Source organism: Nocardioides carbamazepini (genome assembly GCF_024614185.1).
Taxonomy (GTDB): domain Bacteria; phylum Actinomycetota; class Actinomycetes; order Propionibacteriales; family Nocardioidaceae; genus Nocardioides; species Nocardioides carbamazepini.
In genome coordinates this window covers 856822-914153 of sequence record NZ_JAHTLF010000018.1, presented here as the reverse complement: position 1 = coordinate 914153, position 57332 = coordinate 856822, and the positions used below count along the sequence as shown (strand labels likewise).

Genomic DNA, 57332 nt, shown 5'->3' with positions numbered 1-57332 from the left:
GTGGTGAGTGACGTGCGCGAGCCAGTGGCGTGTCGCGGAGATGGCTTGCCGGTTCACGTGCTCAGGGTGCGTGCATCGCAAGGCGGCGGCGCGATGGCATACCGGGTTGTCTTCCGAGCGTCGCCAACGCGGCGAGGTGCGTGCCCTGGGTGCGTGAGACGGTGAGTCATTTCCGCGACACGCCGCCAGGCGACGCCTCGAGCGACCGCGAGCTGCTCGCCGCACATGTCGACGGCGACCCCGAGGCCTTCGGTGTCCTCGTCGCCCGCCATCGCGACCGGCTGTGGGCCGTCGCGCTGCGCACCTGCGGCCACCCCGAGACGGCCGCCGACGGCCTCCAGGACGGCCTCGTCGCCGCGTTCCGCCGCGCCGGCTCGTTCCGCGGCGACGCCGCGGTGACCACCTGGCTGCACCGGGTCGTCGTCAACGCGTGCCTGGACCGCCTGCGCAAGGAGTCGGTACGCCGGACCGAGCCGCTGCCCGACGACCTCGACGCCGTCGAGGCCGGATACCGCCGGGTCCGCCAGACCGTCGGCACCGCTGTCGACCCGGTCGAGCACAGCCTGGTCACCGAGCGCCGGGAGCGGGTCCTCACCGCGCTGGCGACGCTGCCCGAGGAGCAGCGGGCCGCGCTGGTGCTCGTCGACATGGAGGGCTATCCCGTCGCCGAGGTCGCGCAGATCCTCGACTGCGCCGAGGGGACGGTGAAGAGCCGCTGCTCGCGCGGCCGGGCCCGGCTCGCCGTCCTCCTCGCCGACGTACTGGACGACCTCGCCGACGATGGCGCGGACACCACCGCCGGCCGTGCCGCCCATGACGCCGGGAACCCGTCCGGCGCCCCGGACGTCGGATCGATGACGCCCCGCGGACCGCCCGCGGGCACCGCCGTCGACTGATCACCCCACCCCGCCCGTCCCCACCGGGCCCCCGTGCCAGGAATCCCACATGAACGACGCCACCGAGCCGTCCGCCGCACCGCCGACCTCCGCCCAGGAGGAGGCCGTTCGCCGTGCCCTCGCGGACGCGGGGGGACCGGTGCCGCTCCCCGGCGACGTCGCCGCCCGGCTCGACAGCGTGATCACCGGCCTCGCCGCCGAGCGCGCCGCGGCCTCCCTGCCGCCGGGCGGCGTCCACCTGAGCCATCCCGAGGCACCCGCGGTCGTGGTCCCCCTCGACCCAGCGGCGCTGCGGCGCCGGCGCCGGGTCCGGCTCCTGTTCGGCGCGGCCGCCGCGGTCGCGGTGGTCGCGGTCGGTGTCGGACTCGTGTCCGACAACGGTGCCGGCAGCGACGACCTCGCGACGGCGCACCAGCTCGCCCAGGACGACTCGGCCCGCGAGAGTGCCGTGGCCGGCGCGCAGGCCGAGGATGAGGCCGGCGGCGACCAGGCGAAGAACGCTCCCACCGGTCAGGCCCCCAGTCCGGCGGCCTCGGGCGAGCTCGACCAGCCGTACGTCCTCCCGCAGCGGGTCCCCACCGACGAGCCGGTCCGCGAGGTGCGGGCCGACCACCTGCGTGAGGACCTGGTCGCGCTCCAGCACGTCACCCTGCCGCACCCGGCCGCCGCCGACTACGCCGGCGCCACGCTCACCATCCCCGCCGGCTTCATCTGCGAGCCGGCGTCCTTCGGCCGCGGATACCTCGTCGGCGTCCTCTACGACGGCAAGCCGGCCGTGGTCGCCTTCCGCCAGCCGGCCGGGTCGACCCAGGAGGCCGAGGTGCTCGCCTGCGGCACCGGCGACGTCATCCACTCCACGACGCTCGCCGCCACGGGCTGAGCCGCGGCTGACGGGCGGCGGGCGGCTCACCACCGCCGCTCCTGGACCGGAGCACCTCCTCGGGAATCTCGCGGCCTACGATCTCGTTGTCCAAGTGTCCGCCGGTCCGCCCACCGCAGCCGGCCCCACCACCAGATCCACCGGGGAGTTCCATGTCCGAGTCCGCCACGTCCGAGATCCGCCCCGACGTCCGCGAGGTCATCGTCATCGGGTCCGGACCCTCGGGCTACACCGCCGCGATCTACGCCGCCCGGGCACAGCTGAGCCCGCTGGTCTTCGAGGGCTCGGTCACGGCCGGCGGTGCGCTGATGAACACCACCGAGGTCGAGAACTTCCCCGGCTTCCGCAACGGCATCCAGGGCCCCGAGCTGATGGAGGAGATGCGGGCCCAGGCCGAGCGCTTCGGTGCCGAGCTGGTCGCCGACGACGTGGTCGAGGTGGACCTGACCGGTGACGTCAAGATCGTCAAGACCGCCACCGACACCTACACCGCCCGCGCCGTGATCCTGTCCACCGGCTCCGGCTACCGCAAGCTCGGCCTGCCCGACGAGGAGCGGCTCTCCGGACGCGGCGTCTCCTACTGCGCCACCTGCGACGGCTTCTTCTTCCGCGAGCAGCACATCGCCGTCGTCGGCGGCGGCGACTCGGCCGTCGAGGAGGCCACCTTCCTCACCCGGTTCGGGTCGAAGGTCTCGCTCATCGTGCGCCGCGACGAGCTGCGCGCCTCGAAGATCATGCAGGAGCGTGCCTTCGCGGACCCGAAGCTGGAGATCGTCTGGAACTCCGTCGTCGAGTCGATCAACGGCGCGGACTCCCTGGAGTCGCTGACCCTCAAGGACACGGTCACCGGAGCCACCAGCGAGCTGCCCGCCACCGGCCTGTTCATCGCCATCGGCCACGACCCGCGCTCCGAGCTCCTGGTCGGCCAGGTCGACCTCGACGACGACGGCTACGTCCTCGTGCAGCCCGGCTCCACCGCGACCAACATCCCGGGCGTCTTCGCCGCCGGTGACCTGGTCGACCACACCTACCGCCAGGCCATCACGGCCGCCGGCACCGGCTGCTCGGCCGCCCTCGACGCCGAGCGCTATCTCGCCGGGCTCGACCACGCCGCCGCGACCGCGGGGAATGCCCTCGCCGGGAATGCCAGCGCCACCGCGTAGGTTCAACTACACAGACGTTTCGTCCAACCAACCGGAAGGGTGGCCGCCGTGGCCGACAACATCTCCGCCGTGACCGACGCCGAGTTCGACGTGCAGGTCCTCAAGTCCGACAAGCCGGTCCTCGTGGACTTCTGGGCCGAGTGGTGCGGGCCGTGCCGTCAGGTCGCCCCGATCCTCGACGAGCTCGCCGGTGCACACGGCGACAAGATCACCTTCCTCAAGATGAACGTCGACGAGAACCCGGTCACCCCGGCGTCGTACCGCGTCACGGGCATCCCGACCATCAACGTCTACCAGGGCGGCGAGGTCGTGAAGACGATCGTCGGTGCCCGCCCGAAGGCCGCGATCCTCAACGAGCTCGCCGACTTCATCTGATCGGCACTCCGCCCGAGGCCCCTGGAGCTCAGCTCCGGGGGCCTCGTGCTTCCCGGGGCACCGGCGTCGGCACGTGCTTGGGTCGGCGTACGGCGCCGACGATCCGCTCCCACGCGGCCTCCATCTCGCCGCGCCAGGACACGAGCGAGCGCATCTCCATCCGCATCCGCGGCGTCCGCGGGTGTGCGCGCTGGGTCTTGAACCCGGTCCGGGCCAGGAAGTCCGCGGGCACGACGCACGACGCGGAGCGGGACGGACCGCCCCGGCCGGTGCGGGCGAAGGCCTCGACCGCGCGGATCCCGTCGCGACCGACGAGGTCACGCGCCATGCCCTGGACCAGGAGCCGGCCGATCCCGCCGCCGGCGTACTCCGGGCAGACCCAGGCGGTCGTCAGCAGCACCGCGTCCGGCGACACCGGCGCGGTCGGGAAGGCGGCCGCGCCGGGGACGTACGCCGCGGGCGCGTAGACGAGGTAGCCGACCGGGCGGCCGTCGACGAGGGCCACCCGGCCGCAGGAGCCCCATTCGCGCAACAGCTCGGAGACCCACGTCTCCTTCTCCGCGGCCCGCTCGTCGGGGTCGAGGCGCTCGCGGTGCACGGGCTCGCGCTCCCAGAACAGGCAGGTCCGGCACGGCGCGTCCGTGTCGTGGAACAGGGCGTCGAGCAGATCGAGGGTGAGAGGGACCGTGGTCCGGGCCACGTCTCGATGGTACGTCCGCGAACGGAGCGAAAGTGGGTGGCGCGGACCTGAGAGAATGACGTCCGTGCGCAAGATCCGCCAGAGCCAGAAGCTTCGCAACGTCCGCTACGACGTCCGGGGTCCCATCCTCGTCGAGGCCCAGCGGCTGGAGGCCGAGGGCCACAAGATCCTCAAGCTCAACATCGGCAACCCGGCACCGTTCGGCTTCGAGGCACCCGAGGCGATCGTCGCCGACATGGTGCACAACCTGCCCGACGCCCAGGGCTACTCCGACTCCCGCGGGATCTACTCCGCGCGCACGGCCGTGGCGCAGTACTACCAGTCGCGCGGCCTGAAGGACACCGCCGTCGAGGACGTGTTCATCGGCAACGGCGTCTCCGAGATGATCTCCATGGTCCTCCAGGCGTTCCTCGACGACGGCAACGAGATCCTGGTCCCCGCACCCGACTACCCGCTGTGGACGGGCGCGGTGTCACTGGCCGGAGGCACGCCGGTCCACTACCGGTGCGACGAGCAGGACGGCTGGATGCCGGACCTGGAGGACATCGAGTCGAAGATCACCGAGCACACGCACGGCCTGGTGATCATCAACCCCAACAACCCCACGGGCGCCGTCTACAGCAAGGAGATGGTGTCCCAGCTGGTCGACATCGCCCGGCGCCATGACCTGGTGGTCTTCGCCGACGAGATCTACGAGAAGATCCTGTTCGACGACGCGGTGCACCACCACGCCGCGCAGGCGGCCGGCAACGACGTCCTCTGCCTCACCTTCAGTGGTCTGTCCAAGGCCTACCGGGTCTGCGGCTACCGCGCCGGCTGGGTGATGATCTCCGGTCCCCAGGAGCTCGCGGAGGACTTCCTCGAGGGCCTCACCACCCTCTCCAACATGCGCATGTGCGCCAACGTGCCGGCCCAGCACGCGATCCAGACCGCACTCGGCGGCTACCAGTCGATCAACGAGCTGATCGTGCCCGGCGGCCGCTTCTACGAGCAGGCCATGCTCGCCGACCGGCTGCTCAACGAGATCCCCGGCGTCTCCTCGGTCCGGCCCCGCGGGGCGCTCTACTGCTTCCCGCGCCTGGACCCCGAGGTCTACCCGATCGACGACGACGAGGGCTTCGTCATCGAGCTGCTGCGGGCCAAGAAGATCCTGGTCACCCACGGCACCGGGTTCAACTGGTTCGAGCCCGACCACTTCCGTCTGGTCACCCTGCCCGACGTGGAGGTCCTGGAGGAGGCGATCGGCCGGATCGCCGACTTCCTCGCCACCCGGCGCTGACGCCCTCGTCCACCGACCCGGCGCGTCTGAACGCGCCGGGTCGGTGTCGTTTTGTTCGCCGGCGGCAATTCCGGCCGACATGTCTGCGCGACACGCAGTCGCACCGTTCTGGGTGAGCCTGACAGACTGCACCGGTGCTCGACATCACGTACCCGCCCGTCATCGTCACCGCCAAGGTGCTCTTCAAGCTGATGCGCCAGCGGGTCGTCGTCAGCGGCTCGGAGTCCATCCCCCGCAAGGGCGGCGCGCTGCTGGCCATCAACCACACCGGCTACGTCGACTTCATCTACGCCGGTGCCGGCGCCGAGCCCCGCAAGCGCCTGGTCCGGTTCATGATCAAGAAGGAGATGATGGACGCCCCGGGCGTCGGTCACCTCCTGCGCTCCTTCCACCACATCCGGGTCGACCGCTCCTCGGGCGTGCAGTCGATGAAGGACGCGCTGGCCTACCTCGAGGCCGGTGAGGTGGTCGGGATCTACCCCGAGGCCACCATCTCCCGCTCCTTCGAGATCAAGGAGCTCAAGTCCGGTGCCGCGCGGATCGCGGCGGACGCCGGCGTACCGCTCATCCCGGTGATCGTCTGGGGTGCGCACCGGTTGATGACCAAGGACCACCCGAAGGACTTCTCCCGCTCGGCCAAGACGATCGTCGTCAAGGTGGGCGAGCCGTTGTACCCCACGGGCGAGGACACCGCTGCGGAGACCGAGGAGCTGCGGGTCGCGATGAAGCTGATGCTCGACGAGGTCCTCGCGGAGTATCCCGAGGCCGAGAAGGCCCCGGGCAGCTGGTGGACGCCCGCCCGCTTCGGCGGATCCGCGCCCACGCCCGACGAGGCGGACCGCCTCGACAAGGCCGAGCTGCGGGCGCGCGCCGCGAAGCGGGCAGCCAAGGCCGCCGAGAAGAAGGCCGACCGAGGCAAGTAGGCGGTCGTGGAGTCGCCGCTGGTGCTGCTGGTCGAGGACGACGACGACCTGCGTACGACGACGCGGCTGGTGCTCGAGGCCCGCGGCTTCCGCGTCGTGACGGCCGCGGACGGCGAGGCCGGCTGGTCGGCGTACCTCACCCGGCCGGTGGACCTCGCCGTCGTCGACGTGGTGCTCCCGAAGCTCGACGGTCTCCGGCTGACCGAGCGGATCCGCGCCGACGGTGAGCTGCCGGTGCTGCTGCTGACCGCGCGCGACCTGCCGCGCGACCAGGTCGTGGGGTTCGACGCGGGCGCCGACGACTACGTGGTCAAGCCGTTCGACGGCGACGTGCTCGAGGCGCGGCTGCGGGCCCTGCTGCGGCGCCGAGGGGGAGGGGCGCCCACGCGGATCCTCGACCACGAGGGACTGCGCGTCGACGTCGACGGGATGACCGTCGAGCGCGACGGGGCGGTGGTCGACCTGTCGGCCACCGAGTTCCGGCTGCTCGTCGCGTTCCTCGACCACCTCGGGATCGTCCTCAGCCGCACCCGGCTGCTCGAGATCGTCTGGGGCAGCGCGAGCTGGGGGGATCCGCACGTCGTCGACGTCACCGTGCAGCGGCTGCGGGCCAAGATCGGCGCCGACCGGGTGCTGACGGTACGAGGAGCGGGCTACAAGATGGCACGGTCCTGACCGTGTCCGCCTCCCGGTCCGGCGGTGCTCCCCGCTGGCGGCACTCACTGCGCACCCGGATCACCGTGGCCGTCGTGGCCGCGTCCCTCGCGACCCTGCTCGGGGTGGGGATCGTCGTCGACCACCAGTCGGCCGCCGACGCGCGGGACCGGCTGCGGACCCAGGCCCTGACCGAGCTCGATGCCGGGATCGCCGTCCTGGAGGTGACCTCGACGCTGCGCTACGACCTCTCCCTCGACCCCGCCCGGGTGCCCAGGCAGCTGCGGGAGTCGCTGCCCGAGCTGGACGAGGACCGCGCCTCGACGTACTACGCCGACGGCCGGATGTGGGCGGCCCGGCGCCTCTCGGCCGACCGGATCGCCAGCGTGGCGCTCGACGACGCGCCGGTCCGGACCGCCCGGACCTCGCTGCGCGAGCGGATGCTGGTGGCCGCCGCGGCGGTGCTGCCGCTCACCGCCCTCCTCGGCATGCTGGTCGGGGCCGGCCTGAGCCGGCGGCTGCGGCGGGCGGCCACCGCGGCCGCCGTGATCAGCGGCGGGGGAGCGGCCCGGTGCACCGTCGGTGGCCGCGACGAGGTGGCGGCCCTGTCCCGGGCTGTCGACGAGATGGCCGACGCGCTCGACCGGCGGCTACGCGTCGAGCAGGCGTTCTCCGCCGACGTGGCGCACGAGCTGCGTACGCCGGTCGCCGGCCTGGTGAGCGCGAGCGAGCTGCTGCCGCCGGGCGAGGCCACCGATCTGCTGCGCGCCCTGGTGGCACGGTTGCGGCACCTGGTCGAGGACCTGCTCGAGGTGGCCCGCCTCGACAGCGGCACCGAGGAGGTCACGCTCACCCCCCACCTGCTGGGCCCGCTCGTGCCCGGCGCCGACATCGTCCGCGACGCCGAGGTGCTCGTCGACCCCCGTCGGGTCGAGCGGATCGTGGGCAACCTGGTCGCCAACGCCGAGCGGCACGGCGGCGGCGTCACCGGCCTGGTCGTGGACGGACCGCGGCTCGTCGTACGCGACGCGGGGCCGGGCCTCCCCGACGACGTCCTGGGGGCCGGAGCGATCCGGTTCCACAGCACGGGGCAGGGGAGCGGCCTCGGGCTCACCATCGTGCAGGGTCAGGCCCGGGTGCTGGGCGCGACCGTCACGATGGCGAACCCGCCCGGCGGTGGCGCGGAGGTGGCGGTGGAGTTCAGGACCCCGGACCCATCTCCGGGTCGACCGGGTCGACCGTCTGGAGCGGGTACGTCTGCGTCGCCGCCATCCCCTCCGGCACGTCGCCCTGGACCGTGACGGTGATGGTGCCGTAGGTCGCCGAGGCCTCGCCCTCGACGATGTCCGAGACCGCCACCTTCACCGGGACCGTCACGTCGGTGCCCTCGGCGCAGCTCGGCTCGCAGTCGTTGGCGACCATCGTGCCGGTCGCGGTGGCCTCGTCGGCGCCCCAGTCCGACCACGCCAGGTCGGTCAGGCTCTGGTTGCCGTCGGCGCAGGCCACGGTGACGGTGGCCGGGCTGGCGACCGGCTCGCCCACGCAGTCGAGCAGGTAGGTCACCGCGGCCCGGGCCGCGACGGCGCGATCGGTCTGCTCGCCGGACGTCGTCCCGGAGCCGGCGCCCGGCTCGGCCTCGACGGGCTTCTCGTCCTCCACCCCGCACGCGGCGAAGGCGCCCAGGGCGAGGAGCACGCTGCCGGCGAGGGCGGCGGTACGGCGGGGGCAGGTGTCTCTCATCGGGGTCCGTTCTGTTCGGTCGACCGGCGGATCTCGCCGGCCTGACCAGCATCGCGTCCTCGCCTCACACCATCGCGGCACGTGTGTCACAGGAGCCTCACAGTTGATCTCAGGCGTCACATGGATCTAACGATATATCGTCTTGTTGACTTGTCTCTTTGTCGACATATGGATGTGCGTGCGGCGAGGTCCCACCGGCAGTGGCACGCCGTCCGCCGGGCTACCCGGCAGTTCTCCGCGGTGGGCGGGCGCATCCGGGACGTGTCGTGCTGAGAACCGGCGACCAGTGCGGTGGACGGCGTGTCACTGCGCCGGCCCCGTCCGCCGGCCCCACCCCGCCGGCCCCACCCGCCGGGTCCGTGCGGCTCCCCGCGGGACCCCGGCCCCGCCCCGCCGGCGTTCCACGTGAAACAGGGCGCGACCGACGGCTCGGTCGCGCCCTGTTCGCGGGGCAGGGGAGTCCGGTCAGATCGGCCGGTCGGCGCGGTTGCGCGGGTCGATCAGGTCGATGATGCGCTGCAGGTCGCCGGTGTTGGCGAACTCGATCGAGATCCGCCCCTTCGCCTTGCCGAGGTCGATCTTGACCCGGGTCTCCAGCCGGTCGCCCAGGCGCTCGGCGAGCTCACCCAGACCGGGCGCCTGCGGCTTCGCGCGGCGCGGGCGCGGCGTCGTACCGCTGATGCCGTCGCCGACCGCGACGATCTCCTCCAGGCCGCGCACCGAGATGCCCTCGGCCACCACCCGCTGGGCCAGCCGGTCCTGCTGCTCGGCGTCCGCCACACCCAGCAGGGCGCGGGCGTGGCCCGCGGACAGCACCCCGGCTCCCACTCGGCGCTGGACCGCGGGGGAGAGCTTGAGCAGACGCAGGGTGTTGCTGATCTGCGGGCGTGACCGCCCGATCCGCTGGGCCAGCTCGTCGTGGGTGCAGGCGAAGTCCTCCAGCAGCTGGTGGTACGCGGCCGCCTCCTCGAGCGGGTTGAGGTTGCTGCGGTGCAGGTTCTCCAGCAGCGCGTCGCGGAGCATGTCCGTGTCGTCGGTCTCGCGGACGATCGCGGGGATCGTGTCGAGCCCGGCCAGCTGGGTGGCACGCCACCGGCGCTCGCCCATGACCAGCTCGTAGGTCTCGGCGCCGGTCTTGCGCACCACGACCGGCTGCAGGAGGCCGATCTCCTTCACCGAGTGCACCAGCTCGGCCATGGCCTCCTCGTCGAAGACCGTTCGCGGGTTCACCGCGTTGGGTGAGATCTGCTCGACGGGCAGCTCGGCGAAGTAGGCGCCCTCGACCGGCCGCAGACCCGAATCCGCGATCTGAGCGCCCTTCGTCGACCCGGCGGACCTGGGGTCCGGCGACCCGCCAGAACTGGCTCCAGCGGCAAAGTCCGGATCCTGAGCCGCGCGGTTGACATCCGCGTCCGCCGCCGGGTCAGGTACGGGCGGCGGCGGCGCGGTCGGGATGAGGGAGCCCAGACCCCGGCCGAGACCGCGACGCGGGGCGTTGCTGTTCACGAGATGCTCCCTCGGGTCACGATCTCGCGCGCCGCCTCGAGGTAGCTCAGCGCACCCGGCGAGCCCGGATCGTAGGTCATCACGGTCTGTCCGTACGACGGCGCCTCCGAGACCCGCACGGACCGCGGGATCGCGGTCTTGAGCACCTGGTCGCCGAAGTGCTCGCGCACCTCGTGGGCCACGCCCGCCGCGAGCCGGGTGCGGGCGTCGAACATGGTGAGCACGATCGTCGACACCGCGAGCTCGGGGTTCAGGTGGGCCCGCACCATGTCGACCGTGGCGAGCAGCTGACCCAGGCCCTCGAGTGCGTAGTACTCCGCCTGGATCGGGATCAGCATCTCCGCACCCGCCACGAGGGCGTTGAGGGTCAGCAGGCCCAGCGACGGCGGGCAGTCGATGAAGACGTAGTCGAACCGGTCCTCGCCGACCGCGGCGGCGGTGCCGATCCGCGGGTGCGCGTCGAGTGCCTTCTTCAGCCGCTGCTCGCGAGCGACCACGCTCACCAGCTCGATCTCGGCACCGGCCAGGTCGATGGTCGCGGGCACCACCCACAGCCCCGAGGCGTCGGGGCAGGGCTGGGCGAGATCGGCGATCGCCGTACCGTCGACGAGCAGCTCGTACGACGACGGCGTGCCCTGGCGGTGCTCGATGTTGAGAGCCGTCGAGGCGTTGCCCTGGGGGTCGAGGTCGAGGACCAGGACCCGCTGCCCGAGCTGGGTGAGAGCCGCCGCCAGGTTCACCGTGGAGGTGGTCTTGCCGACGCCGCCCTTCTGGTTGGCGACCACGAACACCCGGGTCTCGGAGGGTCGGTCGAGCTGCTCCTGGGGGATGCCCGCACGGACCATCACCGTCGCCTGGGCGGCCCGGGCGAGGGGAGTGAGGTCGTCGTCGAAGCCAGCGGCCCGCTCGGCGAGCTGGGCCGCCGTCAGCGGAGCGGAGGGAGTTCCGGCGGTTTCACGTGAAACAGCCTCCCCGCGAGGTGCCCCGGTTTCACGTGAAACCTGCTCCCCGCGGATCTCTCCAGTCTCCGTGCCGCCCTGTGGATAACTAGGGAGGTTCTGTGGAGACTCACGCTCAGCACCCGCCTCCGGACCGGTGGAAAACCCGGAACCGGGACCCCATGAGTCGCTCACGACTTCCTCCTCTTCCTTCGCGACGAGCCCCCGCGTGATTCCCGAGAACCACGCTGGCCACGAAGCGGCAACGATACGCGGGCCGGGTCGGCCCACGACAGACGGACGATGCGAATCGGCTCGACGGCACCTTCGGCCGCGAGCTCGGCACCCAGCTCCTCGATGACGGCCGGCGTACAGCCCAGCCGCCGACAGGTCTCCTCGGCCGCGGCCACCTCCTCGGCGGCGCTGCTGCCCTTCATGGCCAGCAGCGCGCCGTCCGGCGCGACCAGCGGCATGCACCAGGTGGCCAGCTTGTCGAGGGCCGCGACGGCTCGTGCGGTCACGACGTCATAGGTCGCGACGCCATGGACGGCGTCCGCGCGACCGCGGATGACGGTGACGTTGGTGAGGCCGAGTCGTTCGACGGCCTCCTCGAGGAAGGTGGTCCGGCGCAGCAGGGGCTCGATCAGCGTCACCCGCACGTCAGGGCGGGCGATCGCGAGAACCAGGCCGGGCAGTCCCGCTCCGGAGCCGACGTCGGCGAGCGTCGCGTCGGCGGGCAGGGCGGCGGCCAGCAGGCCGCAGTTGATCAGGTGGCGCTCCCACAGCCGGGGCGTCTCGCGCGGCCCGATCAGACCGCGTACGACGCCGTCCGTGGCCAGCAGCTCGGCGTACGCCAGCAGCAGGTCCCGCCGGTCGGCGGGGAAGACCTCCGCGAGGATCGCCGGGGGAGCAGGCAGCACCCCCGGGCCCGCCCGGTCCTCGGGACCGGGGGACACCGGGGGTGCGGTGTCGTCGTCGTGTTTCACGTGAAACGTCGACCCTTCCGGGTCACTCAGGCCGGGAGCACCACGACGTAACGGCGGGGCTCGACGCCCGCCGACTCCGAGCGCAGGCCCGCGGCCGCGACAGCGTCGTGGACGATCTTCCGCTCGAACGGGGACATCGGATCCAGGGAGACCGGCTCACCCGACTTCGCGACCTCGGCGGCCGTCTCGGCACCGAGCTGGGTGAGCCGGGTGCGCTTGTCCGCGCGGTAGCCGGACACGTCGAGCATCAGCCGCGACCGCTCGCCGGTCTCGCGGTAGACCGCGAGCCGGGTGAGCTCCTGCAGCGCCTCGAGCACCTTGCCGTCGCGACCGACCAGCTGGCTGAGCTCGGCGCCCACGATCGACACGGCGGCCCGGTCGGCCTCCACGTCGATGTCCAGGTCGCCATCGAGGTCGGCGATGTCGAGCAGCTCCTCGAGATAGTCAGCCGCGATGTCGCCCTCCTGCTCGAGGCGGGAGACGCGGTCGGTCTCGCCCACGGGGGCGTCCGACTCGTCCGACTCGTCCGACTCGTCGGTCTCGTCGTCGGTCTCGTCGGTCTCGTCGTCCACCACGTCGTCAGCCGCGGCCACGTCGTCGACCTCGGCGTCCGTGGCCGTGTCCGGCGCGACGTCCGCCGCGTCCTCGGTGGCGATCTCGGTCTCGGTCTCAGCGCTCACTTGCTGTCTCCCTCATCGTTCGTGGTCTCGTCCTTGCCCTCGGGCGGCGTCTGATTCGCCTGCCCGCCGGGCTTGTTCTGGAGGCCGCCCTTGCGCTGCGAGCGGCTCTGTCGCTTCGGCTGCTGCCGGGTGGAGGGACGGCGCTCCTCCTCGACCTTCTCCTCGACGACGGTGTCGGTCGCGGCATGGCCGTGCCGGGCGGCCTTGGCCTTGTCCCGGTCCTCCTTCGCCTTGAAGGCGGGGGTGCCGGGCGCCGGGTTGTTCCGGATGACGTAGAACTGCTGGCTCATGGTCCACAGGTTCGACGTGGTCCAGTAGAGGAGGACACCGATCGGGAACGCCACACCGCCGAGGCCGAAGGCCACGGGGAGGATGTACAGCAGCATCTTCTGCTGCTGGGCGTACGGCCCGCTCATCGCCTCGGCCGGCATGTTCTTGGCCATCAGCTGACGCTGGGTGAAGAAGGTCGTCGCCGTCATCGCGAGCACCAGGATCAGCGCGACCACCATGACGGTGGCGTTGGGCTCGTCGCCCCAGGTGCGCGATCCCCAGAAGGAGTCCGCGATCGGGATCTTGCCGAAGATGTCGGCCTGGCCGAACTGCTTGGCCCGCTCCACGTCGAGGAAGCCGTGGGCCTTGCCGCTGCGCGCCGCCTGGTCGAGCAGCCGGAAGAGCGCGAAGAAGATCGGCATCTGCAGCAGGATCGGCAGACAGGAGGCGAACGGGTTGGTCCCCGCCTCCTTGTAGAGCTTCATCGTCTCCTCGGCCAGCTTCTGCCGGTCGTGGCCGTACTTCTTCTGCAGCTCCTTCACCTTGGGCTGCAGCAGCTGCATGTTGCGGCTGGACTTGATCTGCTTGACGAACAGCGGGATCAGCGCCGCCCGGATGACCAGGGTGAGGCCGATGATCGACAGCGCCCACGACAGGCCGCCGGACGGGTCGAGCCCGATCGCCGACAACAGCTCGTGCCAGCCGATGAGCACCGCGGAGATGATGTAGTACAGCGGCACCATGATGAAGTTGCCGATGTCGCCGATGATGCCCACTGATCAGGCTCCTTGCTGGAAGGGGTAGCGCTCGGCGGTCGCCGGGCGGAGTTCGGGGTCGCGCTCAGCACGCGCGGGGGAGGGGTCCTCGTCGTGCGTGTGCCCGCGCCGCGGGGGGACGTGGTCCACCCCGCCGGCAGCCCACGGGTGACAGCGCAGCAGGCGACGCACCGCCAGCCAGCTGCCACGGAGCGCACCGTGCGCCTGGAGCGCCTGGACGGCGTACGCCGAGCACGACGGGTAGTAGCGGCAGGTGGGCCCCAGCAGCGGGCTGATCAGGAGCTGATAGCCGCGCACGAGTCCGACGAGCAACCACGTCAGCGGGTTCATCGCGCCTCCTGCCCGTGCGTACCCACGCGATCCAGACAACGAGCCAGGTCGTCACTCAGTTCCGCGTACGACGCCGCGGCGGCCGCCGCCTGCGCCCGCACCACCAGCACCGAGCCCGGCGGCAGCGCCCCGAGCGAGGGCCGCACCGCGTGCCGCAGCCGGCGCTTCACCCGGTTGCGGACGACGGCGTTGCCGACGGCCTTGCTGACCACGAAGCCCACCCGAGCCGGCGCGGTCTCCCCGGACATGCCGACAACCTGCTGCCCCTCAGGGAGCAGCAGGTGGGCGACGAGGGTGCGCGAGCCGGCGCGTCGACCACGGCGGCCGGCGGCCCGGAACAGGTCCGGGTCGGTGAGCCGGTGGTCGGCTGCGAGCACGGTCAGCCCCACGCGAACCGCTGGGCGGACACGCGGGTCCGTCCTCAGACGGACAGGCTCGAGCGGCCCTTCCGGCGACGGTTCGCCAGGATGGCGCGACCGGCGCGGGTGCGCATCCGCAGTCGGAAACCGTGCACCTTGTGGCGACGACGGTTATTGGGCTGGTACGTCCGCTTGCTCACGATCGGCCTCTCAGATGATGCAGATGTCGGGAAGGGTCTCCGGCAGCCGGGAACGCAGTCCGATCAGGACTCCGCACAGCACGTCGGCCGGCACCGCGCAGCCACGAGGACCGGTGAGTGACCGGGGCGTCGTGGACATGCGGCACCGGTCGACACCGGTTGACCAATCAACGGTACGCGGACGCCGGATCAGGGGTCAAACCGGCGCGACATCCGGGGTCGGTCCGGACCCCGCCGGGCGGGAGATCAAAACCTGTGGATAGCGGGTTGATCCCTAGGCACCCGGGCGGTTAGGTTCGATGGATCCGGGATTCCCCGCCGGTGCCGACCCCGTGGTCGACCTGCGTCGCGCATGGCCCGTTCCTTCTCGGGAACGTCGCTCTGACCTGCGCAAACAGTCAATCCATGGGTGATCGGACAGGCCTCGGTTCGGCATCGTCACCGCGATGATGCAAGAGTTCACAACCTGTGGACAAACCTGTGGAGCCAGTGCCGGCAGCGGATCCGTCACGGCTCCTCGGACCCGACCAGCGAGAGGGAGTGGCGTGACCGGCAACCCGGATCAGCCCCAGGACGAGACGAGCACCCCCGGTGCCACCGGCAGCCCCGCCCCGGACACCCCTCCCGTCGACCCGGCGACGGCGCGCCTGGTCCACGAGTGGGCGCTGGTCGTCGGTGACCTGCAGACCCACCAGCGCGCCTGGCTGCAGGCCAGCAGCCCGGTGACCCTGCACGGGACCACCGCGATCGTCGCCGTTCCCGACGACTTCACCCGCAAGCGCCTCGAGGGCCGCCTGCGCGGCGAGCTCGAGGACGCGCTGAGCGACCGGTTCGGCCACGACGTCCAGCTCGCGGTGACCGTCGACGCCTCCCTGCGCGCCGAGCTGGGCCACCAGTCGACCTCCTCGTCGTACGACGACGGCCCCGCCTACGAGTCCGCCGGCTCCTACGACACCTTCAAGGCGGCCCCGGACTTCGACCGGCCACGCGAGGACCCCGCTCCCGCCGACACCCTCGCGGATCGACAAGTCGCCATGTCGACAAATCCACTTGTCGATGCGCCGATGGCGCCCCTGGGCGGTCAGGACCTGGGCGCGAACCAGGCCGGCCCCTCGGCCACCCGCACCGGCGAGTCACGGCTCAACCCGAAGTACACCTTCGAGACCTTCGTCATCGGCTCGTCCAACCGGTTCCCCCACGCCGCCGCGGTCGCGGTGAGCGAGGCCCCCGGCCGCAGCTACAACCCGCTCCTGGTCTACGGCGAGTCCGGCCTCGGCAAGACCCACCTGCTGCACGCGATCGGCCACTACGTCCGCACGATCTACGCCGGCTCCAAGGTGCGCTACGTCTCCAGCGAGGAGTTCACCAACGAGTTCATCAACGCGATCCGCGACGACCGGCAGGACCGGTTCAAGCGGAAGTACCGCGACATCGACGTGCTCCTCATCGACGACATCCAGTTCCTGGAGGGCAAGACCCAGACCCAGGAGGAGTTCTTCCACACCTTCAACACGCTGCACAACGCCAACAAGCAGATCGTGCTCACCTCCGACCGCCCGCCCAAGCGGCTGGAGGCGCTGGAGGACCGGCTCCGCAACCGGTTCGAGTGGGGCCTGATCACCGACGTGCAGCCGCCCGACCTCGAGACCAGGATCGCGATCCTGCGCAAGAAGGCCGCGATGGACCGGCTCACCGCGCCCTCCGACGTGCTCGAGTTCATCGCCTCCAAGATCCAGACCAACATCCGCGAGCTGGAGGGCGCGCTCATCCGGGTGACTGCCTTCGCGAACCTCAACCGGCAGGACGTCGACATGACCCTCGCCGAGATCGTGCTCAAGGACCTGATCCCCGAAGGTGGCGAGCCGGAGATCACCGCGTCGCTGATCATCGCCCAGACCGCGGCGTACTTCGGGCTCTCCATCGACGAGCTCACCGGTCCCAGCCGCGGCCGGCACCTGGTCATGGCCCGGCAGATCGCGATGTACCTGTGCCGCGAGCTCACCGGCCTGTCCCTGCCCAAGATCGGTGCCCAGTTCGGCAACCGCGACCACACGACGGTCATGTACGCCGAGCGGAAGATCAACCAGCTCCTCGGCGAGCGTCGCGCCGTCTTCAACCAGGTCAGCGAGCTCACCAACCGCGTGAAGATGCAGGCCCGGCAGTCTTGATGGGCGCGAGCGTGTCGCAGATCGACGACGGCGCGCGGGCGCTCGCTTCGCTCGGCCCACGCTTGTCGGCGATGCGGCTTCGCCGCCGTGCGCCACGCTGCCGCGCCTGTGGAGAAGTCCGGTGAAACTGTGCGAACTACACGGGGAGGATTCCGTGGAGGCACGTACGCGGCCCTCCACGCCGCGGCCGTGCTCCACACGGTCCCTTGTGGTTCGCCCGTTCGTCCACAGCCGTCATCCACCGGCTATTGCGGCGCTGACCTGCGCAGACACCGGTTCTCCACAGTTTCCACCGGCGCTATGACCACTCCCTGACTACATGCGGATCTCCATCGTCGGAACTCCACCGGGCCCTCGATCTGTGGATCACGGCCTGTCCTCCTGGCCGCGGACACCCCGCGGACCCAGCACGGCCGGCCGTGCCTTCCGACCCTCGGCCGACCTCCGCGCGGTGTCGTCCCCGGCCGCCGCGCTGCCGCGCTGCCCACACCCGTGCCGCGCCCAGGGGCGACGTGGCAGGATGCAACTCCCACCCACCACGTGAGAGGTACGACGACGTGAAGTTCCGTGTCGACCGCGACGTCCTCGCCGACGCCGTCGCCTGGGCTGCGCGCAGCCTGCCCGTCCGGCCCAGCGCGCCCGTGCTGGCGGGACTCCTCATCGAGGCGGGCGACGACGGGCTGGTGCTCTCGACGTTCGACTACGAGACCTCCGCGCGGGCGACTCTCAACGCCGAGGTGAGCGACGAGGGCCGGGCCCTAGTCAGCGGCCGCCTGCTCGCCGACATCTGCCGCAGCCTGCCCAACAAGCCGGTCGACCTGATGCTCGACGGGGCCCGGGTCTCGCTGACCTGCGGCTCCTCGCGGTTCTCCCTGCAGACCCTGCCGGTCGAGGACTACCCGACGATGCCCGACATGCCGGCCGCGACCGGCACCGTCCCGAGCGAGGCCTTCGCCCACGCCGTGGCCCAGGCGGTCACCGCCGCCGGTCGCGACGACATGCTCCCGGTGCTCACCGGTGTCCGCCTCGAGATCGAGGGAGCCACGATCGCGCTCCTGGCGACCGACCGGTTCCGCCTCTCGCAGCGCGAGCTCGCCTGGAACCCCGGCACGCCCGACGCGACCCTGGCAGCGCTGGTCCCGGCCAAGGTGCTCGGCGACACGGCCAAGTCCCTGACCGCCGGCCCCGAGGTCACCATCGCGCTGTCGACGACCGGCTCGGGTGAGGGCATCATCGGCTTCGAGGGCACCGGCCCCGGCGGCGTACGCCGGACGACGACGCGACTGCTCGACGGCGAGTTCCCCAAGGTCCGCAGCCTGTTCCCGTCGGAGAAGCTGACCGTCGCCAAGATCGACCGGCAGGAGCTGATCGAGTCGGTCAAGCGCGTCTCGCTCGTCGCCGACCGCAACACCGCGGTCCAGCTGAGCTTCCGCGACGGCGCGCTGATCCTCGACGCCGGCTCCGGCGACGACGCCCAGGCCTCGGAGTCGGTGGCCGCCGAGATCGACGGCGAGGACCTGGTCACCGGCTTCAACCCGGCCTTCCTGCTCGACGGCCTCGGCGCGATCGACGAGGCGGTCGTCGAGCTCGCCTTCACCCAGGCGTCCAAGCCGGTCGTCATCAGCGGCACGACGGCCGAGAGTGCGGGGGACGCCGAGGGCGGCTCCTTCCGCTACCTGCTGATGCCGCGTCGCCTGCTCAGCTGAGGTAACGCGGCCGACCCTTCCAGCCAGCGATCCAGAGGGAGATGCGTGATGCACATCGGACTCGTCGGACTCGGCAAGATGGGCGGCAACATGCGCACCCGGCTGCGCAATGCCGGTCATACCGTGGTCGGCTACGACTTCAACCCGGACCTCGCCGACGTCGCGAGCCTCGCGGCCATGGTCGAGGAGCTCGAGAAGGCCGGGGCGCCCAAGGTCGTGTGGGTGATGGTGCCCGCCGGCGACCCCACCCGCTCGACGATCGCGGAGCTCAAGGAGCTGCTGGGCGAGGGCGACCTGGTCGTCGACGGCGGCAACTCCAAGTACACCGACGACGCCCTCAACGCCGCCTCGCTCGCCGAGAAGGGCATCGGCTTCGTCGACTGCGGTGTCTCCGGCGGCGTCTGGGGCCTGGAGAACGGCTACGCCCTGATGTACGGCGGGTCCACCGACGACATCGCGAAGGTCCAGCCGGCCTTCGACGCGCTCAAGCCTGAGGAGGGCGGCGCCGTCCACGCGGGCCCCACACCGGGCGCCGGTCACTTCGCCAAGATGGTCCACAATGGCATCGAGTACGCCATGATGCAGGCCTACGCCGAGGGCTGGGAGCTGCTCGAGAAGGTCGACATCGTCGAGAACGTGCCGGCGATCTTCGACTCCTGGCGGCACGGCACGGTGATCCGGTCCTGGCTGCTCGACCTGCTGACCGAGGCGATCACCGACGACGAGCACCTCGAGCAGCTGCGGGGCTACGCCGACGACTCCGGCGAGGGCCGGTGGACCGTGCAGGCCGCGATCGACAACGCCGTACCGATGCACGTCATCGCGTCCTCGCTGTTCGCCCGCTTCTCCTCGCGCCAGGACGACAGTCCGGCGATGAAGGCGATCGCGGCGATGCGCAACCAGTTCGGCGGGCACGCCGTCCACACCGAGCCGCCTCCGGGCGGCGAGGCCAACCCCGACGCCTGAGCCACGGCCCACCTACCGGATTCGTCGCTGATAGCGCCTCGCGACGACAATTCCGGTAGTTGCGTGGGGAACCGGATCAGGCCGCGAGCACAGCGCGGACCAGGGCGAACCCCAGCCAGGCCCCGAGCACGACCACCGCGACCGGGTGCTTGACGATCCGGTCGAGCGAGGGTGGCGCGGTGCGGCGTACCCGCGCCAGGACGACCGCGACGCCGAGCGCCACGACGACGGTCGCGAACAGCGGGCCGAAGGGGTGGGCGAGGAAGGACTCGCGCCACCAGCCGTGGGCGAGGTAAACCCACGACCGGGTCAGGCCGCAGCCGGGGCAGGGCAGCCCGGTCAGCCGGCGGACGGGGCAGATGACCGGCCCGTCCTCGATGTGGTCGGGGGAGAGGAAGAGACTCACGCCCAGCGCGGCGACGCCGACGGCCACGACCACCTCGGTGGTCTGCGGCCGCCGGGTCGCCGGCGCACGGGTGTCGGACATGGTCAGCGCAGCGGTCGGCCCTGGGCGTCCGGGATCTTGCGCAGCGTCACCAGGATCGCGTCGATGAGCGACCAGATGCCCAGGCCGCCGCAGGTCAGCAGCTTGGCGATGCCGAGTCCGGTGTAGCCGAGGTAGAAGCGGTCGATGCCGAGGCTGCCGAGGAGCCAGGTGAAGATCAGCGTCATCACCCACTCCTTGTCGGAGAACAGGCCGGGGACGTCCTTGGCGAGGACGTACTGCTGGCTCTGCCCGGAGCGGACGGCGGTGTCGGCCTTGAGCTGACCGTTGACCGCCATCTGGGCGAGCGTCCCGAAGTCGACCGGGCCCTGCTCCTGGCCGAGGTAGCTGATGTAGAACGGTCCGGCCGTCGGAGCTCCGTAGCCGGGCTGGTTGTAGCCGGCACCGGGCTGGGGCTGGTTGGGGTCGGGCGCGCCGTACGGCGGGGTGGGTGGTTGCGTCATGCTGGCCACCCTAGGGTTTTCCCGCGGCTCGTGAACCACTCCGGGGACGCTGCCGGGGGACAATCGTCGTGAGGACGCGTCGGAGGAGGTGGGTGGAGTGCACGTCGCGCGGCTGAGCCTGCACGACTTCCGGTCCTACGCCGACGTCGACGTCGAGCTCGAGCCCGGGGTCACCGCCTTCGTCGGACGCAACGGTCAGGGCAAGACCAACCTCGTCGAGGCGGTCGACTACCTGTCCCGGCTGTCCTCGCACCGGGTCGCCACCGACGCCCCGCTGATCCGCGCCGGCACCGAGCAGGCGATCGTCCGCGCCGCCGTGGTCCGCGAGGGCCGCACCGCCGTGCTGGAGGTCGAGCTCAACCCGGGCCGGGCCAACCGCGCGCGGATCAACCGCTCACCGCTCTCGCGCACCCGCGACCTGGCCGGCATCGTCCGCACGGTCGTGTTCAGCCCCGAGGACCTGGCCCTCGTCAAGGGCGACCCCGGCGGCCGGCGTCGTTTCCTCGACGACCTGCTCGTGCTGCGCACCCCGCGCTACTCCGGGCTGATCGCCGACCACGAGCGGGTGCTCAAGCAGCGCAACACCCTGCTCAAGACCCTGTACGCCGCCCGCGGCTCCAGTCGCGAGGCGGCGCTCGCGACGCTGGCGGTGTGGGACGACCACCTGGTCGCCACGGGCACCGAGCTGCTCGCCGCCCGCCTCGCCCTGAGCGCCGACCTGGCGCCGTACGTCGGCAAGGCCTATGAGGCCGTCGCCCGCGGCGCGTCCCGCGACGACGCCCGGATCGAGTACCAGCCGACGGTGCCCGAGCCGACCCCCGAGGCCTTCCGCGCCGAGCTGGAGCGCCGCCAGTCCGACGAGATCGGCCGTGGGGTGACCCTCGTCGGGCCGCATCGCGACGACCTCCTGCTCACGCTCGGGCCGGGCGACGACGAGCGGCTGCCGGTGCGCGGCTACGCCAGCCACGGGGAGTCGTGGTCGTTCGCGCTCGCGCTGCGGCTGGCGTCGTACGACCTGCTGCGGGCCGACGGCGACGACCCGATCCTGATCCTCGACGACGTGTTCGCGGAGCTCGACTCCGAGCGCAGGGTCCAGCTGGCGGCGCTGGTCGCGGGCGCCGAGCAGGTCCTGGTGACCGCGGCGGTCGTCGACGACGTGCCGGCCGAGCTGTCCGGCGTCACCTTCCACGTCGCGGCCGGGGAGGTGACCCGTGGCCGACCTGCCTGAGGGTCCGGGGGCCGGGGAGCCTGACGAGTCCGGGGGTCCGGGGGCCGAGCCGCCCGAGGAGCACCGCGCCGACGGCCTCGACCTCGCGCGCTCGCAGATGCTCGGCACCGCCGGGTCGAGTACGACGCCCGCACGCCGCCTCCCGCGTACCACCTCCGACGCCGCCAAGCGCAAGGCCTTCCGGCGCCGGGGCGGCGGCCGGGGGGAGCCCCAGCTGAGCGGCGCCTACCCCGACGGCCGCGACCCCCAGGCGCTCACCTCCGAGCTGGGCCGGCTGATCAGCGACCGCGGCTGGGCGCTGGACCTGCGGGTGCGCGGCGTGTTCGGTCGCTGGGCCGAGATCGTGGGTCCGGAGATCGGCGCGCACAGCACGCCGGAGTCGCTCACCGACGGCACGCTCGTGGTGCGCACCGACTCGTCCGCGTGGGCCACCCAGCTCAAGCTCCTGGCGGCGACGGTGGTCAAGCGGCTCAACGAGGAGCTGGGCCACGGGACGGTCATCGTGGTGGAGGTGCTCGGGCCGCACGCACCGAGCTGGAAGCACGGCCGGCGCAAGGCGCCGGGCAGCCGCGGGCCCCGCGACACCTACGGCTGAGCGCGGCTCCGCCGGGGGCCGAGAGCGGCGCAGGCGACACGTTGCCGGTCGGGGCGACGGAGCCCCTCACGACGTACGGGGACTCATCCGACCCCCTCCGCGGCGCTCCCATCGCCGTTTCTGAGCCGTCTGGGGACCTATTTCACCCGCCCTTGTCCCCAGGACGGTGCCATCAGGCGTGTCCTGAGGCCCCCAGGCGGCTAGAATGGGTTATCGGCCGGGAACGCGTCTCGGGACGCACGACTCGGCCTTCGCCATGCCTTCGACAGCTGTCGGGCCAGGGCGTCCGCGAACGACCAAGTGAATGAGGTAGCGCGTGTCCACTGACGACCAGGCCCCCGAGGTCGTGTCCGAGCTTCCCGCGAAGACACCCGACGTGCTCCCGGAGTACGACGCCTCCGCGATCCAGGTCCTCGAGGGTCTCGAGGCGGTGCGCAAGCGGCCCGGCATGTACATCGGCTCCACGGGTGAGCGGGGCCTGCACCACCTGATCTGGGAGATCGTCGACAACTCCGTGGACGAGGCGCTCGCCGGCTACTGCGACACCATCAAGGTGTGCCTCAACCCCGACGGCTCGGTCAGCGTCGTCGACAACGGGCGGGGCATCCCGACCGACACCGCCCCCGGCCAGGAGGTGCCCGCGGCGACCCTCGCGCTGACCGTGCTGCACGCCGGCGGCAAGTTCGGCGGCGGCGGCTACAAGGTCTCCGGCGGCCTGCACGGTGTCGGCTCGTCGGTCGTCAACGCGCTGTCCGACCGGCTCCACCTGCAGGTGAAGAACCGCGGCTACCTGTGGGAGCAGGAGTTCTCCCTCGGCGTGCCCGACTACCCGCTGCGCCAGGTCCGCCCCCTCGAGGAGGGGGAGGGGACCGGCACGACCGTCACCTGGTGGGCCTCGCCGGACATCTTCGAGACCACCGACTACACCCTGGAGACCATCTCCACCCGCTTCCGCGAGATGGCCTTCCTCAACAAGGGCCTGCGCATCGAGCTGCTCGACGCCCGGCCCAAGGCCGAGGAGCTGGCCGACGCCGTCGAGGACGGGACGGGTGACGTCGAGGGAGTGGCTGCTGCCGCGACCGAGATCCACGCGGCCGACGTCGACGGGCACAGGGCGCTGGAGCAGGTCTTCCAGTACGAGCGCGGCCTGGCCGACTACGTCGACTTCCTCAACCGCCGCAAGACGACGATCAGCTCGATCATCGCGGCCGAGGCCGACACCGGCGACGGCGTACCGAACCCGATGAGCCTCGAGATCGCGATGCAGTGGCAGGCCTCGTCCTACAACGAGTCGGTGCACACCTTCGCCAACACGATCAACACCCCCGAGGGCGGCACCCACGAGGAGGGCTTCCGCTCGGCGCTGACCACGCTGGTCAACCGGTGGGGCGAGGAGTGGGGCCTGATCAAGAAGAAGGAGGACCGGCTGACCGGTGACGACATCCGCGAGGGTCTCACCGCGATCATCAGCCTGAAGATCTCCAACCCGCAGTTCGAGGGCCAGACCAAGGCCAAGCTCGGCAACACCGAGGCCAAGGGCTTCGTGCAGTCGGTCGTCAACGACCGGCTCGGCGCCTGGCTGGAGGAGAACCCCGGCGAGGGCAAGGAGATCATCCGCAAGGCGCAGGCGGCGGCGACCGCCCGGATCGCGGCCCGCAAGGCCCGCGACCTGGCCCGCGGCCGCAAGGGACTGCTGGGCGGCGGCAGCCTGCCGGGCAAGCTCTCCGACTGCCAGTCGACCAACCCGGAGGAGTGCGAGGTCTTCATCGTCGAGGGCGACTCCGCCGGCGGCTCGGCCCGGCAGGGCCGCGACCCGCGGATCCAGGCGATCCTCCCGATCCGCGGCAAGATCCTCAACGTCGAGAAGGCCCGCATCGACAAGGTCCTGGGCAACCAGGAGGTGCAGTCGATCATCTCCGCCCTCGGCACCGGCATCCACGAGGAGTTCGACGAGGCCAAGCTGCGCTACCACAAGGTGGTGCTGATGGCCGACGCCGACGTGGACGGCCACCACATCAACACCCTGCTGCTGACGCTGCTGTTCCGGTTCATGAAGCCGCTCATCGAGCACGGCTACGTCTACATGGCCCAGCCCCCGCTCTACCGGCTGCGCTGGAACAAGCCGCACGAGCACGAGTTCGTGTACTCCGACGCCGAGCGCGACGCGCTGATGCGCGACGGCCTCGAGCAGGGCAAGAAGCTGCCCAAGGAGAACCCGGTCCAGCGCTACAAGGGTCTCGGCGAGATGAACGCCAAGGAGCTGTGGGAGACCACGATGGACCCGAGCCAGCGGCTGATGCTGCAGGTGACCCTGGACGACGCGGCCCAGGCCGACGAGATCTTCTCCATCCTGATGGGGGAGGACGTCGAGCAGCGCCGCTCCTTCATCCAGCGCAACGCCAAGGACGTCCGCTTCCTCGATATCTGAGTATCTAGCGCATCTCTTAGATATCCGTAGAGCAGATCAGAAAGAGCAATCGTGACTGAGACCCAGAGCAACCTCGGCGGCGACGGGACGGGCGGCGGCCGGGTCGAGCCGATCGAGCTGCAGACCTCGATGCAGCGCGCGTACATCGACTACGCCATGGCCGTCATCGTCGGCCGGGCCCTGCCCGACGTACGCGACGGCCTCAAGCCCGTGCACCGACGCGTCCTCTACGCCATGTACGACGGCGGGTACCGCCCCGATCGCGGCTTCTCCAAGTGCTCCCGCGTCGTCGGCGACGTCATGGGTCAGTACCACCCGCACGGCGACACCGCGATCTACGACACCCTGGTCCGCCTCGCCCAGCCCTGGGTGATGCGCGCGCCGCTGGTGCAGGGGCAGGGCAACTTCGGCTCGCCGGGCAACGACTCGGCGGCGGCGATGCGGTACACCGAGTGCCGGATGGCGCCGCTGGCCATGGAGATGGTCCGCGACATCGAGAAGGACACCGTCGACTTCCAGCCCAACTACGACGGTCGCTCGGAGGAGCCGGTCGTCCTCCCGGCCCGCTTCCCCAACCTGCTGGTCAACGGCTCGGCCGGCATCGCGGTCGGCATGGCCACCAGCATCCCGCCGCACAACCTGCGCGAGGTCGCGGCCGGCGCCCAGTGGGCGCTCGAGCACCCCGACGCCACCCGCGAGGAGCTGCAGGACGCGCTCATGGAGCGGATCAAGGGGCCCGACTTCCCCAATGGCGCGCTCATCGTGGGCCACACCGGGATCGAGCAGGCGTACCGCACCGGCCGCGGCTCGATCACCCAGCGTGCGGTGATCGAGGTCGACGAGGACAACCGCGGCCGCACCTGCCTGGTCATCACCGAGCTGCCCTACATGGTCAACCCGGACAACCTGGCGCTGAAGATCGCCGAGCTCGCCGACTCCGGCAAGGTCCAGGGCATCAGCGACGTCCGCGACGACACCTCCGACCGCACCGGCCAGCGCCTCGTCGTCGTACTCAAGCGGGACGCCGTCGCCCGCGTCGTACTCAACAACCTGCTCAAGCACACCGAGCTGCAGACCAACTTCAGCGCCAACATGCTGGCCCTCGTGGACGGCGTCCCGCGCACCCTGAGCATCGACCAGTTCATCAGCAACTGGGTGGAGCACCAGGTCGAGGTCATCAGGCGCCGCACCGAGTACCTGCTGCGCGAGGCCGAGAAGCGCGCCCACATCCTGCGCGGCCTGGTCAAGGCGCTCGACATGCTCGACGAGGTGATCGCGCTCATCCGCCGCTCGCCCGACGTGGCGGAAGCGCGCGAGGGCCTGATCCAGCTGCTCGACATCGACGAGATCCAGGCCACCGCGATCCTCGACATGCAGCTGCGCCAGCTCGCCGCGCTGCAGCGTCAGAAGATCATCGACAACCTCGCCGAGATCGAGCTCGAGATCGCCGACTACAAGGACATCCTCGCCAACGTCGCCCGGCAGCGCCGGATCGTGGCCGAGGAGCTCGCCGAGATCGTGGAGAAGTACGGCAACGACCGCCGTACCCAGATCATCGCGGCCGACGGCGACCTGTCCATGGAGGACCTGATCCCCGACGAGGAGCTCGTCGTCTCGATCACCCGCGGCGGCTACGCCAAGCGGACCCTGGCCAGCCAGTACCGCACCCAGAAGCGCGGCGGCAAGGGCGTGCGCGGCGCCTCGCTGCGCGGCGACGACGTGGTGGAGCACTTCATCTCCACGACCAACCACCACTGGCTGCTGTTCTTCACGACCGCCGGGCGCGTGTACCGGATCAAGGCCTACAACCTGCCCGAGGCCTCACGCGACGCGAAGGGCGGGCACGTCGCCGGGCTGCTGTCGTTCCAGCCCGACGAGTCGATCGCCCAAGTGCTCGCGATCCGCGACTACGAGCAGGCGCCGTACCTCGTCCTGGCGACGAAGAAGGGCCTGGTCAAGAAGACCCGGCTCGGCGACTACAACAGCCCCCGCCAGGCCGGCGTCATCGCGATCAACTTCCGCGACGACGACGACGAGCTGATCGGCGCCGAGCTGGTCAACAGCGAGGACTCGATCCTGCTGGTCTCCCGCAAGGGCCAGTCGATCCGGTTCATCGCCGACGACGAGCAGCTGCGGCCGATGGGCCGGGCCACGTCGGGTGTCACGGGCATGAAGTTCCGCGCCGGCGACGCCGTCCTCTCGATGACCGTGATCCGCGCGGCCGACGCGGCGGTCGAGGAGACCGACGAGAACGTCCAGTACGTCTTCACCATCACCGACGGCGGGTTCGCCAAGCGCACCCGGATCTCCGAGTACAAGATCCAGGGCCGCGGCGGTCTCGGCGTGAAGGCGATGAAGCTCGAGAACGAGGAGCGCGGCTCCCTCGTCGGCGGCTTCATCGTCATCGACGGCGACGAGGTGCTCTCCATCACCCAGTCCGGCCAGGTCGTCCGCAGCCCCATCAACGACGACTTCCGCCCCACCGGCCGCGCCACCCAGGGCGTGAAGTTCGTCAGCCCGAAGAAGGGCGACGCCGTCGCCGTCGTGGCCCGCTCCGTCGAGGCCAAGGAGGCCGACGAGGAGGGGCTCGAGGAGGGCGCCGCCGAGGCCGTTGCCCAGGGCGCTGCCGAGGGCGCCGCTCCGGTGAGCGAGGGCTCGACGGAATCGCAGGTTCAGGCCCCGGATGCCACAATCGAGGGGTCCGGGGGCACGAACGAGCCCGACGGGGAGAGTGAGAGCTGATGACTGAGCGCGTCGAGGACACCGTGATCCGGCCGGGTGCCGCCGCAGGCCGCCCCGCCGGCGCGCCCTCGGCGCCCGGTCCCGTCCCGCCCGCCGGGCCGGGCGGCGTACCCGGTGGCGCTCCGGCGCCGGCCAAGGGCCGCGCCCCCCGCCGCGCCCGCCTGCGCCTGACCAGGATCGACCCCTGGTCGGTCATGAAGACGTCGTTCCTGCTCTCCATCGCCTTCGCCGTCGTCACCGTGGTGTCGGTGGCGATGGTGTGGCAGGTCCTCGGCGCCGCCGGCGTGTGGGACTCGATCAACTCCACGATCAAGGAGGGCATCGGCGGCGAGGACGTCGCGTCCTTCCGGATCGAGGACTACGTCGGTACCAGCCGCGTGCTCGGCTTCACGATGCTGGTCGCCGCCATCGACGTCGTCCTGATCACCGCCGCCGCCACCCTGATCGCGTTCCTCTACAACATGTCGGCTGCCCTCCTCGGCGGCGTCGAGATCACCCTCGCTGAGGACAACTGAGCCTGACGGACGTCGACCGGGGCGCGCGGATCGGAGACGAGGGGTCCTCGTTTTGTCCCCGCCAGACCGGCTCCGGTAGTGTCTGTCCTCGGCTTGCTGCCGCGGGGCTTCCACCCAGAGCAGCGAGCCACCCGGGCCTATAGCTCAGACGGTTAGAGCACCACACTGATAATGTGGGGGTCAGAGGTTCAAGTCCTCTTAGGCCCACGGAAAGCCCCGGCTGCGTACATCGCGGACCGGGGCTTCTTCGAAGGAGGAGCAGCATGAAGAAGGTTCTTCTCGCGGTCTTCGGGGTCGTCGGCCTCGTCATCGCCGGCAAGAAGCTCCAGGAGAGCAAGGCCGAGCAGGCCCTCTGGGCCGAGGCCACCGACACCCTCCCCAAGAACTGAATCACCGCAAGCTGGTCGAGTAGCCCGAGCTGCTGGGCGAGGGCGTATCGAGACCGTGCGGGGCCTTGGCGCAATTGGTAGCGCACCTGCTTTGCAAGCAGGGGGTTGCGAGTTCGAGTCTCGTAGGCTCCACCAACAAAACCCCAGGTCAGCCTGGGGTTTTGTTCTTTTCTGAAGTGATCCGGTCGACTTCGAGATCGGCTTTTAGGGGGAGTGGTGGGGGAAAGTGGGCTGATCTCATCCCCACGGGCCCCGCCCACGGATAACTCCCTGTAAGGGGTGGGAGCTAGAGGAGCCTCGGAACCACGACAGCCCGCCGCCTGCAATACGCCGAGCGGCCCCGTGTTGGTGAGCCGCTCGATCGACTCGCTTTGACGCCCGTCGTGCCTGATCCGCCGGTGCACCAAGTCCGCTTCGGCTTCAGAATCTCCATCGACATGCGCGCGTAGCCGATAACTTGGATCCGAGGACAACGTGATCCAGCTGGCGTGGAGCCAACGGCGAGGGGGCAACTAAGTGGCGCAAGACTGGGACATTGCTGAGCCGCGCGCAGACGCCCTCATCGAATCGCTGCGTGCCTTCGGTTACTCCCCCGAAGCTGCGATCGCCGACCTAGTCGACAACAGCGTCTCGGCCGGGGCGAAGCGGATCGCCGTCGACTTCGCTTGGTCCGGCGCGAACTCTCGCGTGACCGTCTCCGACGACGGCGGCGGAATGTCCGAGAACGCGTTGGTGGCCGCGATGCGTCCCGGCAGTACCAGCCCTCTCGAGGACCGGGATGCCTCCGACCTAGGTAGATTTGGCCTCGGCCTGAAGACTGCGTCCTTCTCACAGGCGCGCGAACTTACGGTCGTCTCGAAGACTGAAGAAGGCGACGCCACCACCCGCCGCTGGGATCTCGACACGGTCGCCGCCTCGGGAGAGTGGCGCTTGCTCCGCACGGCACCAGCCGGCGCCGCCGTTCTACAGCCCCCCACCACAGGCGGGACAACCGTGACATGGTCCAAACTCGATCGCCTCGTTGGCGACGTCGGGTCCGATGACGCCAAGGCCCACCGGCGGTTCCTCGACGCCACCGCCCGCGTCCAGCGCCACCTTGAGGCCACATTCCACCGCTTCCTCAGCGGTCGGGGTCGTCTTCGGATCTCAGTCAACGGCCAACAGATCGATTCCTTGGACCCGTTCATGGTTCATCACCCCGCCACGCAACAACTCGACGCTGAGGAGCTGCCCTACAAGGGTTCGCTCATCAAGGTCGCCCCTTACGTTCTCCCCCACCGAAGCAAACTCGACGACGAGGAGATGGCTCGCGGCGCGGGTCTACAGGGCTGGAACCAGCAACAGGGTTTCTACGTCTACCGCTCGGGCCGGCTGCTAGTGCAGGGGGACTGGCTTGGACTCGGCCTCTCCAAGGACGAGCACACGAAGTTGGCCCGAATCGCCGTCGAGTTTCCGTCTTCGCTGGACCACGCGTGGCAGGTCGACGTGAAGAAGTCCACGGCTCGCCCACCCGGAGAACTTGTGGAAGCACTCCGTCGGATCGCTCGTGCGACACGATCAAAGGCGGAGGAGGTGTACCGCCACAAGGGCAAGGTCTTGGCTCGCCAGAACAGCCAGTCGTTTGTGTTCGCTTGGCAGGAGCACAAGGGAAGGAATGGCGAAATCCGCTACCGCGTCAACCGCGACCACCCCGTGATCCTTGCGGTCCGGCACGCACTTGGAACGGACAAGCAGGTCTTCGAGCGTGCCCTCCGCTTCATCGAAGAAACGATTCCGACGTCGATGATCGGCGTCTCGATCGCCCACTCGGTCGACAACCAGCTCACAGCCTTCGGCGGCTCGAAGCGCGAGATCAGACCACTCGTCGACTTCGCGTTCAGGAGCTATGTGAGGGACGGGATGACGACCAGCGAGGCGCTCGACCGTATCGCGGCTGCAGAACCCTTCTCGGACTATCCCGAGGTGATCGCCACACTTAGGGAGGAACTTGCATGAACAACTCGGACCTTGTGCGCCAGATGGTCGTTCCTCGCTTGGACTTCGCCGTCGCCAACGGGACACCCGTGACGACGGAACGGCTCAGGGGGTGGGTCGAGGACACGGCCGCGATGGTGGGTACCCAGACGCCAAGCGACCCCGTCGATACTGAGCAGCTCATACGCGACATCGAAGCCGACTACAACGTCCACGTAGGTTCGTGGAACTCCTTGGCCGACGACACAGACCACGTGGCGTGGTTGGATGAGCGACTCGCTGACACGAGCGGCTGGAGGTTCTGGGACCGCTACGCACGGTACCTGAGGCAGGACCAAGGTTTGCCGGTCGCAGCGGTGCGTCGACTCGACGAGATTACCGACGACATCCTTAGTCGCTTGGAGGAGCCGCAACGCGAAGGCCCTTGGGACCGCCGTGGGCTCGTTGCCGGCCAAGTCCAGTCAGGCAAGACCGGCAACTACACCGGCCTGATCGCGAAGGCGATCGACAACGGCTACAAGTTGATAGTCGTGCTCGCTGGCGTGCACAACAGTCTTCGCAGCCAGACCCAGGCCCGTATCGACGAAGGCATACTCGGGTTCGACACCCGAGCTTTCCGCTTGGCCAACCAGGCGGACGACTCGAGCCGCATCGGCGTCGGGAAGCTTGCCGGGCCCAGGCTTTACGTGAACTCTTTCACGTCCTCGGGGGAGAATGGCGACTTCCGGCTCAACGTGGCTCAGAACATGGGGGTAGCGCCCGGAGGTGCCGACCCGATCGTCCTAGTCGTGAAGAAGAACAAGTCGATCCTGACGAACCTTTTCAAGTGGGCGACCGAACTGACCAAGGAGCGCGACCCGAACACAGGCGAGTTCAGGGTCCGGGGTGTGCCTGTCCTCGTGATCGACGATGAAGCCGACCATGCATCGGTCAACACGAAAGCACAAGGCGCGGCGGACGAAGAGACCGATCCGTCAGTCATCAATGGCCTCATCCGACAGTTCCTAAAGACGTTTGACCGGACCGCCTACGTCGCCTACACCGCTACGCCGTTCGCGAACATCTTCATCGCTCCCGACTCGGACCACCTTGCCGCCGGCGAGGACCTCTTCCCGCGCAGCTTCATCGTCAACCTGCCCGCGCCAAGCACGTACACGGGGCCCGAGCGAGTCTTCGGTCTGAAGGAGGACGTGGCGAACGCGATTGACGAGGTGGAGGCGCTCCCCATCGTCCGGGCGATCGAAGACTACGACGGGTGGCTTCCCGACAAGCACAAGTCAAGCGATCGACTCGGCGCCGACCTGCCCGACACCCTGCGGGATGCGATCGTCTTCTTCCTCGTAGCCGGAGCGGTACGCCGACTCCGCGGCCAAGAGTCGAGGCACCACTCGATGCTTGTCCACGTCACGAGATTTACCGCAATGCAGCGACAGGTGGCTGACCAAGTCGAGGAGTACCTCGGGGACATCAAGAATCGACTTGCGTACGGCGAGGGCGATGATCCGATCCTCGCCGAACAGGTCAAGCGGCTGTACACCGACGACTTGTTGCCGACGACCGAGGCGATGCTGACCGCTCCGGACCTTGAAGGTCTAGTAGGACCCGCCCCGAGCTTCGACGAGCTATGGCGGGAACTGCACCAAGCAGCGGTGAAGACGCGCATCCACGTTGTCAATGGAACCTCCGCCGATGCCCTGGAGTACGTCGACCATCCCGACGGGATCAACGTGATCGCCATCGGGGGCGACAAACTCTCGCGCGGCCTGACCCTCGAAGGCCTTTGCGTCTCTTACTACCTGCGCGCGAGCAAGATGTACGACACGCTGATGCAGATGGGTCGCTGGTTCGGCTACCGGCCCGGCTACTTAGACCTGTGCCGCCTCTTCACCACGAACACCCTTATCGGCTGGTACGAGCGCATCACTGCAGCGTCCGCCGAATTGCAGCGGGAGTTCGAGGCGATGGCTGCCGTCGGACGAACACCGGCCGACTTCGGGCTCCGCGTCAGGCAACATCCCGACGGGCTGCTCGTAAGTTCACCCACCAAGATCCGGAACGCCCAGAAGATCAGCATCTCCTTCAGCGGCTCAAGCTCCGAGACCGTTACCTTCCGGGCAGCCGACCGATCCACCAACGCCACCGCCCTGCAGGCGTTGCTTACCGACCTCGGCCCGGAGGACGACAACCCGGCAGGCATGCGGGTCTGGAGGGGCGTGGATGCAGCGCAGATCCTTGCGTTCTTCGCCTCTTACCGCGCCGACCGGGCGGCCTTCAAGACACAGCCCAAGGCCCTCTCCGACTACATCTCAGCCCGGGTCGCTGACGGCGAGCTGAGCGACTGGACGGTCGTCTTGGCGGACGTGCGGGGTGGATCCGAGCGCGATATCGGAGGTTTGTCGGTCGGCCTGACCAAGCGAACAGACCACAACTCGACCACCGATCCACTGCGCTACACCGTCCGTCGCGTCGTCAGCCCTGGTCACGAGCTCGTCGAGTTGCCCAAGGACTCGAACGCTTGGGATCGGGCCTTGGAGAGGACTATCGAGTCGTGGAAGCTGAACCCCCGACGCAGGGAAGGAGACAAAATTCCGGACCGCCCTTCGGGCCTGTGGGAGCGGCACTTCCGTGACGTATCGAAGGGGCTCCTCCTGCTCTATCCCTTGGACCCGCAGAGCTGGAAGGCATACGACGGCGGCGACACGACCCCGTTCGTCGGCTTCGCCGCATCTTTCCCGGCCTCCGATCGGGCCGAGCCCGTCGAGTACCAGGTGAATATCGTCACGCTCAAGCAGGAGTTCGGTTGGGACGATGAGGACTTCGATGACTGACGCCTTCGATCGGGGCCTGTGGCGCGAGTTGGCCGATGACCGAGTTCCGGACGGCTTGATCCGTAGGCGGGTGCTTCCCTCCCTAGCCCACGACGTCTTCATCGGCGAGCTTCGACCCGGGCGGGAGCGGGTTCTCATCATGGAGATCGCAGGAGAACACACAGGCCTGCCGCCGCGGCGACCCTCCTCGAAGGGCCTCAAAGTCGAGGTCGAGGACGCGGAACCCGACATGGTCCGAATCCGGCTGACGTCAATGGCGCGTGCCGACTGGAGCCTGTTCGCTGAGGTTGCCAACGACGTCGCGGCCACCCTGTCTGCCGACCCGGGCGCCGGGGCCGCGAAGCGGGTACTCAACCGCGTGGTCTCATGGCAGAACTTCTTTGCGACCAAACGCGACGACTTCAGCCTCGAGCTCGCCGCTGGCCTGTTCTCCGAACTGCACGTCCTGAGCGAGGTATTCCTTCCAACCCTGGGAGCGGGCCGTGCCGTGGCAGCATGGTGCGGACCCGATCCCGCCGTCCAGGACTTCCAACTCGCTACCTTGGCGCTAGAGGTGAAATCGTTCCGCGGCGCTGGGCCGGGCCGATTACTCATCAGTTCCGAGCTGCAGCTCGACCTCGCCGGTGTCGACAGCCTCTTCATCGCCTACGTGCGGCTCGATCAGCGCCAAGACGGGAGCGGACCGACCCTCTTGGATGCGATCAACACGGTTCGAGAGGCGCTCGTCGAGTCCCCGCCGGCGCTCGACCTGTTCGAGCATCGGCTCCTCAGCTACGGCTGGGTTGACTCGTTCGCCGAGTACCGGACGGAGAAGTACGACGTTCGAACCAGCGAGGCCTTCCGCGTGACTGAGGGGTTCCCGCGGATCACCCCCGCATCGCTCCCCAATGGTGTCGGCGGCGTCACTTACGCTGTCGACCGGAGCGCCATTGAGGCCTTTCTGGTCCCCTGGGAGGACCTCGCCGAGATGTTGAAGGAGCTCGCGTGAGTGGAGAGATCGAGGACTGCCTCCACGACCTCCAACAGGCGATCGTCCTCGCCGCCTCGGCAGAGGACAACGAACAGGGCTTGCCCGAGGCGTTCACGCATTACATGATCGACGTCCTCATCGAGGCTGGAGAGGTCGACGACGCCCAGGTCGCGTCATACCAGTCGACCGGAGCACGGGCCTCGGCATTCAGCCTTAGCGAGGACGAGAGCACGCTCTGGCTTTTCCTCACCGACTATCGCGGTGACCTGTCCGTCCAGGGTCTCGTCAAGACCGAGCTCGATACTCATTTCAAGCGGATGGCCGGATTCCTCGAGCGGGCACGCGACGGGCTCTGGAAGAACCTCGAGGAATCGGCACCGAGCTGGGACATGGCCCATCGGCTCGCCGAGGTCTGGAACAAGGTCGCGGAGATCCGGCTGGTCGTGCTCACGAACGCCACGCTCCGCACCACAGTGGGTGGGCCGATCAAGCTCGACGGGCGACCCGTCCATTGCTCGGTGTGGGACCTGACCCGAATCCATCAGCTCGCCTCCAGTGGCCGAGCACAAGAACCCATCTCAGTAGATGTATCTGACATCTGGGGCGAACCCATCCCTTGCCTGGGTCCACATGGAGAGCCGGGCGCCTACGACGCCTACCTGATGATGGTGCCTGGCGACTTCATTGCCAGGATTTATGAGATCTACGGGCCCAGGCTCCTCGAGCTCAACGTCCGCTCCTTCCTCCAGTCCCGCGGCAAGGTGAACCGCGGCATCCAGGAGACGATCAAGGGCGCGTCCCGTCGATTCCTCGCCTACAACAACGGCATCTCGATGACCGCCGCAGCCGTGCAGGTAGTCAATCTCCCGGCCGGCGGGCACGGGATCGCATCGATCTCCGATCTGCAGATCGTCAACGGCGGCCAGACCACCGCCTCCCTCCACTACGCGAAGGTTAAGAACAATGCCGATCTGTCAGGGCTGTTCGTTCAGGCGAAGATCTCGGTCATTGAGCCCACCCTGCTCATGGATCTCGTACCTCGCATTAGCGAGTTCGCAAACAGCCAGAACAAGGTCAACATGGCGGATTTCAGCGCGAACGACCCGTTCCACGTCGAGATCGAGCGTCTCTCTCGAACGGTGTGGGCCCCAGGCAAGGCCGGAACCGGGGCCATGACTCGCTGGTTCTACGAGCGGGCCCGAGGCCAGTACGCCGATGCGCATGCCCGCGAGCGCACCCCCGCCCGCCAGAAGCAGTTCAAGCTCGTCCACCCGCTCAACCAGAAGTTCACCAAAACCGATCTCGCGAAGTTCGAGAACACATGGGACCAGCTCCCGTGGACGGTCTCGTGGGGGGCGGAGAAGAACTTCCGCGAGTTCATGCTCCGACTCGAGAGGCGCGGAAAGTCCTTCAAGCCTGACCAGACCTACTTCGAACACCTGGTCGCGAAGGCGATTCTCTTCCGCAGTACGGAGAAGCTCACCACCGCCCAGCAGCTCGGCGGCTACCGCGCACAGACCGTCACCTACACGATCGCGAAACTGCTGAACGCAACTGGCCAGCGGATCGATCTGCGCGCGATCTGGCGTAGCCAGGAACTCTCCCCCGCTCTCGCAGCGGCCATCGAGGACCTAGCTCCGAAGGTCCATGCAACGCTCTTGGCGACAGCCGGCGCGCGGAACATCAGCGAGTGGGCCAAGAAGGAGGACTGCTGGAAGGCGATCCTCGACCTCGCCTGGGAACCGGCCAAGCCCTTGTTGGCTCAGCTGGACGCGACCGCTGGGCGCACGAGGACCACGTCGACAGCGAGCATCGGCGAGCAGCTGAGCGACGAGGAGCGGGTGGCCCTCGAAGCCGTTCTCTCGATCTCCGGTGAGAGCTGGAAGGCGCTCAGCTCTTGGGCGAAGCAGACCGACGTCCTCCAGTCGTGGCAACGCAGCCTCGCCTTCAGTCTCGGAAACCTAGCTAAGGCCGGCAAGACCCCCTCCCGCAAGCAGGCGGTGCAGGGAGCGTTGATCCTGGCTGAGGCGCGACGCCTCGGATTCGCCGGATAGAGCGCCTGCTCACTCCCGAACAACGTCCGCCCCGGTGAGGGCCTCCCGATCTACGTGTCCGAATCCGCAGACCTGGACGCCCGAGGTGATGACTCGCTCCATGCCCTTCTCGACTGGCTGTGCATCGCCGCGATCAGAGTCGGAGGTCTGGACTCGGCCAGCCACCACGCGAACGTCGGCGCGCCTTCGTAGACTCGGCACACGATGACCACTGAAGCCGCTCCGAACGCCACCCGGTCCGTACGCGGGCAGGCGCTTCGGTTAGCGCCACACCCAGATCACTGCGACGACGTCGTGGCGCTCGGAGTCCTGGTCCGGCGACTTCGAGCGGAGAACCCGCGCCCATTGCTGGCGGCGGACCTATTCGCTGGTGCGGGAGGGATGAGTCTCGGACTGGAGCACGCAGGCATGCGGGTCGTCTTCGGCGCTGACTTTGATCGCGACGCCCTAGCGACCCACGCGCACCACTTCGGGGGAATGTCCGTCGGATGGGACCTGGGCGATCCGGAGAACGTGGAGGAGGTCGGCCGGATCCTGCGGAGCGTCAACATCGACGTCATCGCTGGCGGGCCACCGTGCCAGCCGTTCTCCAAAGCTGGGCGGTCGAGGATGCGGTACCTAGTCCAGCACGGCGTGCGTGAAACACATGACCGCCGGAAGGACCTTTGGCAGTCGTACCTAGAGGTGGTCCGGACTGCGCGCCCGCGTGCGGTGATCATGGAGAACGTTCCTGATATGGCGCTGGATCGCGAGATGTTCATCCTGCGATCGATCGTCCGCCGGCTGGAGGACTGGGGTTACTCGGTCCAAGAACGTGTCGTTGACACCTATCGCTATGGCGTTCCCCAGTTTAGGCAACGGCTCATCCTCGTGGCGCTCCATGGCGGCCTTGACTTCACCTGGCCCGAGGAGTCGACGAAGAAGGTCACGCTCGGCAATGCGATTCGGGACCTTCCCGAAGTCGACCCCCAAGAGGGATGGATGTCCGAGGCCACTCGCAAGGGTTGGCGAAAGTATGGAGGTCCGCAGACGGAGTTTCAGCGCGACATGCGAGCCGAGGTGCCGATGACGCAGAGCGACCGCGTGTACGACCACGTCACGCGCCGAGTCCGCGACGATGACGCAGTGGCCTTCGAGCAGCTAGACACCAAGACTCGCTATTCAGAGCTGCCTGATGAATTGAAGCGGTACCGCGACGACATCTTCGACGACAAATACAAGCGGTTGGACGCGAACGACCTCTCAAGGACGATCACTGCGCATATCGCCAAGGACGGCTACTGGTACATCCATCCTGAGCAGAACCGCACCCTGACCATTCGCGAAGCCGCCCGCATCCAGACCTTTCCCGACCACTTCCGCTTCGCGGGCGGTCCTACCTCGGCCTTCAGACAGATCGGGAACGCGGTACCCCCTCGATTGGCCCGGGCGATGGGGGCTGCCGTCGCCGAGGTTTTGGGGGATGGAGCAGCACGTCTGGCAGTCCCGACCGCGAGGACGAGATCGGCCCTCGCGAATTGGGGTCGGACGACAGCAGAGGTGAGTCCGTGGCTGCGTTCACGGTCGCGGTGGCTCGTCGTTCTCGGTGATGCGCTCCTCGGAGAGGAGTCGACCACCGTGGCCGAAGCCGTGTGGCCGATCCTGTCGGTGTGGAACACTCCGGAAGATCTGATCGCCAACGCGGAGACCCTCGTAGAGGTTTCAGGTTGGTTGGGTCGAGAGGATGCCTCGGCCGCGGTGCTGGAGCTGGCACAGACACTTACCCGCGAGGGCGGCTCCTTGGACGACGCGCGCCTGGCCGAACTGGTCGGTCGGGGACTGATGCGCCGTTCGGCCGTGGAGCTGGCCATGATCGCAGACCCCGAAGAGGAGGAACCTGTGATCGCCAACACGGCGGCGCTTCGTGTCGCGGGCAGGTTCTTCCAAGGGACGGAGCGGTGGCTCAAGAACCGAAACTCAGACGGACGCATCGCAGTGGGACGCCTCATCGGGTTTGACGAGGAGAGTCGCGAGGCGCAGATCGCGCTGATTGAGCTGGGTGCGCGGCTATGCACGCCGAAGGCGCCCGATTGTGACCGGTGCCCGTTGTCAGCGTGGTGCAGGTACGGCGCCGGCCGGTAGCGACTCCGACAGTCAGAGGCCTAGCCGCTCGGCCAGCTCCGGGTGGCGGGTTCGCATCGTAGCCACGGCAGCCTTGAACTCCGGGAGGGATCGATCCTCTAGGAGCGCGGCTTTCAGGGCGATGCCAACGTCCCGTAGCGCTACGTCCGACGCCTTGGACGACTTGCCCGACGACTGCGCGCGGTCACCTGCGTTGGCCGACCGGCGATAGGCATCGTCTGCAAGAACACAGAGTTCGTGCACGGGCCGCTCGAGCATCTGGCGGAGGACAGGTGGCAACTCGACACTCATCTTCGCCACATTGATCTGGAATGCCTCATCCAAGTCGGTGTCGAACTCGAGCGCGGCTCGGGCGAGCTTGGTGTGCTCGTCGATTCCCCGTATCCCCGACCACCCGCCGTGCTGAACGAGCCGATCGGCTCTGTAGATGTAGAAGCCCTGCTGACGATTCCACTTCTGTGGACCCGACAGACGGTCGAACTCCTCGATCGACGAGAAGCGGTCCCGGGCTGGCAGCACGACTCCCCGGAAGGTCACCTCCGACGAACCGTTGTTCGTCTCAATCTCGAACACTTGGGGCGCGAGGACCGAACGTTCTCGCTCTGCTGGGGCGAATGGATCCCACGGCCGGAGCTTCTCGTCATCGACGCAGATAACCACCTCCGGTCGGTCGCGGACGTCGCCCGCGATGAACCGGTGGAACACCATGGCGAGGTGCTCGGCAGTCTTCGAGGCCAAGGTACGGAGGCGACGTCGACCCCAACCACTCTCGGCGTAGCGCTCTGGGAGCACTCGGTCCAGATCCTCCCAAACCACGACGGTGCCGGGAGACTCACGGAGGAGATCCTTGGCGCGCTCGATCGCCGGTGACGTCTCGTCGACGGTGATGTCCCACCTGTCGGTGCGAGAGATCCGGTTCAGGTCAAGTGTCATCACGTTGAAAATCGTGCGCTTCGGTGCGGTGCGACTGACGACTGTCAACCGACGGCATTGGGAGAAGGAGCCCGTCTTCAGACCGAGTCCGAAACGGCCCAGCTCGTTCCTGTCGTAGCTCCGCCGGCTTCCGAAGCGCAGTGCCTCCACCAACTCGCGCTCGGTCATGCCGTCGCCGTCATCGCTGATGAGGACGTACGATCCGTTCGGCTCGAACTGGGTGTAAATGTTGACGCGACTCGCGTTCGCGGTGACTGAGTTGTCGACGAGGTCGGCCACGGCGGTCGGGAAGTCGTAGCCGATGTCTCGCAGGGAACCAGTGAGCCGCGCTGCCGAGGGCGCGATCTCGAACGTCTTGGTTCCCGTCACCAGCGTCCACCTCCTAGAGTTCAAAGCATGCCAGGCGAATCACGCTGGGAGCGAATCAACGTGTGCGTGTCGGGCCAAGGCTATTTGACGGTTCCGACACTTGAGCCTCCCGTGTCGCCCGCTGCCCGACGAACGATGCAGGCGAATCGCGGCCGTGACACCGGCCCGGAGATGGCGGTCCGGTCAATCCTGCATCGTTGGGGGCTTCGGTACCGCGTGAACCTGCCACTACCGATCGACCGCCGCCGTCGTGCCGACGTGGTCTTCAGTCGGGTCGGTCTCTACGTCTTCGTGGATGGGTGTTTCTGGCACGGCTGCCCGCAGCACTTCGTGATGCCGAAGACCCGAACGGCCTTCTGGCGCGAGAAGGTCGAGGGGAATCGCGCCCGCGATCGAGACACGGACGAGCGTCTGCGAAACGCGGGCCTGACCCCCCTGCGAATTTGGGAACACGCTGATCCCGAGACGGCCGCACTCCTGATTGTCGACACATACTCGCGACTCCTTGAAGGTCGCCTGCGGCTGGCGCTCTAGCTGCAGCCACCGTCGTCGCGGCCGATGGCCGGGTTCGACAGGGTCCGCTTCAGGTGCGGGGACCATCCACCCGTGAGGTCGGAATCAGGCACCACGTCGACGACCTCAGGCACGAACCCGTCGATCCCATCCCACGCCGCGCTCGACGATCCTTGACGAGGCCTGACGAGTCCCGAAACCGCCCGCTTCACCCCACTATTCAGCGTTCAAAACCGAGCGGCACGCATGCTACGAAGGTCCGTAGATCGGTCCGCCCCTCGGGGCGGGCCGAGCGTCATTTCAAGGCTAGATGACGAGTACTGACGGGCGGTGACGAGGTCGATGCACGGTGGCGTGAGGTTCTACCGCGGCTCTGCCGCCGCTGCACGCTCCTACGTCGAGGCCGACCACTCTCGCGCCGACGACTACTACCTGGCCGAAGGCAGCGGGGTCGCCGAGCACTACATCGCCGGCCCCGGCGCAGTGCGGAGGGTCGGTGACCTCGACGGCCCGAGGTACGAGCGCTGGGTCGCGGGCTACGACGTACTGACCGGCGCAGCCAAAGGACGCCTGCGCGACGACGCACGCGCGCTGCGGTTCGTCGAGGTGGTCGTCAACGGGCCGAAGTCCTGGTCGCTCGCCGCCGCCCTCCACCCCGACATCGCGGCCGCACTCGCGTCCGTAGGCCGACGGACGCGGCTGCCGAAATCGTCAGAACAGTTGAACAGTCGGCTTAGATCCTCGCGCCCTACGGTCGGCTCTCGCGCCAAGCGGCGTACGTTGCCCCGATCTTCTCGGCGAGCGACCTGTCGCGGTCGAGAGTGGCGTGTTGGTAGATCGCCATCGCGGCCTGGGAGGCGTGGCCGGCACGCGCCTGCAGCTCGGCGGCGGTCGCGCCGTGCTGGCCGGCGAGGGTCAGGGCGGTGTGGCGCAGGTGGTGGATGGTCAGGTCCGGGCGTCCGGCCACCTCGCGTGCCGGACGGTAGCGGTCCATCAGGTAGCGGACGCTCATGTGGTCGGTCCGGTCGCCGGGGAAAAGAAGGCCGGCCGGGCCTTCGGCGGCGTGCTCGAGGAGGTGCCTCTGCAGCATCGGCAAGAACGGTGGAGGGACGTGGACCGTCCGCACTCCGCTCTTGGTCTTCGGCGAGCTGATGTGCCGCCCGCACTCGGGGCAGGCACCCCGGACTGATGGGTTGGTGTCCTTGTCGACCTTCCTCGTGACGGTGATCCGGCCGGTGACTCCATCGATGTCGGCCCCGCGCAGCTCCAGGAGCTCTCCCTCGCGCAGTCCGACGAAGGCTGCGAGCACGATCAGCAGCTTCAGCCGCTCGGGCATCTCGTCGATGATGACCGCGATCTCGTCGAAGGTTGCCGGGACCACGACCTGCTTCACGGGAGCACTGCCGGCGCCACGGATCTTGGGCGGTGCCCGGTCGATCAGCTCCTCCTCCTCGGCCGCCTGGAGGATCGAGCGCAGCAGCCGGTACGCCGCCGCATTGGACGACGCCTTCTTCGGATCGAGGGTTCGGCGCCACGCCTTGATCTCCGAGAGGGTGACGTCGCGCAGCGGCATCGCACCGAAGTACGGCAGGATCCGATGCTTCAGCAAGGCTTCGTAGCTGCGTGCCGTCGTCGGCCGCAGGCCACGCTCGGCCAAGTAGCGCTCGGCGAACGCCTCCACAGTGCTCATCGCCTGCTCGCGCTCGCGGCGGGCCTCGGCAACCTTGCGTGCCTTGGGCGGCGTCCACTCATCGCGGTCGATAAGCGATCGCTCGCTGGCGAGCCACGTTTCGGCATCCATCTTGGTCCGGAAGTTGCGCGAGTGGCGCGTGCCGTCGGGCATCGCGTACCGCGCACGGTAGGACGGTCCCGTCGCGCCGACGCGTCGCTCGAGTTCGCCGAACCCTCGTCGCCGTGTCATGCCAGAGACCTCCCGAGTGCTCCGATTCCACCGATCACCAGTTAACCCCATACTTCGGCAGCAGAGCAATGGGGCACCTAGGGGGAAAGGATGTCCAGGTGGGTCCGCGACCGACCACTCCTGACCTGCTGTTTTACGCTCAAATCGGAGTTTGAGGACTGCCCAAGCGCGTTTGCAAGCAGGGGGTTAGGGGTTCCAGTCCCCTAGGCTCCGTCACATGAAACCGCAGGTCAGTCTGCGTTTCTCTCATTTCTGCGGGCGGTTGCCAACCCAGCACGGCGACTCTGTGGGGGCCTGGTGTGGGGAAGCGATCTGCCTCCAGCTCCAGCGGGATGGCGAATCCAGGACGTCCCCACCACGGTCAAACTGTGGCTTAAGACCGACAATGACGTGGACGGAGACGCAGAAGCGAGAGGTGGTGAGCAATGCCGGGGCCAGCACCGCGGTCTTTGCTGTGTGACACCCACCCGTCCGTGTTCATGGAGGCCGAGCGAGCGGTCCGCTCGGATACCCCGCTGGCCTCGCTCGGCACCCACAGCAATCTCCTCGTTGTGTGGCGGTGCGCGACGTGCCGCCACGAGTGGGCGGCGACGGCGTCTGCGCGAGCGCGAGGAGGGGGCTGTCCTAAGTGCGCGTGGAAGAAGCGAGCTCGTGCCCGCGCCCAAGCGCCAGCGGGTCAGTCCCTCTTGGACCGGCATCCCGACGTGGGCGAAGAGTTCGTTCGCAACCTGACACGGGCAGATATGCATCCTGCCGACCTACGTCCGAGCTCACAGCAGCGCTGCATCTGGTCGTGTTCGACCTGCGGGAACCGGTGGGAGGCCACGGTTGCCAATCGCGTTGCCGGTCGAGGATGTACGGCATGTGCCAACCGTCGCCGCGCCGAGAATGTACGACGACCTACCGAACGGTCCGGGACTGCTGCCGAGAAGGCGAGCTTTCCGCAGTCGGAACTCATCGCAAATCTCACGGACGCAGCACGCGGACTCCACGACATCAAGCCCGGGTCAACGGATCGATGCCTATGGCGTTGCTCAGATTGCTCCCACGAATGGGAGGCGACGGTCGTCAACCGCGTGCTCAAATGCAGCGGATGTCCGGAGTGCGCGATGCGGCGAGCAGCCGAGAAGCGCTCCACCGCGCCTGAAGATGCGTCGCTACTGGCTCTCCATCCCAACATCGCCGCGGAGTTCGTCGCCAACGAGACGGCACCCGGACGGAGCCCGGCGCTGATCAGACCTGGCTCGAACGCCCTCTGCCGGTGGCGATGCAACCGTGGTCACGAATGGGTGACGACGGTCGCGTCCCGAGTCGCAGGGGCTGGCTGTGCCCGTTGCGGTGCCCGTGGGCAGTCAAGGCTCGAGTTGGAAGTTGCTGAATTGCTGCGAGCGGCGACCGGCGAGCACGTTGAGGTGGATGTCCCACTCCGAGCCGTTGGTCGATCGTGGCGTCTCGACATAGCGATTCAGCAGGTCGACCTATACATCGACTTGGACCCGAAGTTCTGGCACGCTGACTCCGCACGCGATCAGCGGAAGGCCGACGCCCTACGGGAGCACCATTACGTGCGGGTCCGGCACGCGTCGTTGCCAGATCTCACCGGGGTTGTCACCGTCTCGGTGACTGACGGCTCGCTCGATGCCGTCACGTGGGCGGAAGCCCTGCGACCGGTGGTGACTGGCCGCGGCGTGGGGTGGCTTGGCCTCGACAGTGACACCGTGGTGAGAGCTCTCTCGAAGGCCGCCGACTTATGGCGGCAGACCCTGCAGGGGCGACCGAAACGATCCGCCCTGGACGTCGCTCCACACCTGGTCGACGAGCTTCTCCGAAACGAGACGCGGCCCGGTGTAGAACTGAGCTGGCTTCCGCCGAGTGCCAAAGACAGGTGCTGGTGGCGGTGCCAGACGTGTACGCACGAGTGGCAGACGAGTGTCGAAGTGCGCGCCTACCTGGGGTCTGGGTGCCCGGCATGCGGACGGACGAGGGTTGGAAGGTCAACGTCGCTGGCACCGGCGGGTGGCTCGTTGGCTGACCTCCACCCGCAGATTGCGTCCGAGTTTGTCTCCAGCGATCGGCTGGACCGAACCCCGTCGGACTTGCGGCCGTCCACCAACATCATGTGCGTCTGGCGGTGCCCGGAATGCGAAACTGAGTACCGCGGTAGCCCCGCCGGGCGCACACGTGGACGTGGCTGTGCGAACTGCTCATCTGCGAAGGCCGGTGACGCCCGAAGCCGGCGCGGCGCGTCAGACGGAAACAGTCTTGCGAACAGGTTCCCAAGACTGGCCGGTGAATTCGTCGTGCTGCACGATCACCCGCACCGGACGCCCTCGGACATTCCACCAGCGTCCAACCATCGCGCCACTTGGTCGTGCCACGACTGTGGGAACGAATGGTCAGCGACTGTCGCCTCCCGGGCCCTAGGCGGCCATGGCTGTCCTGCGTGTGGACGACAGCGAACCGTTCTGGCGCGAACGACGCCAACGCCCGGCAATACCCTGGCGGACCTGCACCCGGCCATCGCCGAGCAGTTCCTGACGAACCTCACCCATCCCGGGCGCGGCGCCGATCAACTCAAGGCAGGAAGCCATGATCGCTGCCGCTGGCGATGCGGCGCCGGTCATGAATGGGAGACGACCGTAAAGAACCGGACGCGGGGCGGTACCGGGTGCCCCGAGTGCTACAAGACTCGTCGCGCTCAGTGAGTGCAACTAGCGTGGAGGCAGCGTGCGGAATAGCCGCGCCGCCGGATCTACCCGGATCCGGATGTGGCGTTCAAGCACTCACAGCAGTGTCCGTCCTGAGGACGCAACCCGTCGGTCATTGTGGACGCGGAGCCGATGGGGCTCGCCACCTGCGATTAGGCCGACCGGACGGCGAAGCCGACCCCGCCACTGAGCAGGGGCCTGAGTGCGTTCACCAGCGCCGAAAGTTCGGCTAGCGCTCGATCTGGTGACGCACCGACTTCAGAGATCACTTCTGCTCGCGCGAAGGCCACCCGGGCCGAGGTCTCGAGCGCGGCCAGTTGCTCTGGGGTAAGCAGGTCACCTTCTGCCTTGCGTCCGTAGGCGGCCACCTCATGCTGCGACCGCTTCAACTGATCGGTGAACGTCTCGAGGTGGGCCTTCGCTCGCTTGTAGTCGCGATCGGCCGCTCGGCGGCATGTGTCGGAGCAGTACTCCTTGCGACGTCCGGGGCCGAGCTCCTGAGTCACGGGCTTCCTACATGCAAGCCAGGCGCAAGGCACTGCGATCTGACCGATGCTCTGGCTCTCGTCCGCCATGACTTGTCCGCCTATCCGCGTGAATTGGACCACCTGATCACGCACAGTCTCGCCCCAATGGGGCTGATCCGGGCGGTGCCACGCCGAACTACAACGGTGTTTATTCGCGCGATATGAGCGCGAATGACACGCCGACACGTAGATGGGTTGCAGCTCAGCGGCGCGCGAAGCGTGTAGGACTAGATCGAGTCACCTGAACCCAGGTGGCGAACAAACCGCGCGAAACCAAAACGCCCGGCTTGCGGGCCGGGCGCTGAGGTGCACGGGACACGAATGTCGTCGTACGGGTGGAACTGTCATGACATCACCGGTCCCGAGCTCGCGCAAGACCCGCACCGCGGTGCGAGATCGGAGGGATCGCCGATGTGGCGGTTCATCGCTGCAAACAACCAGGCCGGTAACCCCACGTGGTGGCTGTATGCCGGCAACAACGAGATGGTCGCCTGGGCCGGGGAGACGTTCGCGTCGACCTACAGCGCGAACCGGGCGGCGTCGGCCTTCAAGGTGGGGGCGAGGACCGCGAGGTACGAGGTGTACCAGGACGCCGGCGGCTCCTGGCGCTGGCGGGCCTGGCGCTCGTCGGACAAGGTCGCCGCTTCTGGCGAGTCGTTCAGCAGCCGGTACTCCGCCGAGCAGGCGGCGAACCGCGTCCGTGACAACGCTGGTGGCGCTGCCGGGGCCGCGGCCTGACTTGCTCGATGGCTGTGTGCGGCACTGGCTCGGGCCGGTGCCGCGCCGCTGTCTGAGCGGGGTGGGCCGCGGTGCCGAGAGCCGAACCTACTGTTTCGCAACGCTGTGTCGGATCCGTCTGATGCAATGCCCAGTGGGCGACCATCGTCCGACCGCTAGGAGTTTGAGGTGCAACGAGAGCAGTATGCCGCCCATGCGGTGTGGACGACGCTGGAGGCCGTGCAGGCCCAGGTCGAGACCGACTTGCAACCGTGGGATGACGCCTCGCGTTACGACGCGCAGCGCTTGCATGCGATCGTCGAATTCACTGACGGCCTTCGGGACTCCGAGCCGACCCTCGTAGAGCCGCAGGCAGTCAACGACCTTCAGTCGCACCTCCAGTCACTTCACAACTCCTTGACGGCGTACGTGGCGGATCCTCAGGGGAATCAGGCGCATCTTGCAGCCGCCGCCTCCCATATCCCCAACCTGCTTCAGGTTGCGCGAACGCACTTTCTGTTCACCGCGCTGGACGACCCGGGTAGGGGTGTGAAAGCCGCGGCGACCCGCTACAAGAACTCGCTGGACGCAGAGGTCGAGCGACTTGTCCAGCAGATCGATGACCTCCAGGCCGAACTGGCGGCTGCAAAAGCGGAGCGGGATCAGAGCGATGCCGACGCAAGGCAACGGCTGGACACGCTGTCTCATGCGATCGACACGCGCGCTGCTGACATCGGCGCATTGGAACTCAAGCTCCAGGGTCAGGTCGATGAGCAGCGGACCGCATTCGAGTCTGATTCTCAGGTGCGCGAAGCGGCGTTCAAGAAGAGTCAGCTGGCGGCGTCTGAGCGAGATGAAGCGCGGATCGCGGCAGCCCAGAAGGCAGAGGCGGCCCGCCTCGAGGCAGCAATCGAAGCCGAGAATGAGCGACTCGCCGCGGCCGACGAGGCAACGGCTCGGGCCGCTGCGAGGAACGAATCCACTAGCAAGGAACTCATTGCAGCTCTTGAGTCGTACCGAGACCAGGCGAAGACGCTCGCTGACATGACAAGTCGTCACGCGGTCGCTGGCGAGTACGGCGAATGGGCGTCACATCAGGCGAGAGCGGCCTTCAGATGGACCATTCTGGCTGTCATGATCGGCATCGGGACAGTGACTGGTCTAATCATCGCGATCACGTCGGCGACTGACGACACCCTTCAGTTCACGCTCTACAAGACGAGCATCTCGATCGTCGGCCTGATTGTTGCCGGCTACGCCGCGAAGCAGGCGTCGGAACATCGCCGCGAGGAGCGCACGGCGAAGCGGCTCGCACTCGATTTGGCGGCCCTCGGTCCATTCCTCGAGCAGGTGAACGATGCGGAGGACTTGCGACTGGCGGTTGCGAAACGTGTGTTTGCTCCGGAGCCGGGTCAACCTGACGATGGGGAAGGAACCAGATTCCGCTTGCGCGGCGGGTCGTCGCTGTCGATGGCGGACATCGTCGAGTTGATCAAGGTCTCCCGCGGGGCTTGATCGGCCAGCCAGCGCGGCTGGTTGGATCAGTCGCCCTCCCGATCTCGCGCAGGCGGAAGGTCGCGTCTTGTCAAGACGTTCCTGCGCGTCGCGGACAATTTCGGGGAGCTTCGCCGCCAATTCGGCCTTGGGCGGGAGGGCGGTCCAGTACTCGGCGACGACGATGCCGTCCTTGTGCATCTCCAGCAGCTCGACTTGCTCGCGGCTGGACCTCGGTGCACAGGATCAGGCCGACCGGCGATTCCTCATGCTCCTGCCGCTCGTACCGGTCGAGCCACTTCAGGTAGCGCGGGGCACCGCCGATCCCTCGGGAATCTGGGAGTTCGCGATCTCACGACGCTCGAAGGCCCACGAGAAGCCGCAGGTCAGTCTGCGGTTCCTATCTCCCGGGTGGGTCGCGATCTACGCGAGGCCTTGGCAACCGGCGCACGCCGCACCCTCCGGGCCATCGGCGCGAACATGGCTGATCAAAGCGCGGCGAGAAGACGCACTTCCCGATGCACGGCCCCGGATCGCGGCATGATCGGACGTCTTTGAGTGCGTGACTCAAGGGGTTCACGTGGCAGGGCTCGATGCTGGACGATGTCTCCGTGCTCCAGGCATCGAAGGCGGCGGCCGTCCTGCTTGCCTTCACGTTGTGCTGTTCCGCTTGCGCAGCCGATGACGGCGGTGGCAGCGACAACCTTCCAGAAGTTGACACGAGCTCGACCGCCAGCAGCGGTTCAGCTGAGCGCATCGCGCAGGGGTGCGGGCTCGTTCGGGGCGAGAGTCCAGACGGGACGACGAGGCACTACTCGGACCTTGCAGCGCACGCCCTTTTCCGGGCGGTGTTGGCGGCCGAACCCGGCCAAGCCATGGCCGCCCGGTTGTGGGCCGCGGCGGATCGTCTGTTGGACGATGACTCCGCGCCCCCACGCTCAGCGTTACTGAGAATGTGTACCGACGCCGGCTTCGTGGAGCCAACGGGCATGATCGAACTCCGCGCCTTCGCGTGCGACGTCAACTCCAGGATCGCATTGGAACGTCCTGACATCGGTGCGTACGGGCCGGAGGACACCGAGGCAGCACCCGGCGATCCATTGCGCACTGACGTGGAGTTCCTAGACGTGACCTTTTTCCTGCTCTCCATGAAGGAGAGCCCAGAGTGGCTGGATGCCGAGGCCCTGGGCGTCGCGCTGGAAAGCGAGGACGACGCGAGCTATAAGGCTTCGCTCGATCACTTCGATGAGATGTGCGCTCGAGCGCCATCAAGAGGTCGGTAGCGTCGCTCAGTTCTGAGTGAGCCACGACCCTACTCCGGGCCTGCGAACGGCATGAAGACGTCAGTCGACACGTCCTTCGTGGCGGAAGGGGTCAGGTTCGGAGTGTCAGCTGATCGCGCAGCGGCCCCCGTTGTTTCGGAGCCTTCAGATACGAACGCAGCGTTCGTTGGGTGAGGGTCATCCGCTCGTTGCCGACCTGTCCGATCCGGGATCCGACGGCTCGGCAAGACCGCTCAAGCAGTGGCGCGAGGCGTTCCTCGCCTACTTCGACACCGGCCGCGCGAACAACGGCGGTACAGAGGCCATCAACGGCCTCATCGAACCTCACCGGCGCATCGCCCGCGGCTTCCGCAACCGCGAGCACTACCGACTGCGCATGCTGCTCATCGGCGGCGGACTCACTCACCCCCGCCTCAGGTAGTAAGAGCCTGATTGACCTTCGCTCAATTTCGTCGGAGCCGTGAACTACGGTCAGCCCCACGTGGACGCGGCGGGGCAATGAGCCGGTCTCGCTGCCAGGAGGGAAGACCGTGACCGAATCGGGAGCTGGGATTGACGCAATGTCGGTCTACGAGAGGCAGGTCTGGGCGAAGGCCGTGTCTCGGTTGAACGCGACTTCCGGCGGTAGAGGAAGGGAGCTGATCGGTCGTGCCACGAAGCCCATTGCCAGCGTCGCCGGCAAGGCGTGGACCAAGGTTCCTCTTAACGACGACCTCACAGCGCAGTTCGAGAAGGCGTTGGAAGGCCTGGTTGGGGTGACCATGGAGCCGGCGATGAAGTCGGTGAACCTGCACAGGGTCGTCGGCCGGGTCGGCGTACCTCTGGAGGACTTTCAGCAGCTGGACCTCAAGCAACTCGATGCGGCGTCGCCGCGTACCCGCGGGTTGTACACCGCTACGGCTCTGGTGGAAGGCGGCGCAACCGCACTGGCGGTGACCGGCGCGACCGTGGCCACGACCGTGAGTGGCGGTACGACAGCGGCGGTGGCAGTCGGCGCTGTCGCCACGGACATCGCCGCGAGCATCGGGTTGTTGGGTCGGATCACGGCCGTTGCTGCCGCAGAGTACGGCTACGACGTTCGGCAGCCCGAGGAGGAGATCTTCGCCTTGGGCACCATTTCAGTCGGCTCGGCAGGCACGCCTGCGGCGAAGGTCGCCGCGTTGGCATCACTGTCCCGCCTGACGCAGGAGATGATGAGGAAGGCGACGTGGGCCCAGCTCAACAACCACGCGTTGGTGAAGGTGATCGACGCCGTGTTCAAATCGCTGGGGCTCCGCTTGACCCACCAGAAGCTCGGTCAAGCCGTTCCCTTTGCAGGCGTCCTGATCAATGGCGGACTGTCGGCCCAGATGGCAGATCAAACCTATCGCCGCGCCCGCGACGTCTACAGACTTCGTTTCCTGTCTGAGAAGTACGGGATCGATCCAGCGGCTTGGATCACCGAGGACGGCGCCGTCACCGACGCTGAGGATCAGGTCCTGGGAGCGGCTCTGGATCAGCTCGAGAGCGAGGACCTCCCGGACGCCCCTCCAGCGGTGGCAGAGGCCGACGGACCCGACCAAGACGAGTAGTTGGGCGGTCGGTATCGAGCGTCACGAGTGCCACGTGGTCGAGCGTCGTGCGACGTCGTAGATCGCATCGATCTCGCGCGGCGACAGACGAAGCGGCTGCGACAAGAGGTGCTGGCTGATCCGTCGGCGCGTCACGACGACGACAACGCCGTCCTCGGGTTGAGCCCAAACCTTGAAGCCCTTCCGGGCTCCCATCACCGCGATCACACCGGCCGCGGTCACCGGGAAGCCGGCATGTTCGGTAAGGAGCCGCGCGGCCCGTCGCGCCTCGTGCCGGCTGTTGCGGATGTAGGGCACTCGCTGCCCGTTGACCATGAGGGTGTCACCTCCCACCCAGATCGATGCGTTCGGATGGTGCTTCGCGTTGACGGTGAAGACGCCGGGCGGGCCGACCACGACATGGTCGATGTCCGAGCCGCGCTCGCCCACGCGTACCGCGTGCAGGACCCGCCACGCCGGTCCGAGGGCCAGGAGCTGGGCGGCGACAGCCTCCTCGCCGTCGGCACCGATCCGCCACGCGCGCTCCTCCGTGCGGGCGCCGACGAGCCGTGAGAGCACGTGCTTGAACGTGCCCTGAGCCTCGCGCTCCGCCATCGCGCGCTCCCGTGCAGCGGCACCTGCTCGGTTCGCGCTGATGTCGTGCCAGGTCGGTGGAGCGGGGGCGGCGGGCATCGGTGTGGCCGGCTGCGGTGAGTTCGCCAGCGTGGGGGTTGGCTCGGAAGGCGCCGGTAGTGGGGGCGGAGCCGGATCCCGTGACGCCAGGTGTTCAGCAATCGCCTGCTGCAGCATTGGCAGGTTCGACGAATCGTCCGAGTGGTAACGACACGTCTTCACGTCGTAGTACCCAAGTGCCGTCCCGCCCGGCGTCTCGGCGTACAGCCGCTCATGGCCGTATCTGGCCCACCGTCGCACGTTCCAGTCGGTCACCAGTGCCTCCCTGCTCATGACGGAGAGTGCCACCAAGAGCGCGGGAGCGGAGCGGAATCGGCGACATCGACGTTGCTCGAGCACCTACTCCGTCAACTGCAGGTTCCGGGAAAGCTAGCTCTAACGCTAGGATTGTGGCAATCACTTGCTACTGACTAGGAATAACGCAATGGCTCGCTTCAGCGTCCCCGAAGCCGCAGCACGACTCGGCGTGGTTGCGCAGCGCGTACGCCAGCGGATCCAGGACGGCTCGTTGCCTGCCGAGCGCGTGGGCGGGCAATGGATCATCGATGAGAAGGACTTGGCTCGGATCTCCGACTCCAACGCGCCTGGCCGGCCCCTGTCCGAGCGCTCTGCATGGGCGTTGGTCGCCGCGGCCGAGGACGACGCAGTCCTCTTGCACTCGCTCTCGGCCCCCGACCGATCCCGGGCGCGAGCCCGCCTCCGCAAACTGGCCGCCGCGCACCACGACGACTCCCGCGAAAGCCTCCGCCTGCTGTCGGTGTTCATGCGCAACCGGGCGGCGCGACGCTGCTATCTGGTCGCCCAGTGCGACCTCAAGGACCTGCGCAACGACCCGCGCATCCGACTCTCCGGCCTGTCGCACCCCGAGTCCGGCCTCGCGTCTGGTGACGTCGTCGAGGGCTACCTGTCTGTTGATGACCTCGACGACGTCATGCAGGACTATCTGCTGCGCGACGTGGACCGCGACCGCGCCAATGTCTTCCTCCATGTCGTCTCGCCCGATATCGAGGAGAGCCTGCCGCTCCTCGGCCACGCTTGGAACAGCCTGCTGATGGCAGCCGACCTCTCCGAGCACGAGGGACCACGCGAACGTCACCGAGCCATGGAGCTGCTCGACGACCTGGCGCAACAGGCTCAGGCCCAGGCACCGCGGGCGCGTCGAGACCGAAGCGAAGGGCGGAACGAGTGAGCGACCCGGTCGTGCTACCTGCCATGACTGAGGCGCAGGCTGCCTCCTGGCACGCGATGATGGATCTGTACACGAAGGTCCCCGAGCACCGGACGCTCATTGGTGGACAACTCGTGCATCTGCACTGCGCCTGAACGCGGCTCCTACACCGCTCGCCCCACCACCGATGCTGACGCTGTGGTGAACATCCGCGCCGACCAACGGATGTTCACCCGCTTCACCGCAGCCCTCGCCGAACTCGGCCTCACCCCCGAAACGAGCGGCGATGGCCACCAGCATCGGTGGCTCAACGGTCTCGCCCAGGTGGACGTCCTCATCCCTGAAGGTGTCGGTGCGCGCGCCGCGAAGCTGCATGGCGTCGGAGGAGCACCAACGGTCTCATCGCCCGGCACGACCCAGGCCCTCACGCGCACGGAAGCAGTCGAGGTCATCGTCGAAGGCCGCGCCGGCACCATCCTCCGGCCCAACCTCGTCGGCGCCCTCGTCGGCAAGGCCGCCGCCCGCGTCGAACTCGGCGGTGGCAGGGCGGCGTCTCGTCACTGTGTCGACTTCGTCGTCTTGGCTTCGCTGCTCGCCGCCCGTGATCTGCGCGAGTCACCGCTGGACAGGAAGGACCGCCAGCGCCTGAGCAGGATGATCCCGCTGTGCCGCAAGGACGGGCCGGCCATGCTCGTCGGGGAAGCGGACGAGCACCTCGGCCGCCTCCAGCGCGCGATCGACCGGTGACCGCGCGGGGCTCGAAATCACCGCCGCATTTCGAAGCTCGGCGACTCGGCCGACGACCCGCCGACGGGATAGGCCACGAGTGCTTGACTATCCGCCGTGGCTGATCAGACCGACGTCCAGCACTTGGTGAAGCAGTTGATGGCAGGCGCCACCCCGGCGGAGGGCAAGGCGCTCCTTGACGCGCTGATGAACGGCCAGGTCACCAGCATCTTCGAGAAGCTCGAGCGCGACGAACGGCCGGATCTCCTCCCGGTGCCGGAGCGACCGCGCGGGTACCGGGTCCGGCTCGATCTGCACGGCGCCAAACCGCCCATCTGGCGTCGCCTGGAGCTGCCCGGCGACCTGACGCTGCCACGTGTGCACGTCGCGATCCAGGCCGCCATGGGGTGGTACGACTCGCATCTCCACCGTTTCCGTACCGGCAACGACCCCCGTTCGGCGTGCTTCGCGACCGAGTTCGACCTCGATGAGGGCGACGACGGAATGCCCGAGGCCGACGTGCGCCTCGACCAGATCCTCGCCGAGAAGGGTGACGAGCTCTGGTACGAGTACGACTTCGGCGACGGGTGGGACCACAAGCTCGTCGTCGAGGCGGTCCTCGACGGCCCGCCGGCGACGGTGCGATGCACCGCCGGGCGGATGGCCTGTCCACCGGAGGACTGTGGCGGGATCTGGGGCTACGACGAGATCGCTGCCTGGGTGCGCAGCGGGTACGACGACGCCCTCCTCCCGCAGTCGTTCGACGACGCCGAACACGGGCGGGACTGGCTGCCCCTCGACTGGCACCCCGACCACTTCGACCTCGACGAGATCAACGATGCCCTGACGATCGCGAGCGCCGGAGCGCTAATGGCTCTGCTTGGCCAACGTGCCGATCCCATGACAGCGGACGACGCCCGGCAAGCCGGAGCTCCTTGGGCGGGGTTCACGTCCGCGCAGGCGATCGCGCTTGAGAAACTCGCCGAAGTGGGCCGTTTCGATTGGATGGCCCGCACCTCATCTCGTGCCGATCGCGTCGGCCAACTACTGGAAAGTCTTGAGGCCATTGGAGTTCCGTACGCACGTGTGCGCGAGGCAATGCAGTCGATCGGCTATGGCCGAAGAGAGCTCGAGGGTTTGGATCGATGGGCGACGTTGGCGACTTAGCGCGAACCCCAGGAGGCGACCCTCCAACTTGAGCTTGGGGGTACTCAGCAGCGTGAGCAAGCACCGGCGTTTCCGGCGCCCAGTTCGGCGGATAGACGCGCACTCCCTCAGAACGGGGGCCAGCCCTGCCATGCCGCGACCCCAGCGAGTCCGGAAACGATCGAGCCGAGTCCCACGAGCACGCCCCACGGTCCGTGGATCCATCTCGGAACACGCGGACTGTCGACAACGTCGTAGGTTGGCGCGCTCGCATTAGCGGTGGCACTAGGCCCCAAGGCTTGCGCAGACGTGAAACTGACCTTGTTCCGCTTGCCGCCATTGATTACAACGCTGACGGCCTGTCTAGCCGCCTCGGCACTCGGAACGTCGGTCCCCGGATCGGCGGCACGCATCTCCGCAACAAGCGCGACAAGATTGGTTCGTGTTCGATCCAATACGCCGACGACCGTGCTGACGGCGACGACCCAGTACATCGCGCTGATTGAGTTGCCATAGGGCACTTCGCTGTTCATGTAGGTCACAAGATCGCCCATCGCGGGCAGAGTTATTTTGATCGCGCCGCTGTCACTAGATGAGATCAGATGTTCGAGCTCGGCAACCCCTTGGTGGAGCACGACCTCTTCCTTAATTTGATCCTGAGCAAAGTCGGGAAGCGATGAACGCGCGATCCGTTGTTGCTTTATGACGGCGGTCATAGTCGCGCCATCGATAGCGATGATCGCGGCTACGATTCGGTACGCTGGGAGTGCGTCATTTGGGCTGTAGCCCTCCAACTCGCGGCGCGCCCAGTCTCGGAGATCCGCAGACCCGGACCGGCCACCAAGAGCTATGCACTTTCGAAGGGCATCAGCGAGCGGGACTGAACTGTCCAGAGCCTCGGCTTCGATCTGAGTCATGAGCCCCTGAGGTGTCTTCGCCATGCCTCCGCCCCTCTGTGCAAGCCCGGGAGAGGACCGACCTTCCCGCTCCGCGGCATCCTATTGTCCAGACGAAGAGAGAGGCCGACCCTTGAGTCCAAGCGCGGCGGAGTGAGGTACATCAAGCGCATCCACTCGCGTTCGATGGAGTCGTCGTGCCTCCCGCCTTAGGCTGCAGGGAGCGCGGCGGCAGCGGCAGCGAGCTTGGCCGCAATGGTGTCTAGCGACGACTCTTTCGTACTCAAGCCCGCGTGCGAGGCCAGTATAGGGCTGATGTCGTTGAGGTCGTTGAAGCTCACACCGTGCAATACGGGGATGACGCGACGGGTCGAGAGCAACACGGCGAGTTCCTTTTCGGCCACGCCTTCGCCCTCGATGCTCTCGAGCAGCGCAGGCGTGACCAGCACGATTCCGACCCGGCAGTTCCGTAGCCCCTTGTCAATCTCACGGATCATGAGCGAACCAAGGGGTAGGTCGTCTTCGCTGAACCACACTGAAGCGCCATTCGCCTTCAGGTGGCCATGCAACTCCCTCGCACTACCTTCTCGGTCGCCCCAGGCGTGGCACAAAAAGAGGTCGCGACGGTCGGGGTGCGCCTGAGCCTGCTCGCTGGCCTTCTCGATGAAGGGCTCGACAGTGCGCCATTCGGTCGGGGTGTAGGACACCGACCGGCCGGTCCTAGTCCGGCGCGAACCTCCGCCACCTCCGCCGGACGAACTGCCGTACCTCGATCCGCCGCTGCCGCCGTACGACGGGCCACTGCTGTAGGAGTACGACGAGTAGGACGAGCGGCTGTACCCCCTGCCACCGCACGCAGGGCAATTTGCCCGCCCACTCGCGGTGCGATGACCTCTATACGGTGCAGTGCATTGAGCCATTCTTTGAACCTCCATCTGGAAGTAGGCACCGCTCCGATGCCCAACGGCGTCTGCCGCAGACCAAGTTTGGCACCGATCACCGACCATTCTCTTCATTTCTAGACAACTTCGTCGCGACATGCACGCACGGCCTATGACGCAATGGTCGCATCTTTGCTTTCATGGGTCCGTGAACAAGCGGGTCGAGGCGGCCGAGAGGGCCGTATACGCGGCGGCAGAGTTGATGACCGAGGTCGGGCTTACCCGCGTCCTCGCCGACCTCGTGCGAGAGGTTTGGGGTGCGAACCTCGAGCGGTACGAGCCCCATGACCGCGGCGACACCACCAAGTCTCTCGGCTTCCAGTGCAGCGAGAACATCCGCGAACTCGCCGCCCGCCGCATCCAAGGAGGTGACCTCGCTGCCCCCGAGGACCACTGGAACATCTCCGGCCTCCAGCTCGCCACCCCCCGCGGTGTCCTCACCCTGCACCTTCCCGGTCTCGAGATCGTGCTCATGAAGGTGCCGTACGCCCACGGTCGCAGTCCCATCTGGGAGCAGTTCCCGAGTTGGGAGACCTCCAGCCACATCCGTGACGACATAGCCAAGGACAACGCCCGGGTCCTCGGCGGGTCCTCGGCGGGTCCAAGCTCCAGAGCGAGACCCAGAGCGAACTCGAATTCCCCGAGGACGCCCCGGTCGGGGTCGTCCGCAGGATGATGGTCGTCTGGGCCGGCGAGCCCGACGCCAGCCTCACCTCGGCCTGGCTAACCGTCCCTGTCTCTTGGTCCACGACGACCTTCGCCGCCACGACGCCGCTGTGGCGCGACGAGGCCGGCGACAACTCGAGCAAGCCACTGCGCACGCCGAAGTACGACGGCCCGTCGTTCGACCAGCAGCCCACCGTCGAGCCCAAGATCGCTCTGAAGCTGCGGCCCGTGGCCGAGGGTGAGGCGTGAGCGGCACCGCCAAGCCGCCGGCCGCCTCGACCGACTTCGACGGAACGCGGCTCACCGTCGCCCGCCGCCTACGCGGGAAGACGAAGTCGGTGCTCGCCCGCGAAGTGGAACTGTCGCCAACCGCGATCGCGCAATTCGAGAAGGGCCCCGCGAAGCCAACTCAGCCAGTGCTCGCACGGATCTGCATCGCGCTTGGGATGCCGCGCGAGTTTTTCGGCGCCGGCCACCCGCTGACGCTGCTCCCGGCATCTGAGGCTCACTTCCGTTCACTGCGTTCAACGTCAGCAGTCGAACGAGAACGTGCACTTGCGTACGGCGAACTCAGCCTCGAGATCGTTCAGCTCATCGAGGAGTACGTCGAGCTTCCCGTGACCGACTTGCCCGACTTCGCCTTACCGGACCTCATCACGACCGAAACGATTGGCGCAGCCGTCGCCGAGGTGAAGTCCGCCTGGGGCGTCCCGACCGGGCCAATCGGGAACATGGTCCAGCTACTCGAGTCCCACGGAATCGTGACCCTGCGCCTGCCCGCGCGCACCGACCGG

The 57332-nt window shown here is 68.1% G+C and carries 55 protein-coding genes, 2 tRNA genes and 1 pseudogene (2 of these 58 only partly in view); 39 read left to right on the top strand and 19 right to left on the bottom strand.

What is annotated here, in order from left to right; translation table 11 throughout:
* The 5 genes from KVF89_RS23190 to trxA all read left to right on the top strand — a co-directional run.
* Positions 1 to 11, top strand: partial view of a protein kinase family protein gene (locus KVF89_RS23190; RefSeq protein WP_257428933.1) — the final stretch only. It extends 1936 nt beyond the left edge of the window; the window shows 11 of its 1947 coding nt (coding positions 1937–1947); the start codon falls outside the window, past its left edge; the stop codon is at positions 9 to 11.
* Positions 12 to 149: 138 nt separating this feature from the next.
* Complete coding sequence (gene sigM, locus KVF89_RS23185; protein ID WP_257428932.1) at positions 150 to 896, top strand: RNA polymerase sigma factor SigM; 747 nt, start codon at positions 150 to 152, stop codon at positions 894 to 896.
* 49 nt (positions 897 to 945) lie between these two features.
* Positions 946 to 1776, top strand: coding sequence for a hypothetical protein (locus tag KVF89_RS23180; protein ID WP_257428930.1), 831 nt, complete (start codon positions 946 to 948; stop codon positions 1774 to 1776).
* A gap of 152 nt (positions 1777 to 1928) precedes the next feature.
* Positions 1929 to 2939: a thioredoxin-disulfide reductase gene (gene trxB, locus KVF89_RS23175; protein ID WP_257428928.1), complete on the top strand. Its 1011-nt coding sequence runs from the start codon at positions 1929 to 1931 to the stop codon at positions 2937 to 2939.
* A 48-nt stretch (positions 2940 to 2987) separates the two neighbouring features.
* Positions 2988 to 3314: a thioredoxin gene (gene trxA / locus KVF89_RS23170; protein ID WP_273475405.1), complete on the top strand. Its 327-nt coding sequence runs from the start codon at positions 2988 to 2990 to the stop codon at positions 3312 to 3314.
* A 28-nt stretch (positions 3315 to 3342) separates the two neighbouring features.
* Here the strand turns inward: trxA and KVF89_RS23165 are convergent, their stop codons facing one another.
* Complete coding sequence (locus KVF89_RS23165) at positions 3343 to 4014, bottom strand: GNAT family N-acetyltransferase (RefSeq protein ID WP_257428927.1); 672 nt, start codon at positions 4012 to 4014, stop codon at positions 3343 to 3345.
* Between the two features lie 55 nt (positions 4015 to 4069).
* Between KVF89_RS23165 and KVF89_RS23160 the strand changes: the two genes are divergently transcribed.
* The 4 genes from KVF89_RS23160 to KVF89_RS23145 all read left to right on the top strand — a co-directional run bounded on the left by KVF89_RS23160 (position 4070) and on the right by KVF89_RS23145 (position 8171).
* Positions 4070 to 5293 carry a pyridoxal phosphate-dependent aminotransferase gene (locus KVF89_RS23160; protein ID WP_306809823.1) on the top strand — a complete coding sequence of 408 codons (1224 nt, stop codon included), beginning with the start codon at positions 4070 to 4072 and terminating at the stop codon, positions 5291 to 5293.
* Positions 5294 to 5427: 134 nt separating this feature from the next.
* Positions 5428 to 6216, top strand: coding sequence for a lysophospholipid acyltransferase family protein (locus KVF89_RS23155; RefSeq protein ID WP_257428923.1), 789 nt, complete (start codon positions 5428 to 5430; stop codon positions 6214 to 6216).
* Positions 6217 to 6222: 6 nt separating this feature from the next.
* On the top strand, positions 6223 to 6891 hold the full coding sequence (locus KVF89_RS23150; protein WP_257428921.1) for a response regulator transcription factor: 669 nt from the start codon (positions 6223 to 6225) through the stop codon (positions 6889 to 6891).
* Between the two features lie 2 nt (positions 6892 to 6893).
* Entirely contained in the window at positions 6894 to 8171 is a 1278-nt protein-coding gene (locus tag KVF89_RS23145) for a sensor histidine kinase (protein ID WP_257428920.1), read from the top strand.
* On the opposite strand, the gene KVF89_RS23140 is transcribed toward KVF89_RS23145, so the two are convergent.
* The 10 genes from KVF89_RS23140 to KVF89_RS23095 form a co-directional block, all read right to left on the bottom strand.
* The gene (locus KVF89_RS23140; RefSeq protein WP_257428918.1) at positions 8071 to 8610 is read right to left on the bottom strand and encodes a hypothetical protein; all 540 of its coding nucleotides are present in this window, start codon (positions 8608 to 8610) and stop codon (positions 8071 to 8073) included. The genes KVF89_RS23145 and KVF89_RS23140 overlap by 101 nt on opposite strands.
* A gap of 465 nt (positions 8611 to 9075) precedes the next feature.
* Positions 9076 to 10116, bottom strand: a complete 1041-nt coding sequence (locus tag KVF89_RS23135; protein WP_257428916.1) for a ParB/RepB/Spo0J family partition protein — start codon at positions 10114 to 10116, stop codon at positions 9076 to 9078.
* A complete protein-coding gene (locus tag KVF89_RS23130) occupies positions 10113 to 10961 on the bottom strand; it encodes a ParA family protein (RefSeq protein ID WP_257428915.1) in 849 nt (282 codons plus the stop codon). The genes KVF89_RS23135 and KVF89_RS23130 overlap by 4 nt, the downstream gene beginning before the upstream one ends.
* Before the next feature lie 284 nt (positions 10962 to 11245).
* Positions 11246 to 12040 (bottom strand): 16S rRNA (guanine(527)-N(7))-methyltransferase RsmG, encoded by a 795-nt coding sequence (gene rsmG, locus KVF89_RS23125; RefSeq protein ID WP_257428909.1) that lies wholly within the window; start codon positions 12038 to 12040, stop codon positions 11246 to 11248.
* A gap of 26 nt (positions 12041 to 12066) precedes the next feature.
* Positions 12067 to 12720 (bottom strand): Jag family protein, encoded by a 654-nt coding sequence (locus tag KVF89_RS23120; RefSeq protein WP_372497956.1) that lies wholly within the window; start codon positions 12718 to 12720, stop codon positions 12067 to 12069.
* Positions 12717 to 13733 (bottom strand): membrane protein insertase YidC, encoded by a 1017-nt coding sequence (yidC, locus tag KVF89_RS23115; protein ID WP_372497963.1) that lies wholly within the window; start codon positions 13731 to 13733, stop codon positions 12717 to 12719. Before yidC ends, KVF89_RS23120 begins: the two co-directional genes overlap by 4 nt.
* A gap of 36 nt (positions 13734 to 13769) precedes the next feature.
* Complete coding sequence (gene yidD / locus KVF89_RS23110; protein WP_257428907.1) at positions 13770 to 14096, bottom strand: membrane protein insertion efficiency factor YidD; 327 nt, start codon at positions 14094 to 14096, stop codon at positions 13770 to 13772.
* Entirely contained in the window at positions 14093 to 14473 is a 381-nt protein-coding gene (rnpA, locus tag KVF89_RS23105; RefSeq protein ID WP_257428905.1) for a ribonuclease P protein component, read from the bottom strand. The genes yidD and rnpA overlap by 4 nt, the downstream gene beginning before the upstream one ends.
* Before the next feature lie 44 nt (positions 14474 to 14517).
* Complete coding sequence (gene rpmH / locus KVF89_RS23100) at positions 14518 to 14655, bottom strand: 50S ribosomal protein L34 (protein ID WP_075018668.1); 138 nt, start codon at positions 14653 to 14655, stop codon at positions 14518 to 14520.
* 10 nt (positions 14656 to 14665) lie between these two features.
* Positions 14666 to 14794, bottom strand: coding sequence for a hypothetical protein (locus KVF89_RS23095; protein ID WP_257428901.1), 129 nt, complete (start codon positions 14792 to 14794; stop codon positions 14666 to 14668).
* Positions 14795 to 15302: 508 nt separating this feature from the next.
* Between KVF89_RS23095 and dnaA the strand changes: the two genes are divergently transcribed.
* From dnaA to gnd, 3 genes are all read left to right on the top strand, one after another.
* Positions 15303 to 16823, top strand: coding sequence for a chromosomal replication initiator protein DnaA (gene dnaA / locus KVF89_RS23090; protein WP_257429183.1), 1521 nt, complete (start codon positions 15303 to 15305; stop codon positions 16821 to 16823).
* A 557-nt stretch (positions 16824 to 17380) separates the two neighbouring features.
* The gene (gene dnaN / locus KVF89_RS23085) at positions 17381 to 18529 is read left to right on the top strand and encodes a DNA polymerase III subunit beta (RefSeq protein ID WP_257428900.1); all 1149 of its coding nucleotides are present in this window, start codon (positions 17381 to 17383) and stop codon (positions 18527 to 18529) included.
* A 48-nt stretch (positions 18530 to 18577) separates the two neighbouring features.
* Positions 18578 to 19495, top strand: coding sequence for a phosphogluconate dehydrogenase (NAD(+)-dependent, decarboxylating) (gnd, locus tag KVF89_RS23080; protein WP_257428898.1), 918 nt, complete (start codon positions 18578 to 18580; stop codon positions 19493 to 19495).
* Between the two features lie 76 nt (positions 19496 to 19571).
* On the opposite strand, the gene KVF89_RS23075 is transcribed toward gnd, so the two are convergent.
* Together KVF89_RS23075 and KVF89_RS23070 are read right to left on the bottom strand one after the other, a co-directional pair.
* Entirely contained in the window at positions 19572 to 19982 is a 411-nt protein-coding gene (locus tag KVF89_RS23075; protein WP_257428897.1) for a DUF2752 domain-containing protein, read from the bottom strand.
* 2 nt (positions 19983 to 19984) lie between these two features.
* The gene (locus tag KVF89_RS23070; protein ID WP_257428896.1) at positions 19985 to 20443 is read right to left on the bottom strand and encodes an NINE protein; all 459 of its coding nucleotides are present in this window, start codon (positions 20441 to 20443) and stop codon (positions 19985 to 19987) included.
* Between the two features lie 97 nt (positions 20444 to 20540).
* On the opposite strand from KVF89_RS23070, the gene recF reads away from it, so the two are divergent.
* The 13 genes from recF (at position 20541) to dcm (ending at position 38287) form a co-directional block, all read left to right on the top strand.
* Complete coding sequence (recF, locus tag KVF89_RS23065) at positions 20541 to 21671, top strand: DNA replication/repair protein RecF (protein ID WP_257428895.1); 1131 nt, start codon at positions 20541 to 20543, stop codon at positions 21669 to 21671.
* Entirely contained in the window at positions 21655 to 22266 is a 612-nt protein-coding gene (locus KVF89_RS23060) for a DciA family protein (RefSeq protein WP_257428894.1), read from the top strand. The genes recF and KVF89_RS23060 overlap by 17 nt, the downstream gene beginning before the upstream one ends.
* A 316-nt stretch (positions 22267 to 22582) precedes the next feature.
* Complete coding sequence (gene gyrB, locus KVF89_RS23055; RefSeq protein WP_372497955.1) at positions 22583 to 24694, top strand: DNA topoisomerase (ATP-hydrolyzing) subunit B; 2112 nt, start codon at positions 22583 to 22585, stop codon at positions 24692 to 24694.
* 129 nt (positions 24695 to 24823) lie between these two features.
* Positions 24824 to 27436 (top strand): DNA gyrase subunit A, encoded by a 2613-nt coding sequence (gyrA, locus tag KVF89_RS23050; protein WP_372497962.1) that lies wholly within the window; start codon positions 24824 to 24826, stop codon positions 27434 to 27436.
* The gene (locus tag KVF89_RS23045; protein WP_257428892.1) at positions 27436 to 27951 is read left to right on the top strand and encodes a DUF3566 domain-containing protein; all 516 of its coding nucleotides are present in this window, start codon (positions 27436 to 27438) and stop codon (positions 27949 to 27951) included. The genes gyrA and KVF89_RS23045 overlap by 1 nt, the downstream gene beginning before the upstream one ends.
* A gap of 133 nt (positions 27952 to 28084) precedes the next feature.
* Positions 28085 to 28158, top strand: a tRNA-Ile gene (locus tag KVF89_RS23040).
* 56 nt (positions 28159 to 28214) lie between these two features.
* Positions 28215 to 28340, top strand: coding sequence for a DLW-39 family protein (locus KVF89_RS23035; protein WP_257428891.1), 126 nt, complete (start codon positions 28215 to 28217; stop codon positions 28338 to 28340).
* A gap of 59 nt (positions 28341 to 28399) precedes the next feature.
* Positions 28400 to 28475: transfer RNA gene (locus tag KVF89_RS23030), tRNA-Ala, on the top strand.
* 381 nt (positions 28476 to 28856) lie between these two features.
* Entirely contained in the window at positions 28857 to 30335 is a 1479-nt protein-coding gene (locus KVF89_RS23025; RefSeq protein WP_257428890.1) for an ATP-binding protein, read from the top strand.
* Positions 30332 to 33142, top strand: a complete 2811-nt coding sequence (locus KVF89_RS23020; RefSeq protein WP_257428889.1) for a Z1 domain-containing protein — start codon at positions 30332 to 30334, stop codon at positions 33140 to 33142. The genes KVF89_RS23025 and KVF89_RS23020 overlap by 4 nt, the downstream gene beginning before the upstream one ends.
* A complete protein-coding gene (locus KVF89_RS23015; protein WP_257428888.1) occupies positions 33135 to 34130 on the top strand; it encodes a PD-(D/E)XK motif protein in 996 nt (331 codons plus the stop codon). The genes KVF89_RS23020 and KVF89_RS23015 overlap by 8 nt, the downstream gene beginning before the upstream one ends.
* Positions 34127 to 36166 (top strand): AIPR family protein, encoded by a 2040-nt coding sequence (locus tag KVF89_RS23010; RefSeq protein ID WP_257428887.1) that lies wholly within the window; start codon positions 34127 to 34129, stop codon positions 36164 to 36166. Before KVF89_RS23015 ends, KVF89_RS23010 begins: the two co-directional genes overlap by 4 nt.
* Positions 36167 to 36370: 204 nt before the next feature.
* Positions 36371 to 38287 carry a DNA (cytosine-5-)-methyltransferase gene (dcm, locus tag KVF89_RS23005; protein WP_257428886.1) on the top strand — a complete coding sequence of 639 codons (1917 nt, stop codon included), beginning with the start codon at positions 36371 to 36373 and terminating at the stop codon, positions 38285 to 38287.
* A 12-nt stretch (positions 38288 to 38299) separates the two neighbouring features.
* Here the strand turns inward: dcm and KVF89_RS23000 are convergent, their stop codons facing one another.
* Positions 38300 to 39589, bottom strand: coding sequence for an ATP-binding protein (locus KVF89_RS23000; RefSeq protein ID WP_257428885.1), 1290 nt, complete (start codon positions 39587 to 39589; stop codon positions 38300 to 38302).
* A gap of 27 nt (positions 39590 to 39616) precedes the next feature.
* Here KVF89_RS23000 and KVF89_RS22995 point away from each other — a divergent pair, with 27 nt between their 5' ends.
* Positions 39617 to 40123, top strand: coding sequence for a very short patch repair endonuclease (locus tag KVF89_RS22995; RefSeq protein WP_257428884.1), 507 nt, complete (start codon positions 39617 to 39619; stop codon positions 40121 to 40123).
* Positions 40124 to 40444: 321 nt separating this feature from the next.
* A pseudogene (locus KVF89_RS22990) lies at positions 40445 to 40717 on the top strand (MobF family relaxase); the annotation flags it as partial.
* Positions 40718 to 40850: 133 nt separating this feature from the next.
* On the opposite strand, the gene KVF89_RS22985 reads toward KVF89_RS22990, so the two are convergent.
* Positions 40851 to 42023, bottom strand: coding sequence for a tyrosine-type recombinase/integrase (locus tag KVF89_RS22985; RefSeq protein WP_257428883.1), 1173 nt, complete (start codon positions 42021 to 42023; stop codon positions 40851 to 40853).
* 425 nt (positions 42024 to 42448) lie between these two features.
* Between KVF89_RS22985 and KVF89_RS30635 the strand changes: the two genes are divergently transcribed.
* Positions 42449 to 44728, top strand: a complete 2280-nt coding sequence (locus tag KVF89_RS30635; protein WP_372497954.1) for a zinc-ribbon domain-containing protein — start codon at positions 42449 to 42451, stop codon at positions 44726 to 44728.
* 155 nt (positions 44729 to 44883) lie between these two features.
* On the opposite strand, the gene KVF89_RS22975 is transcribed toward KVF89_RS30635, so the two are convergent.
* Complete coding sequence (locus tag KVF89_RS22975) at positions 44884 to 45306, bottom strand: hypothetical protein (RefSeq protein ID WP_257428881.1); 423 nt, start codon at positions 45304 to 45306, stop codon at positions 44884 to 44886.
* 363 nt (positions 45307 to 45669) lie between these two features.
* Between KVF89_RS22975 and KVF89_RS22970 the strand changes: the two genes are divergently transcribed.
* From KVF89_RS22970 to KVF89_RS22950, 5 genes are all read left to right on the top strand, one after another.
* Positions 45670 to 45996 carry a YegP family protein gene (locus tag KVF89_RS22970; protein ID WP_257428880.1) on the top strand — a complete coding sequence of 109 codons (327 nt, stop codon included), beginning with the start codon at positions 45670 to 45672 and terminating at the stop codon, positions 45994 to 45996.
* A 168-nt stretch (positions 45997 to 46164) separates the two neighbouring features.
* Complete coding sequence (locus tag KVF89_RS22965) at positions 46165 to 47490, top strand: hypothetical protein (protein ID WP_257428879.1); 1326 nt, start codon at positions 46165 to 46167, stop codon at positions 47488 to 47490.
* Positions 47491 to 48062: 572 nt separating this feature from the next.
* Entirely contained in the window at positions 48063 to 48752 is a 690-nt protein-coding gene (locus KVF89_RS22960; RefSeq protein ID WP_257428878.1) for a hypothetical protein, read from the top strand.
* A gap of 130 nt (positions 48753 to 48882) precedes the next feature.
* The gene (locus KVF89_RS30630) at positions 48883 to 49173 is read left to right on the top strand and encodes a transposase (RefSeq protein ID WP_372497953.1); all 291 of its coding nucleotides are present in this window, start codon (positions 48883 to 48885) and stop codon (positions 49171 to 49173) included.
* 139 nt (positions 49174 to 49312) lie between these two features.
* Positions 49313 to 50323 (top strand): EcsC family protein, encoded by a 1011-nt coding sequence (locus tag KVF89_RS22950; protein WP_257428877.1) that lies wholly within the window; start codon positions 49313 to 49315, stop codon positions 50321 to 50323.
* Positions 50324 to 50344: 21 nt separating this feature from the next.
* Here the strand turns inward: KVF89_RS22950 and KVF89_RS30485 are convergent, their stop codons facing one another.
* The gene (locus KVF89_RS30485) at positions 50345 to 51250 is read right to left on the bottom strand and encodes a nuclease-related domain-containing protein (RefSeq protein WP_257428876.1); all 906 of its coding nucleotides are present in this window, start codon (positions 51248 to 51250) and stop codon (positions 50345 to 50347) included.
* 169 nt (positions 51251 to 51419) lie between these two features.
* Between KVF89_RS30485 and KVF89_RS22940 the strand changes: the two genes are divergently transcribed.
* From KVF89_RS22940 to KVF89_RS22930, 3 genes are all read left to right on the top strand, one after another.
* Positions 51420 to 52184, top strand: a complete 765-nt coding sequence (locus KVF89_RS22940) for a helix-turn-helix domain-containing protein (protein WP_257428875.1) — start codon at positions 51420 to 51422, stop codon at positions 52182 to 52184.
* 177 nt (positions 52185 to 52361) lie between these two features.
* Positions 52362 to 52910: a hypothetical protein gene (locus KVF89_RS22935; RefSeq protein ID WP_257428874.1), complete on the top strand. Its 549-nt coding sequence runs from the start codon at positions 52362 to 52364 to the stop codon at positions 52908 to 52910.
* Positions 52911 to 53006: 96 nt separating this feature from the next.
* Positions 53007 to 54056, top strand: coding sequence for a plasmid pRiA4b ORF-3 family protein (locus KVF89_RS22930; RefSeq protein WP_257428873.1), 1050 nt, complete (start codon positions 53007 to 53009; stop codon positions 54054 to 54056).
* A 107-nt stretch (positions 54057 to 54163) separates the two neighbouring features.
* Here KVF89_RS22930 and KVF89_RS22925 read toward each other — a convergent pair whose 3' ends face one another.
* Both KVF89_RS22925 and KVF89_RS22920 read right to left on the bottom strand, forming a co-directional pair.
* Entirely contained in the window at positions 54164 to 54952 is a 789-nt protein-coding gene (locus KVF89_RS22925; protein ID WP_257429179.1) for an AbiTii domain-containing protein, read from the bottom strand.
* A gap of 188 nt (positions 54953 to 55140) precedes the next feature.
* Positions 55141 to 55851: a toll/interleukin-1 receptor domain-containing protein gene (locus tag KVF89_RS22920; RefSeq protein WP_306809821.1), complete on the bottom strand. Its 711-nt coding sequence runs from the start codon at positions 55849 to 55851 to the stop codon at positions 55141 to 55143.
* A gap of 169 nt (positions 55852 to 56020) precedes the next feature.
* Between KVF89_RS22920 and KVF89_RS22915 the strand changes: the two genes are divergently transcribed.
* The 3 genes in view from KVF89_RS22915 to KVF89_RS22905 are tightly spaced (each overlapping or abutting the next) and all read left to right on the top strand, a layout consistent with a single transcriptional unit that may run on beyond the window.
* Complete coding sequence (locus KVF89_RS22915) at positions 56021 to 56548, top strand: hypothetical protein (protein ID WP_257428871.1); 528 nt, start codon at positions 56021 to 56023, stop codon at positions 56546 to 56548.
* Positions 56545 to 56787, top strand: coding sequence for a hypothetical protein (locus tag KVF89_RS22910; RefSeq protein ID WP_257428870.1), 243 nt, complete (start codon positions 56545 to 56547; stop codon positions 56785 to 56787). The genes KVF89_RS22915 and KVF89_RS22910 overlap by 4 nt, the downstream gene beginning before the upstream one ends.
* Positions 56784 to 57332, top strand: the beginning of a protein-coding gene (locus KVF89_RS22905; protein ID WP_257428869.1) for an ImmA/IrrE family metallo-endopeptidase. 552 nt of this gene lie beyond the right edge of the window; only the first 549 of its 1101 coding nucleotides appear in the window; the start codon lies at positions 56784 to 56786; its stop codon lies beyond the right edge, outside the window. Before KVF89_RS22910 ends, KVF89_RS22905 begins: the two co-directional genes overlap by 4 nt.

What these genes read in the sequence shown, in the direction of transcription:
- KVF89_RS22960 (WP_257428878.1), top strand. Translation starts at nt 48,063, where the DNA reads ATGCTGGACGATGTCTCCGTGCTCCAGGCATCGAAGGCGGCGGCCGTC.
- KVF89_RS23095 (WP_257428901.1), bottom strand. Translation starts at nt 14,794, where the DNA reads ATGTCCACGACGCCCCGGTCACTCACCGGTCCTCGTGGCTGCGCGGTG.
- KVF89_RS22970 (WP_257428880.1), top strand. Translation starts at nt 45,670, where the DNA reads ATGTGGCGGTTCATCGCTGCAAACAACCAGGCCGGTAACCCCACGTGG.
- KVF89_RS23140 (WP_257428918.1), bottom strand. Translation starts at nt 8,610, where the DNA reads ATGAGAGACACCTGCCCCCGCCGTACCGCCGCCCTCGCCGGCAGCGTG.
- trxB (WP_257428928.1), top strand. Translation starts at nt 1,929, where the DNA reads ATGTCCGAGTCCGCCACGTCCGAGATCCGCCCCGACGTCCGCGAGGTC.
- KVF89_RS23035 (WP_257428891.1), top strand. Translation starts at nt 28,215, where the DNA reads ATGAAGAAGGTTCTTCTCGCGGTCTTCGGGGTCGTCGGCCTCGTCATC.
- gnd (WP_257428898.1), top strand. Translation starts at nt 18,578, where the DNA reads ATGCACATCGGACTCGTCGGACTCGGCAAGATGGGCGGCAACATGCGC.
- KVF89_RS23160 (WP_306809823.1), top strand. Translation starts at nt 4,070, where the DNA reads ATGACGTCCGTGCGCAAGATCCGCCAGAGCCAGAAGCTTCGCAACGTC.
- KVF89_RS22940 (WP_257428875.1), top strand. Translation starts at nt 51,420, where the DNA reads ATGGCTCGCTTCAGCGTCCCCGAAGCCGCAGCACGACTCGGCGTGGTT.
- KVF89_RS23075 (WP_257428897.1), bottom strand. Translation starts at nt 19,982, where the DNA reads ATGTCCGACACCCGTGCGCCGGCGACCCGGCGGCCGCAGACCACCGAG.
- dcm (WP_257428886.1), top strand. Translation starts at nt 36,371, where the DNA reads ATGACCACTGAAGCCGCTCCGAACGCCACCCGGTCCGTACGCGGGCAG.
- KVF89_RS23015 (WP_257428888.1), top strand. Translation starts at nt 33,135, where the DNA reads ATGACTGACGCCTTCGATCGGGGCCTGTGGCGCGAGTTGGCCGATGAC.
- KVF89_RS23180 (WP_257428930.1), top strand. Translation starts at nt 946, where the DNA reads ATGAACGACGCCACCGAGCCGTCCGCCGCACCGCCGACCTCCGCCCAG.
- KVF89_RS22925 (WP_257429179.1), bottom strand. Translation starts at nt 54,952, where the DNA reads ATGACTCAGATCGAAGCCGAGGCTCTGGACAGTTCAGTCCCGCTCGCT.
- KVF89_RS22920 (WP_306809821.1), bottom strand. Translation starts at nt 55,851, where the DNA reads ATGGCTCAATGCACTGCACCGTATAGAGGTCATCGCACCGCGAGTGGG.
- KVF89_RS22975 (WP_257428881.1), bottom strand. Translation starts at nt 45,306, where the DNA reads ATGGCGGACGAGAGCCAGAGCATCGGTCAGATCGCAGTGCCTTGCGCC.
- yidD (WP_257428907.1), bottom strand. Translation starts at nt 14,096, where the DNA reads ATGAACCCGCTGACGTGGTTGCTCGTCGGACTCGTGCGCGGCTATCAG.
- KVF89_RS23070 (WP_257428896.1), bottom strand. Translation starts at nt 20,443, where the DNA reads ATGACGCAACCACCCACCCCGCCGTACGGCGCGCCCGACCCCAACCAG.
- KVF89_RS23020 (WP_257428889.1), top strand. Translation starts at nt 30,332, where the DNA reads ATGAACAACTCGGACCTTGTGCGCCAGATGGTCGTTCCTCGCTTGGAC.
- KVF89_RS22910 (WP_257428870.1), top strand. Translation starts at nt 56,545, where the DNA reads ATGATGGTCGTCTGGGCCGGCGAGCCCGACGCCAGCCTCACCTCGGCC.
- KVF89_RS22985 (WP_257428883.1), bottom strand. Translation starts at nt 42,023, where the DNA reads ATGACACGGCGACGAGGGTTCGGCGAACTCGAGCGACGCGTCGGCGCG.
- gyrA (WP_372497962.1), top strand. Translation starts at nt 24,824, where the DNA reads ATGCAGCGCGCGTACATCGACTACGCCATGGCCGTCATCGTCGGCCGG.
- KVF89_RS22995 (WP_257428884.1), top strand. Translation starts at nt 39,617, where the DNA reads ATGCCAGGCGAATCACGCTGGGAGCGAATCAACGTGTGCGTGTCGGGC.
- yidC (WP_372497963.1), bottom strand. Translation starts at nt 13,733, where the DNA reads ATGGTGCCGCTGTACTACATCATCTCCGCGGTGCTCATCGGCTGGCAC.
- KVF89_RS22950 (WP_257428877.1), top strand. Translation starts at nt 49,313, where the DNA reads ATGTCGGTCTACGAGAGGCAGGTCTGGGCGAAGGCCGTGTCTCGGTTG.
- KVF89_RS23130 (WP_257428915.1), bottom strand. Translation starts at nt 10,961, where the DNA reads ATGGTCCGTGCGGGCATCCCCCAGGAGCAGCTCGACCGACCCTCCGAG.
- KVF89_RS30635 (WP_372497954.1), top strand. Translation starts at nt 42,449, where the DNA reads ATGCCGGGGCCAGCACCGCGGTCTTTGCTGTGTGACACCCACCCGTCC.
- KVF89_RS23045 (WP_257428892.1), top strand. Translation starts at nt 27,436, where the DNA reads ATGACTGAGCGCGTCGAGGACACCGTGATCCGGCCGGGTGCCGCCGCA.